Origin of the sequence: Paenibacillus sp. IHB B 3084, assembly GCF_001447315.1 — a bacterium.
Taxonomy (GTDB): domain Bacteria; phylum Bacillota; class Bacilli; order Paenibacillales; family Paenibacillaceae; genus Paenibacillus.
On the sequence record NZ_CP013203.1, the window covers coordinates 1,326,445 to 1,384,115 of the forward strand.

Genomic DNA, 57,671 nt, shown 5'->3' on the forward strand with positions numbered 1-57,671 from the left:
AATGCAAAAATCTGCACGGACATACTTATATCGTCGTTTTCGGCATTAGCGGTATACCTGGTGAAACCGGCCTGACCCTTGATTTTGGTGATATCAAAACAATCTGGAAAGAGCGGATCGAACCTTACCTGGATCACCGCTACCTGAATGAGACACTGCCCCCGATGAATACAACGGCGGAAAATATGGTCGTCTGGATCTTCGAACAAATGGAATCCGCCCTGACCTCGGAAGTATACCGCAATCGTGTGGAAGGCGGACGCACTGAATTTGTGCGGTTGTTCGAAACACCTACTAGCTACGCCGAATTCCGACGGGAGTGGATGCTGGATGAGTAATACCACGGCGACTCACCAAGCAGCCGTACCTTCCCGGGGAATGAAAACAGCCCCTATCCCTGTACTGGAGGTGTTTGGTCCTACCGTTCAGGGTGAAGGCATGGTTATTGGGCGTAAAACGATGTTTGTACGTACCGCAGGCTGCGATTACCACTGCTCATGGTGCGATTCCGCCTTTACCTGGGACGGCAGCGCCAAGGATCAGATCCGTCGTCTCAGCGCCGCAGACATTTGGCAGGAGCTTCAAGCCATCGGTGGCACACGGTTTTCACATGTAACCCTTTCCGGGGGCAACCCGGCCCTGCTCCCGCAGCTTGGAGAGCTGATTACCCTGCTGCGAAGCCAAAGCATTGCCACCGCCGTCGAAACTCAAGGCTCCCGCTGGCAGGAATGGCTGTATGATATCGACGAGGTGACCCTGTCACCCAAACCGCCCAGCTCTGGTATGACGACCAACTGGGACGTGCTGGATGACATCGTAGCCCGCCTGTCAAATCGGAAGATTACTGATTGGAAGGCGGCTGGAGAACCCTCGTCAGCGTCCAACTTCTCTACCGCAACGTGCACGAAGGAAGCTGCTAATGAATCAGTGAGATTCTACCACGGAGCATGCAGCTTGAAGGTCGTCATATTCGATGACATTGATCTCGCATATGCATGCACCGTTCACGAGCGTTATCCACATGTACCGCTGTTCCTCCAGACCGGCAATCCAGATGTGAACACGGAGAACACCGGACAGATCGCGGAGTCCCTTTTACACCGTTATGAATGGCTTATTGACCGTGTCATGGACGATTCACGTCTGAACGACGTACGGGTACTCCCGCAGCTCCACACCCTCGTATGGGGCAACAAACGCGGCGTATAACACTATATGCAATATTTATATCGTCTGTGCTGTATATGCACTCTAAAATCAATAGAGCTGCTTCTTTGAGAGTGTGAAATAAAAGAAGAGAAACCCTCGTCCAAAGGACGGGGCTTCTCAATAATAATAATGCTCCTTTAATCAAGGAGCAAGCGTTTTTGACACTACTCACCCATATGTAAACGAGTAGGGACTTTATGGTGTTGACGGCGGTCGGCAGCGGAGCGGAGGATTTGAAGCTGGAGAAGCGTTAGCGTTCGCCTTTGAAATGGGATTCTAACCTATACATCTTTTACCTAATCCAAAAGAATCCCATTTCAACAGCGATCGGAAGCTCAAATCCTTCGCAGAGCGTCACCTAACCTCCCCATCACTATAACTCCCATCTCGTTTACCAAACTAAACTTAAGGAGCCTCACCACTATGACCGGAAGATCACCCGAAGAAATGACCGACGTTACCCTACTTGGCAATCAAGGCACCCAATACACCTTTGCCTATGATCCCGCCATTCTTGAAAGCTTTGATAATAAGCATCCGTACCGCGATTATTTTGTAAAGTTCAATTGCCCGGAGTTCACCAGCCTGTGTCCAATTACAGGACAGCCGGATTTTGCCACCATCTACATCAGCTACATTCCCGATATTAAAATGGTCGAAAGCAAGTCCCTCAAGCTGTACCTGTTCAGCTTCCGCAACCACGGCGATTTCCATGAGGACTGCGTCAACATCATTATGAATGACTTAATCAAGCTGATGGACCCGCGTTATATCGAAGTGTGGGGCAAGTTTACGCCGCGCGGTGGCATCTCCATTGATCCATACACAAACTACGGCAAACCGGGAACCAAATATGAGCAAATGGCAGAACATCGCATGATGAATCATGATATGTACCCGGAAAAGGTCGATAATCGTTAACATTTTACACAAGTTCACTAATCAATGATTTGCTATTGTAAAGATACTTAAAACCTAATATGCCCCTCATTAAACAGTGAAGCGCACCCTTAGAATAGACATTGGAATAACCCTTCCGTTATCCGATGAATTCTAAAGGTGCACTTCACTTGTTGTATACCGAGTTTATTACTTTGTGACTTTTAACTGAATGCTGTCGGCATTGTAGACAACCTTCACTTTGTACTTGCTTGGTAAGCCTGTGGTTTCAATGGAAGTAAATGCTCCATTTCGTTTGCCATAATTCATGATCGTGGCACCGTTAGCTGGTACATATTTGTTTGAAAAATTCAGACGCAATTTCCCATTAGGTATTGCAGTGCCTTTAATTTTGAGCAAATCATTTTTACTCTGAAGGTTGAGCTCAAGTGTGCCCTTGGCAGATTGTTTGTAATTGCCGCCGATGATCAGCTTTCCAGCAACATTTTCAGTGAGGGTACCCCCGTTGTTCGTAACATCCCCACTTCCGAAAGCCGTTTCCGAATTCCCCTCAAGTCTGCCTTGGTCGAGCTGTGTACCACCGGAATACGTATTGTTGCCCATCAGCTTCAACGTACCTGTTCCCTTTTTAGTCAGCTTTCCAACGCCGGAGATATTGTTGCGCCAGCGATCCAAAGCATTGAAACCGCCTTTGGAAGCGTCCATGGTCACGGTAACATTATTGGCAAAAGCCCCATAACCATCTGCGGCGGCAAAGAGATTAAGCCGTCCCCATCCCTCAGCATCATCCAGTACGGGATACCCGGAAGGAAGACCTGTAGTTGCTAAAACCCAACGGCGTTGTGTGCTGTCCAGGTAAGGCAGACGTGTTTCCAGCAGCACCTCAGCTCCCTTAGGCACCGTCATTGCAGTCGTGGTCGGGTTAATTGGACTAAATCCGTATGTCAATCGTTCAGTATAGCTTTTTTTATTGGCAGAGTAATTGCTGAACCGATCCGAGGCTGTACCCGTTTGCGTTAGCAATTTACTGTGAGCATCCTGATAAGCTGCTTTCTTTAAACTGCTATTGGCCGGATCAGACAGGATGGCAGCAGCCGTCGCAGTTGCCATGACGCGCCCTCCCATAACATCAAGCGGCGAATGCATACCGGCAACAATACGATTATTACCCAGCTCCGAAGCTCGTGTCAGCAGCTCCTGGTAACGCTCTGGTACGGCATAGGCCATAGCAATAGCGCTAAGATACGCGGCATTGGTATGACCACTAGGAAAACCGCCATCCTTGCTCGGATCAGAATTTTGCGCGGGCAGCAGGGTTGGAACCACGACTGAATTATTGCTCCAACGAAACGGACGAGGATAGCTAAAATAAGCCTTGGCCGAGCTCGTCGAAGAGTAATCACCACGCAAGGTATTGACCAAATTCACGATATTGCCAAGAGCGGAACTCGTACTGCCTGCATTGGTTCCGGCATCTTCATATTTTTTAGTCAAGGCATCTGCCGGAATGTCATTGATTGTTGTAGTTGCCCCTGCATTCTTTCGATATACATCGGTAAGCGAACCCAGACCGTCGATCACACTGTAGCTCTGATTTCTGCGATCATCTAAATAAGCCGCATCTGCCTCACTGGAAGTACGGCGGGCAGCCATATCAATAACCTTTTGAATATTGGCGTCCAGTACGCTACTATTCAGCTTGGTACCTGTATCCCAGGTAGTGCCGGGAGTCCAAAGCTTATTAAATCCGGAAAGCAACCCGAGTGTCGGATTTGAACTTTCCGTTTTATTATCAGAATTATTATTTTTGTAATGATCTACGAAATATCCCCAAGAAGGCTCTGGCGCAGTTACCGTTGTTGGTAGGGTTGCCGCACTCGCATAACTTCCACCCAGGGAACCTATAAGTAAGGGTACAGATAATAAAGCAACTGATAACGGTTTCCTTAACAATTTCATTCTCAAATCATATCCTCTCTTGTGCTCTTCATGCTTCCTCTGTGTCATCCATACAACAGGTTGTATGGCATAAAAATCATAGCTTACATTTGTTAAATAAAGAGCTTGGTTTTGTTAAAATAAAAAAGGCATCTCAAAGGCCGCTTATGCGACTCTTGAGACACCCTCGTTCAAGCTATTATGGAACGTCATTAACCTTACAGCCATACCTCTATAACTTTGCCATTTACAAAACCCACCGCTTTGAAATAAAGACTACGGTTGCCGTATACCCAGGCTTCGACTTGGGTTCCGTTTGAAGCAGATCCCTTTTCTCTGACAGTTGGGTTTCCCCATGCGAACTGCACTTGCGTCGTATTCATGCCCAAGCTGACTTCATTATTTTTAATCTTGTTCCAAATGGCTTGCGACCATTGATATTTCTTGTAGGGATCGTAAGTCAGGAATTGATCGGAATCGGACAGCATTTGCGGGATGCGTGAAGCTCCAACCATGGAAAACGTGTTATAAGTTACGCCATTGGCTCCCTGAAAAATAACTTCATACGATTTAACGCCATTCGGGTCCGTACTGACCTCGATATCTTTAACTGTTACTTTGCCAAAGCGCTCTCCGGCGCTATAGAAGTTATTGACCCAATAGGTTTTGCCAATGAGTTTGGACAGACTGCCCAGATCAATGGCTTTGATAATTTTTGCCGTTTCCGGCGTCTCAATCACAAGCTTGGTAACACCCACAGCTAGTTCCGCTTGCTGCCGATCACGATTCCACTTAAATCCTCCCAGCTTTAGATCGGTCAACAATGTTCCCGGGAATACCACCTGTCCATTGACTGTTTGTATCTTGCCTTTCAACGCAACAGGTTTGCCATTCACCATCGCAGAAGAACTCCCTTTTTGGAGTACAATATTGTTTTTGCCCAGGTTGATCGTAAAAGTCTGATTTGCCACGGTTACCGATCCGCCCAGCGTCTTGAACACAGACTGCACAGGCAAATACACACTGCCGTTCAGCATAGCCGCCCCGGTCAATGTTTGATCAGATGCTACTTTCAAGGTAAAAGATGATGGTATACCTTCGGTCCGCAGAGATACGGCTGTACTGCCAATGCCCCGTACTTTGAGTTTGCCTGAGCCGTCCTGCAGTAGCTCGGCAACCTGGGGCTTCTCTACTTCAATTTCACTGGCTTCGGGATGCCGTGTGAGTCGATAGCCATTGGAATACGTCTCCTGTACATTCAATTGAATGCTGTCACCGATCGCAGCCTCTTTGGAGGTCGTCAACAGGGTCATCCCTGTTAATGTAGGTAAACTCAATGGAGTCGTGGTACCATCCTTATAGCCGACCCAAGAACCATCCTTTAATTGTGCAAAAAGCTCGTCAGGTGAATCAACCAGCCGTACAACATTAGACAATCCGCTAATCTGCACCGCCGGATATTTTTTCAGCCGATCATAGCTCCACACCGTCCCGCCGCGATGTACGGTAATCAAGACATGCGTACCTTTTTTCCACAATATCGAAGCAATATCACTCCCCACTTCACGCGGCGGTTCATTCGTCAGCATATCCAGCATCGTGACATGACCGTCTTCCTTCAGCACCGCGGCATAAGCCGTACTCATTTTGATATCAAGCGCACCATCTACATGACCTATCTTGCGCGGCTTGGATTCTGCATAGCCTGTGGAATACCATACATCACCGGATCGAGTAAGAACCGTAAAGTAGGTGCTTACCTTATCGCCGTCAATGGCATCTGATATTCCCTCGACCTCTCCTCTTCCCCAAGAGATCGTCCCATCGTTTTTAATAGCCAAGCCCTCTCCGGTGATCTCTTTAACTCCTGAGGATTGAGCCGCTACTGTTGCATGGTCAGAATAATTATCCCAGTTGGCTACCTTTCCGTCCTGAGTCCAGCCGTAATAGTCTACACTTTCATCCTTGCTGCCTATAATTCCCTTCAAATTCAATTTCTCAATAACGGGGCCATCAATACTCTTTCTCCATAAAGAACCGTCATCCAGTAAGTAGTTATCCCGGTCGACCACATCAATGATTTTAGCGGTTTTCCAAGAGTTGTTCGCGATTACATTCGTCGCTTTCTCTGCCGCTGCCGCTGTTGAGCCGTTGTTTAGTGTAGCGCCTGCTGTCACTCCACAGATCATCGCTGCAGCCAGTACAATTATCCCTGTTTTTCTCATGCTTGCTCCCCTTTTCTTTCCCTATTTCCATATAGCATTTTGCATAATTCCTTCCCCATGCTCATATATATATCGGTTTCAAAAATGATAAACATTTGAATTTCCATGTGACGTGTAGAATATCCAACTAAGTCAAGCAATTGCGAGTATGCAGCAGGATGAGAAAGAACCACCGAGTAAAGGCGGCCTTTATGCCCCTTTCAGACATTTGCTGCAAACGGATCGCTTCCTATATCTTAAAATATACATACATAACCGGAGGTTGCCATGACTACTAAATCTGCTACAAAAAAAGAAACGGGCCAATCGCTCCCTTTGCCGGGACCTCAAGCGAAGGGCACCGTTTTTGCGATACTGATTGCCATCAGCTTCGTCCATCTGTTCAATGACTCGATTCAATCGGTCATTCCTGCGATCTTTCCAATCTTAAAAGAATCCATGAGCCTGAGCTACACGCAAATCGGCTGGATTTCATTCGCCATCAATTTTACAGCTTCGATCATGCAGCCAGTCATTGGCTTGTTTTCGGATAAGAGACCTACGCCCGCGATCCTTCCGATCGGCATGGGCTTTACGCTGACAGGCATGCTGCTGCTCGCCTATGCTGCCGATTATAAAGCAGTGCTCATCGCGGTCATCTTCGTGGGCCTGGGCTCGGCTGCCTTTCACCCGGAAGGCTCGCGGGTATCCCACATGGCGGCCGGACCTCGTCGGGGGCTGGCTCAGTCCATTTTCCAGGTTGGCGGCAATGCGGGCCAATCGCTGGCACCCATGCTTACGAGCTGGATTTTTATCCCGTTAGGGCAATTTGGCGCCATCTGGTTCACAGGTATTGCTGCCGCAGGAATTGTGGTGCAGTCGTTCATCGCTCGCTGGTATGGTAACGTGCTGCGCACGGAAGGCTATGCACGTAAAAAAGCGGCGGCACGCCAGATGAAGCCCGAAGTACGCAACCGTATTATGTTTGCCATGGTTGTTCTCATTCTGCTGGTATTCGTCCGTTCGTGGTATTCGACCTCGGTCGGCAGCTACTATTCGTTTTACCTGATGGAAGTGTTTAAAATGCCTCTGGCTGATGCACAACTGTACATTTTCCTGTTTCTCGGAGCTGGTGCGCTAGGCACCTTCTTTGGCGGCCCGCTGGCGGACCGTTTTGGTAAACGCAACATGATTTTCCTGTCCATGGTATTGGCCGCGCCTCTTGCACTGTTGCTGCCTTACGCCAACCAATTCTGGACCGCTATCCTGCTGCCGATCATCGGATTTATTATGCTGTCGAGCTTTTCGATTACGGTCGTATATGCGCAAATGCTCGTTCCCGGCAAAATCGGAACCGTCTCCGGTCTGATCACGGGCCTCGCTTTCGGCCTTGGCGGTGTAGGTGCGCTCGTGCTCGGCAACTGGATTGATAAGGTAGGCATCACCAATATCATGTTCCTGTGCGGCTTTTTGCCTCTGCTCGGTATTTTGACCTTCCTGCTTCCTACAGATAAAACCTTAAACCGCTGGGCGGAAGAAAACGGAGCCGAAGTGTAATAGGTAACCGTGTGGCGGCCATCCCGGCCGCTTCACACCTTCGTAGTTGCCTAACCTGATTCCCCCTAGCAAGCCTAGAAACATCCCCTCTTGTATCCCGAATCATCCAGTCAGCTCTCTTCTTCCACCAAACGCATCAAAATACGGCGCTTCCTGTATAGCATTTTACCCGCCTCAGCTACATCACGAATAGCACTTCGATTTGCAATGGAGCCAAACAAAATGCCTGCAATCGGGATCATCTGGAGCAGCTTTTTCCATCCAAACTGATCGCGGTACGTATTAACGACTTCTCTCCATCCCTGCATCTGGGAAAAGACCTGCGCCTGACGTGAAGGATCATCAAATAAGGCCAGTTCCTCCAGCACAGCCTTTTTGCCCACAATATCGGATGAAGCGAATTGCATACATTTAATGATAAATATGCGTTCCTGCTTCTCATCAGGATTGAAGCCGTAGCATAAGGCCATTTCCTGAAGCACTTTGAGTGACAATCCGAGCAAAATAGGAATATCCGCCGCAATGGTAAACACACCGCCGATCCCCGTTGTTGCTCCCTGAGCGGTGGCAAAGGTGATGCGACCTGACGTAATATCGTCAGCGGTCTGATCCATGATCGTTAGCGGCAGCTCAGCCGCCTGCTTCAATCCCCACGTCGGTTCAGGGCTAACGTCCGAATCCGCGCCATTTTGCCGAATCACATGTTCACGGGCCGTCTTTTTCAGCTTGTTCAGAACCGTTTCTTCTTTCACCAGATATTTACCGCCGTTTTGAATGAAGCTTCCCAGCTCGTTAAGCAGCTGTTCCAGCTTGTCCTTAATCATTTTGGGCGTCAGTCGATCCAGTAGCATAAAAGGCCATCTGCCGAGCTTTTCCCAGAAAAAAATATCCTTTTGCGCCTTCTCCCACGCCTCAATGGTCTTCAATTCATGACGCAATCGTTCCTGACTTTCCCGAAATGCTGTAACCTGCTTCATAGAAGTACACGTCTCCTTTAAACCATGCTTATTTATGTAATGGGTAATACGTAAGTAAGATGAGTTCAGGTTTCTTTTTTAGCCAATTAGATGTTAACATCGTTTTAGCCAATTGCAGGCTTGACCGAAGCTTCGTTTTACGTAACAATAATTCCTAATATGTACAAAAATACGTACAGATCGGAGTCTACCCATGAACAAACCTGCATTCACCTCACAGCCTTCCTCTACTACTGACGTGGAACTCGTCCCTTACCATTGTGAGCATGACGCCATTTTACATACCTTTTATTTACCTGAGGATCAGCAGCAGTTTACCGGAATGCCGGATAAAATGCTGGTACTGGCCAAGCAAGACCCGCACCGCCATCCTGTCGTGATTACTGCTACCGGAAGACCAGTCGGATTTTTCATTTTGTACGATGGAGATGAGCTAACGGACTATACGAATACTTCCGCGGCTCTACTGCTGCGCGCCTTCTCTATTCATTACGCAGATCAAGGGCAAGGGTACGCTAAAAATGGGTTACTTCAACTGCCCCAATATATCTCCAGGCACTTCCCGAATATTCTTGAAGTCGTGCTGGGTGTCAACGCTCGTAATCTGCCTGCTTACAATCTGTATCTCAAATGCGGCTTTAAGGATGAGGACGACACCAGGATGGGATCGCACGGCTTGCAGCATATTTTAAAAATGAGCCTGTCCAGCTAACTTCTATGTCCTCGCCAAACAAAAAAACTCCCGGCATAAGCGCCGGGAGTCCTTTATCATTCAATTTCTCCTATCGAAAAGCTTAGTTTGTAATTTCCGAATTTAGTTAATTCATCCAGCATAGCAGCTAACTCTGACTGCGAGGACATGCGCAAGCGCATCCAGTAACAGCCCTCCCCACTAACCCGATGAATCTCAACGATATAAGGATGTTCTCGTGCAAAAGCCTGAAAAGCACTGTGAACGGTTCCCGAATTCAAAAACACCGTAATAAAGGCATGGATGGTCTGCCCAATTTTTTCAGGGTTCCAGCGTAGCGTGTAGCCCTCGATGACGCCCGCATCCTGCATTTTTCGAACACGCGCTCCTACGGCTTGCCCTGTCAAATGAACGAGCTGACCGATTTCCTTGTGCGATAAGGAGCTGTCCTCAATCAGATGATGAAGAATGCGCAGATCGGTGTCGTCGGGTACGAATAGTTCCATAGCCATTTTTCCTTTCATGATGAAACGAGAATTCTTGTTTTCCTTTCAGCAGGCCGTAGCCTGTATCTTCTTGCATCAGATATGATTGTAACAGAAACAAACAACTGTCGAATATATTCGGCTTAAAAAATGAATTAATCAATATAAAAGGAGCTTCCAAATATGAAAATCACACTAATCCGCAATGCAACCCTATGGCTGGAGTACGCCGGAGTAAAATTCCTGATCGACCCGATGTTGAGCGAGCTTGGCGTAAATCCGCCTATTCCCAATACGGAAAATGACCGCCGTAATCCGCTGGTTCCATTGCCGCCGCAATGGGAAACGCTTGGACAGCCTGACGTTGTTATCGTTACGCATTTGCACCCGGATCACTGGGACCCGGCAGCAGCGCAATGGCTGGACAAACAGCTTCCTGTCCTCTGCCAGCCCGGAAATGAAGAGCAGATCGCCGCTGACGGTTTTACGCAGGTGACTCCGGTTTGGGTGGTAGGTTCTGTGGGAGAAATTGAGATTATCCGCACAACCGGGCATCATGGTACTGGAGAAATCGGGGAAAAGATGGGCCCCGTATCAGGCTTTGTATTTCAGGCTCCAGGCGAGCCTGTTGTCTATTTGGCCGGGGACACAATCTGGTGCAGTGAAGTATCAGAAGCACTCGACAAGTACCATCCGGAGTGGACGATTGTGAATGCCGGAGGAGCGCGGTTCACGGTTGGTGATCCAATTACGATGACTGCACAGGATGTGACGACGGTTGCGCAACACGCCCCCTATACACAAGTAGTGGCTGTCCACATGGAGGCGATCAATCATTGTCTGCTCACCCGAACTGAGCTAACCGAACATATACGCAACGAAGGATTGAGTGAGCGTGTGCATATTCCGGTAGATGGAGAAAGCTTATCTGATAAATAGATCCGCTAGCCTCAAAAACGAACCAACAAGGAACCGCCAGCATCCACATTTCAAGTGGGACTGGAGGTTCCTTTTATACGATAATGGAATATGAAGTTTAAGCCGATCTTTTGTTTTTGTTGTAAATATCGAAGGCTACCGCCAGCAGCAGCACCAAGCCCTTGATGCCTTGCTGCCAGTCAATGCCCAGACCGATCAGGGACATGCCGTTATTCAGTACGCCCATAACCAGACCACCGATAATCGCTCCGAAAACCGTTCCGATCCCGCCGGATGCCGAAGCCCCGCCGATAAAGCAAGCTGCGATGGCATCCAGCTCAAAGTTCGTACCTGCTCTCGGCGTAGCCGCGTTCAGGCGTGCAGCGAAGATCAGACCGGAAATGGCGGCCAGCACGCCCATGTTGACGAATACCCAGAACGTTACTTTTTTCGTTTGACACCGGATAGACCCGCCGCCTTTTCATTTCCGCCCAGCGCATACACATGACGGCCCATAACCGTGCGGTTCATCACGAAGGAGTATACGACGATCAGAATAAACAGCAGAACGAGAATGTTCGGGATTCCCGCGTAGCTCGCGAGCATGAAGGTGAACAGATTGATGACAGCAGCCACCACAATCAGCTTGAGTACAAATAGAGTCTGTGACGGAACCTCGAATCCATATTTAAGCTGGGAACGGCGTTCGCGAAGCTCATTGACGATAAACCATACCGTGAGCGCGATGCCGACAATGACGGATACCAGATTATAACCGGAAGAAGCGAAATCCGGCAGGAAGCCTGAACTGATTTTTTGAAAGCCCCCCGGAAAAGGAGAGATGGATTGACCTTTCAGCACGATCATCGTCAAGCCGCGAAAGAGCAGCATCCCCGCCAACGTCACGATAAACGCCGGAATCCGTACATAAGCGACCCAGAAGCCTTGCCACGCGCCGATCAGCGCTCCGACTACCAAGGATGCAATCACGGCGATCCACGCCGGAAGCTGCCAATCGACCATCATGATGGCGGCAACCGCGCCGACAAAAGCGGCTATCGAGCCGACAGACAAATCAATATGTCCCGTGATGATGACCAGCACCATCCCGATGGCGAGCACGAGAATGTAGCTGTTTTGCAGAATCAGATTCGTAATATTAATCGGCTTCAACAGCAGGCCGCCCGTCAGTACCTCGAACAAGATCATTATGACGACCAGCGCAATCATCATGCCATATTGGCGGATGTTATTTTTAAATAGTTTAGTTATGGTTTCCATGCTTCACGCCTCCCGACTTGGTCATATATCTCATCAACGTTTCCTGCGACGCTTCCTCACGGCTAACCTCTCCGGTAATCTGCCCGGCGTTCATGACGTAAATCCGGTCACACAAGCCCAGTACCTCCGGCAGCTCAGACGAAATGACCAGCACACCCTTGCCTTCGGCGGCAAGTCGATGAATAATCGTATAAATTTCATATTTGGCACCTACATCAATGCCACGCGTCGGTTCATCCAGAATCAGAATATCCGGCCCGGCAAAAATCCATTTGCTCAGTACCACCTTCTGCTGATTACCGCCGCTCAGATTGCCCGTTTTCTGTAAAATGCTCGACGCTTTGATGTTCATGCTCTTTTTCATATCCTCGGCAACGATCACTTCCTCCTGCTCATTGACGACAATGCCCTTCGTCAGCTTGTTCAGGCCGGTCAGCGAAATATTGCGCTTGATATCGTCCATCAGAATAAGGCCATACTCCTTGCGATCCTCCGTGACATAGGCAAAGCCGTTGTTGATCGCGTCTGTTACCGTGTTGTTCTGGATCGGCTTGCCTTCCTTGATCAGTTGGCCGGAAATGTTGCGTCCATACGACTTGCCAAAGATACTCATCGCCAGTTCGGTCCGTCCCGCTCCCATCAGTCCGGCAATACCAACAATCTCACCGCGCCGGATATTCAAATTCACCTGATCCAGCACCTTGCGCTCCGCATGATGCTCGTGATACACCGTCCAATCCTTCACTTCCAAAATGACCTTGCCAATCTCCGCATGGCGCTCCGGGTAACGGCTGGTCAGATCACGTCCAACCATCCCGCTAATAATCCGGTCCTCCGTGACCTGATCTTTTTTCATGTCCAGCGTCTCAATCGTCTTCCCGTCCCGCAAAATCGTGATCGAATCCGATACCTTGGCGACCTCATTTAGCTTGTGGGAGATGAGAATGCAGGAAATGCCCTGTCTTTTAAATTCCAGCATCAGATGAAGCAGATTTTCGCTGTCGTCCTCATTCAACGCCGCTGTCGGTTCATCAAGAATGAGTAGCTTTACCTTTTTAGAGAGCGCTTTCGCAATTTCAACCAGTTGCTGCTTCCCGACCCCGATGTTCGTAACCAATGTATTGGGATTTTCGCTTAAGCCGACCTTGGACAGCAGCTCGCGGGTGCCGACAAAAGTCTCTTTCCAATCAATCACGCCGCCGCTGGCGCGTTCGTTGCCCAGATAAATATTTTCCGCAATCGAGAGATACGGGATCAGCGCCAGCTCCTGATGGATAATGACAATACCCAATTCCTCGCTCTGCTTGATATCCTTGAACTCGCACGTTTTACCCTGGAAAACAATATCCCCTTCGTAGGTTCCATGCGGATATACACCGCTCAGTACCTTCATCAGCGTCGATTTGCCCGCACCGTTCTCACCGCACAGGGAATGGATCTCGCCTTCCTTGACCTTGAGATTTACATTTTCCAACGCCTTCACGCCGGGAAAGGTCTTGGTAATTCCCTTCATTTCCAAAATGATTCCAGTCATGGGATACGCTCCTTTCGGTTTGAATAGCCTGCTCTTATTTCAGTCCGATTTGCTCCTTGGTGTAATAATGACTGCCGACAATATCCTTCTCGACATTCGTCCGATCCACCGAGATCGGATCAAGCAAATAAGCAGGAACTACTTTTATTCCGTTGTTATACGATTTGGCATCATTCACTTCCGCTTGCTTGCCCTGTAAAATGCTGTTGGCCATCACTACCGTTTGCTCAGCCAGCTTGCGGGTATCCTTGAACACGGTTTGCGTCTGCTCCCCGGCCACAATCGACTTGATCGAAGCCAGCTCCGCATCCTGCCCCGTAATGATCGGCAGCGGCTTGTTCGCTGATCCGTAGCCAACCCCTTTGAGGGATGAAATAATACCGATGCTGATTCCGTCATATGGAGATAACACCGCGTCCAGATTCTCCCCCGAATAGTAGGCGCTCAGCAGATTATCCATTCGCGACTGGGCCAAAGCTCCATCCCACCGCAGCGTAGCGATCTGTGCCATCGTCATTTGCTTGCTGCGCACAACCAGTTTTCCGGAATCGATGTATGGCTTGAGGACAGACATCGCGCCGTTAAAGAAGAAATACGCGTTGTTGTCATCCGGTGAACCGCCGAACAGCTCTACATTGAAGGGGCCTTTGCCTTCTTTGAGTCCCAGCTTTTTCTCAATATATGACGCCTGTAGCACGCCCACCTGAAAATTGTCAAAGGTCGCATAATACGTCAAATACGGCGTGTTCCGAATCAGACGGTCATAGGAAATGACCTGAATCCCCCGGTCGTGCGCCTTCTGGATTACATCCGTCAGTGTGTTCCCATCCACGGAAGCAACCACCATGACATTCACGCCCTTGGTAATCATATTTTCAATTTGGGCAATCTGGTTTTCCACCACGTCCTCGGCGTACTGTAAATCTGTTTTATAGCCTTGCTCTTGAAACAGCCGGACCATATTCTCTCCGTCCCCTACCCAACGCTCGGACGATTTGGTCGGCATGGAAATGCCCACATAACCTTTTTCCTTGCTGCCCGTTCCACTCTCCGCCAAATTACAGGCCGAAAGCATCAAGGCCAAAACCAGAAGCCAGACGACAACAGCTCCTTTTTTCATATGAAGTTCCCCTTTCCTCATGTGATGCGGGTCATTTTGAAGGTAAGTGCTGATTAGAGTAGAGATGAGATAGCGCTTACATAAGTGAGGCAACGAGTGCCTCTCCTTTTTTTATGTGCAACCACATGGTATCATTCCAAGCCGGGAAAGGTCTTTGCTGGTTTTGAACTTTTTTTATAAAATTTTAACCTTTGTGTGGGGGGAGTGATTTGAGGAGGAATAAAGATTGTCGGGAGATCGCTCATATATTTTGAAAACACAAAAAGACTTTAGCCTTCTTACGATTGGCAAAGTCTCAATTTGTAGAATTATTAAATCCGCTATCTAAAGAGTTCACACTTTTATTGACATTTCATCAATGAGAAGTACGTGTGGGTCAATAATGTTAGTTATACCTATTAGATAAAAAGACTAGTTTAATCTCCTGCTTATTAGCTTTGTCAAAAGCTTCTTCCGACCAAGGGAACCAGTTCACCGGATTATGTGCATGTTGAAGCAAATATGGCGATTTTTCCTTGGCTAATCTATTGGGAACTTTTTGAGTTGTCATGGGGCATCACCTCTTTTCGGTTGGATTTGGGTAAAGTTGTGCTTAGAGTTAGTTTACCCAAATTGGTGGGGGAAGTCCCAGGAACAGCAGAAGAAAGACAAAGGGTACCTCCAGTACTGGGAAGTTGACCCTTCGCATCTTATTCCACAATTTTATTCAATGCTTCATCTTTTCTATTTATTGATTTTAATAAAGATAATTCTTCATGATTGAAATCTTTTATAGTAACGATAGTAGGATTATTTATAGGTATATCTTTCCCTAAGCTACAATAGATATTTGTAAAGCTTATATATTCAATGTTTGCTTTAGGAATTAAATATTTATTAGGTTCATAATTACTTTCAGAATCCGAAATCAAGTAACTATTCTCGATATCAATATGAAGTATTTTTTATTTGCAAGTATTAATCCATTTTTAAGAGTGATATTAGTTGTGATTTTAGAGTGTCCTAAATAAACAAATAAGTTTCTTGCACGAAAGAGAATTAGACAGTATATGACAGTGAAAAATAGAAGAAATATTAAAATAGAATTATCGAAAGACTTAATTGAAAATATAATTTCCAAAGAATTTCCATAAGATTTTTTTAATATTTTAGCTTGATCAATTAATAGTTGGTTACATATCCAACCATATACCAACGAGAAAAAAAGTGAGTATACAAACGAAAAAATCATTGAAAGAAGTATAAAGTTACGTTTTCTTTTCCCTTTTTTTGAATACATAAAAGCTGTTATTTTTCTTTGAATACTTTTTAAAGATAAAAGTTGCATAATTATTAAAAATAGTGTTGCAATGACTAATGAATACATATTAAGAAATAAAAAATTCAATGAATTATTAAGTGAGAATTTTTTGAATCAAATGGCACAGAAGTTATTAATAAAGAGTATGCAGAAGAGAATGTAAAGATTAAAAATGCAATATAAGTAAATCTGAATAATTTCATTGAACTGCTCATAAACTGAAATTCTTCAAGTGGAATAAAAAGTCGCAAAGGGTTTTTTTTGATTTTAGCTTGTGCTGAAATAATAGCAAATATAATTGTTCCAAGAAATCCAGATAAAGCAATCGAAGGAGTTGTTATTGCTTCAATAGTACTATTCAATTTAGGCTTCCTTCCTTTAGTATAAGAGTGGAATAAAAAGGTGACTCCAGATATACGAAGTCACCCTTCATTTTCTTAATCTTCTTATTTACTTTTAAAATTAACCAAGAAAATACTTAGGTAAAGATCCTCCACTCGAAAGTCAGAATGTTTATTTACTAACATAGAAATTACACCATCTCTATTTATAACTTCACCAACGCAACTGAAAGACAACCTCTTATTAGTTTTTATAATATCTCTTAATTCAACAAACCTATTGATAAAGTTAACTGGTGAAGATGTAAAGAAAAATTCCTCAAAGTAAATATCACAATTCCTAGAACCGTTGTAAGCTCTAATAACCACACGATTAGGAGCAACTTCAACAGAATCAATATATACATCTGATAAGGCTCGTGTAAACCCCACATCATCTTCATTTAATAGTAACAATGTTCTTCTTCTAACAGAGGGAGCCTTTGTTTTGGTATCGCCCTCTTTCACATCCGCGTCAGCACCAGTAGTTGGATTAATATTGATAGCTGAAGCTTCAGGAAGATCAGAGTCTACACGCAGATTCTTTTTCTCTCTTTTTGTTTACCTGTTCCGCTCGTCTTGTTGTTATCTGCATTCTGACGTTTCCGTTTGATATCATTAAGGATATCAGCTATATGCTTATCCGAGAGCGCCATGGTAGAGGTTGCTGAGTTTCTAGTACTTCTTGCAATTTTTTCTCTTTCAAAATAATCTAAACAATCAGTAGTATGATCTTGTTTTGGCCAAGTTTTAAAATGAGCTTTGTTTTTGCCTTTTGGTACATACTCCAACTTGGCCAAACAATTTTCGTATGCACAATAAATTTTTTTTTCACTTCATAAAACTCTGGATGACTTTCAATTGTACTAATTGAAATAGACTCTTCAGTTTCCCCAATTCTATAAACAGCATCATATATCGGCATACAAACTCCCCCTATATAGTGACATCTATAAAAAATACAGCCAGAAGTCTAATAAAGCTTTGCCACTTTTTAATCTTCATTCAGTATATCATTAATTTTCAGATAGATATTCCCTGTTTGTGCTGCATGCTTACGTTTTCTTACTATTAAAGATACAAAATCAATTTGGTTTTCTAGTACAGCCATTAAATCTGTTCCATCCATTAAAAGGATAGTACTTCTTCCTACTGAATGAATTCTTACGGCATCCTCAGAAAAACCATTTATTGACAAAAATAATCCTAAAGTGTTATCTAACTTTCTTTTTATTTTTCCTGTAAAACTATCTAAATCAGATGCATCAGATAATTGAGTTCTCCATTTAGCTTCAAACAAATAATCAGTGCCCTCAAGAGTAAAAGCACCATCAATTTGTTCACCAGTGTTTCTAAAAGATGCTTTTGGATCTAAATCAAATAGCTCAAAAAGATCATACAGAACTTTTTCTAGTTCAAATCCTCTTTTTTGATAGTCCTTTGAGGTAACCAAACTAAAATAGTTGCTTTTTATATCATCTAAACGACTTAAAACAGCTTGGCTCGATCTGATTCGAAGCAAGTTATCCAATCTCTTTTTCTTTATCTCTTCCTCTTCTTTAAACTTCTGTGCCTGATCCTCCACTACTCGTCTTAAATCAGAAACTGCTTGCTTTGCTCTTTCTACCTTTCTCTTACCATCTTCTAATTGTTCAAGATGGCGAAAACTTTCCATTCTTGTTACTTCAAATATTAAGCGTCTTATATCACCAAGATATTTTTCCTGATTACTGCATAAATCATCAACAATATCCGATACTATTTGTCTTTTGTATCCATTCCAATCTGGACGGTTGATTATAGAGTTGTCATTGATGCAATTATTTAAAAAACTTTTAAGATTGTTCTTATACCAATATATGTTGCATAACGCTTCTTTTAATAATTCAATAGCAACAGCTGATATTTTCTTTTCCATAATAGTCTCTTTCTCCTCAGTTAGTTAGGTTGAAATACCCTTAAATTCTTGAGTTCTATTAAAGTAATTAACAGGGTCATAAAATCCCTTTAATATCACTGCACTATTCAATTTCCTTTGACAGGTAAAATAAGTTTAGATTTACGAGGTATTAAATTTCTGATCTTATTTTAATTATTTAGAATTATTTTCTTTTTTATTATTTCCAAGGAATTTTCAACTTCATCCTTTTCGTCTTTTATAGATTCCAACATAAAAATGATATCATTATCGTCTAAAGGAATTATCAAGCCATTATCGTTTTTATACGTATCAGAGCATCTTTGATATAAAAGTTCCTTATTATCAATATTTCTACACATTAATATCCCGAATTTTCCTTTATTAAAAGAAAACCTTCCAGATAATTGATCGATTTCAGGATTAGCAACATCTTTGCTATAATTTTTGCATTCTATAAATATATAGCCACAGGGAATTTTGTTGATATTGTGTAGACGATGAAAAAAGCCACCTAAAGCAATATTACTCATTACAATATCTACTCTTTTCTTCCTTGATGAATTTTCTCTTCAATTATAGGATTATTTAGATGAGGGTAAAACAATATTTCAAGAATTGATTTAATGAATTTCTGATACTCAGAAGCATTTTTTGTACCTAGAGGTATACTTTTCAAACTAACTATTAATGCATCTACTAGTTTTTCAATAGATACTAATCCTGTATGTTCCATAAATTCTTCGTTTGTTAATGATCTTACTTCTTTTGATTTCGACTTTCGAAATCGATCAAATATTTCAGGTTTTTTTGAGTATACTGTCTCAAATAATCTTTCCTACTCTCAAAATCACCATTATTAATTTGGTTAGTAATTTGATTATCGACATCTTTTTTGGGTAAATAATATTTTCCTTTTCCATTTTTATATTTTTTAAATTTCACTAGAGATGATCTTCTGGCTAGTTGCTCATCACGCTCATTGGTAACGACAAAATGCCATCCGTACTTTTGAGCATTATATTCTGATATATATGACACTATAGCTTTAGGAACCAAAAGCAACTCTCTACCTTGATAAAATAACAAATCTTCTTCTGAGCTTTCCCAATCCTCGGTATATCTATTCCAATATGGAAGTGATTCCTGATTAATTAAAGGAATTCCCCAAATTTTACATTGTGCTTTGGTATAATCAATTAGATGTTTTCTTATTATATTTGTAGTCATATCAGATAACTTATCTTTGTCTATATCATCAACAAATACAACTATATCTTCGATATTCTGTACGACCCCTGTTTCTATCGCTTTGCTCTTAATTATTTCATCAATAATATCAGTAGCATTACCTTGTCCCACTCCTCGGCCATTTTTTGTGCCCGTCTTACTAATTCCAAGACAAGTTTCTTTAGGTTCAGACATAAAACGAAACAATTCAATAGCCATGGAATGTTCAGAATTTCTAATATACTCAACGACCTTGGAAAAAAAACTTTTTATTGTTCCATCTACTTCAACTGACCATGGATCACTTCTAGTGGAAATAAGATAAGGATCGATGTATAACGGGTAGTCTTTATTTATTTCTATATCTACAAAGTCTAGCTGTACTTGATCTGCTTCCAAGTTATATATATCACTGATTTTCAAGAACTTTCCCCCTTTTTGGTTGGGTATTTCTTCCTAGTAATGATAACATATATCTACTCATAAGTGGAGTATATTGCACTTTATTGTCATATTTTGTTTCAAGTCCCATTTCAAAAGTCCTATCCTGTTAGAATACTGACTAATAAAGAAAAAGAAGCACCAAAACCACTACTTAAAGTGAGGATAGCAACTTCTTTTCTCAGGTATAACGTTAAATAACATTTTTATACATCACCTATAACACAAACCGTCAACTCCACTCGATTTCCTTCCAGATTATACACAATCCGCTCCACCAGCTTCTTCAATGCCCGATTCTTCTCTTCAATTGTCACTGCTTCATTCCATAACTCCCTAAACTGTCCTATTCGCTCAACGATCTGCTCCACCGAAGGATAATTACTTCCATCCACTACCACTTTCCGCAAATCATTCAATTCCTCCTCCAGCTTTTGAATCTTTCTTACCCTAACTGCCTTTCGCTCAATATATATTTGCTTGCTAATAATATCCTCTTCGTATGATTCATAAAGCTTATTTAATGCCCGATTCTCTTTATGTAGTTCCGCTTCTTTCATTTCAATTATAGCTTTCGTGTCGTTGTACCTATGATTGTGTAATTCAATATCTCTAATGATGGTTGGGTCTAATTGAATCACTCGATCATATAATGCATTGAAAACTCATAATCCAATACCTTACTTTTATCCAATATTTTCTTATATCTTTATCATGGTGATAGTATTTCAATACTGTCCTTTGTTTTTGCTGTATGTGCGATTTGTTCCACTGTGACCTGCATTAAATCGGTAACGACTCGAATTTCTCGACCTTCAAAATCCCGAAACATCACCACACGATGATGTTGCTTGGAACGACACTGCGGTGTCCCCAATTGGCAAGTGATATCCCGAATGGCAGAAGAATCTGCTTTCTGGAGACGGGAAAGGGCATGAGGTTTTTCCAAATGGACGTTGTCGCGAAGCCGAATGACAAATGATTGTCCTTGGATTTTGAAGTAGTCCAGACGCTCAAGTTTCCCATAAGCACGGTCCATCACCACAATGTAGCCCGGTTGAGCCAACGCTTCACTCACGGGGCCATTATGCTTGGAACCCAGCGTTTCGACCACCTGAAGCGGTTACCCATTTTGGGCTCGCAAAGCGAAATGGAGTTTAATGCCTACACGCTCCCCGTGATAAGGAGCCTAGGAAAGTCGTGTTTTTCCCACTGTTATGGTGGTCGAATCGATGAGGAGTAATTAATTCTTTGGGAAACGTAAGTTTTCGGCGTGTTTCTCGGCTACACTTGTGAATGACTCGATGAAGAAGCTCCTTAAATATAGCAAAGGGGACTTCGGCCGCTTTGGTGGAAAAACACGAATAATGAACCATAGGTAAGCCACTGCGAGCGGCATGATCCACACCGGAACGATAACTGTCCCATTGTTCTAAGGCAGCTACACACCTGTATTGAAGTAAGTGGGTTACTGTGAATTTACGGGCTTTATCTTCATAGTCTTTTTCCTTGGCCACGTTTTGTACTTCTTCTGGTGTCAGAATAGATTGAAGGATAAATGGGATCGTGATAGACTTTTTCATGGAGTCGTCACCTTTCGGTTAAGTTTGTAGAGGTACAAACATTTTACCGAGTTGACCGCTCTTTTTCTACCATTTAGTGGTTAATCAACAGGTGTGGTATTATTAGAATCATTGATTTCATGAACGTTTCTGTATTCATGAACCCCATCAAGGGTTGTCTGCTGAAATGCCCATCGAAATCCTTCCCACAGACCAAGGCTCCGTCAGGAGCCGCTGCTTGAATATGATGTTATGTGATGATTCAGCCTTCCTCGATTATCTAGAACCAATTAATTTTTTCAATGATCTATTCCATACATCTACAATCACCTTCTCACTTAAACCAGGGAACAGTATTCTAAGAAAGAAAATATGATCCTTTATCTTTTTGTCCGTTAAGCTCTTTTTGTTATCAATGTATTTATGTAAATACCTCTCTGTAATTTTAACGGCTATTAACTCAAGAGAATCTTGATCATCCTCTTTATTTAATTGAGACCTAATTGAAGGTAGTATATGTAGCGATAATGATAAAACCGACCATATATCTTCAATATTATCTTCAATATTACTAATTGTATTTTCAACACTATCTGAACTCGATTCTGCACTAGATGCACTACTTTCTATGCTATCTAATGTAGAATAAACCGATTCTTCAAAGTTAGTAAGTGTAGTTATCATTTTACTTGTTTCTTCTACTATTGTAGTTCTTGTTTTCTCTAATTGGTTTTCAATTGAACTTGTCGCATCTTTAAAACTCATAATAAATTTTTCTCTTTCACTCTCCATAAACAAAGATAATAATTCATTAGGATACAGTGAACGCTTTCTTCCATCTGCTCTTATCCGGTAGGTCCCTCCTTCAGTACAATAAGGTTTATATTCTCCGCTTGGAATTTCAATTACATAAATACTTTTACTATCTATTACACGGCTACTAATATCAAGATTTACAGCTGGCCTACAGCTTTGTGCTTTATCTAAAATAGTAAGTCTTGAAGAGTCGTTTATCTTGCAGCCAATAATAGATCCAATTTGTCTTCCGTTGGGAGCTGCCTCATCTCGTACACCAATAAAAATCACTCCACCACTTTTAGAATTGGCAAAAGCAACGATATCTTCTGACTTTAATCCTGAAATCGATTCTTTGAACTCAATTTCTTTGTTTTCTTCACTATTAATCATTTTTAAAATTTCTTCTTGATTAAGCAATTATATTTTCTCCTCTGTTTGCTGAAATTTCACATAACGTTCTCGTATTTACGACGCCTGGCGAATGCCAGGTGTGTCCGGCTACTTCTGCTTCCCTCGAAATACCTCTGCCGGACCAAGGGCGTATGCCCGATGCGTGAATATTATGTTATGTGATGTACATTTGTACTCAAAGATATTTATCAATATCATTAATAAAAAGTTTTAGGATATCCCCTTTGTTGTACTTCTTAATTTTATGACCAGTGTCCTTTCTAATTGCAATTAGTAGTTCCTCCATCTGGAACATTGTTTTAGCTGTATCTACGTTTTCTTCCTTTATAAACATACTTCTATATTTAGACCATTGATCTATGACATCATCTGAACCCCAAACAAGCAACTTTTGAGTAAATCCACTCATGAACTTTATCGTTTCTTGTTCTGTCATAGGATGTCCCTCAATTTTTTCATTCATCAAGAGTTTAAATAAAAACTCTACAAACTCTTCGTACATAGGAATCTTTTTATTTCTATGCTCCAATTCAATAGTCCTTTTCTTCTCATAGTATTTTGCAATAACTATTGATAGAACTGAAACAATTATTGTGGCAGATGCCGCTATTAGAGGTGCAGCAACCTCTTTCGGAACAGCACTAAATATTGAAATGAACCACTTAATTACAAGCCAAGCTAAACAGACCAGAATCAATAAGATGATTAATGCTGGTATCATTTGCTTTTTATTTTTACTTGAATTACTATCCATATACTTAATTTCACCTCAGCTTAAAAAATATATTTCACATAACGTTTCTGTATTCACGACCCTAGCGAATGCTAGGGTGTCCGGCTTCAGCCGGACCAAGGGCGTATGCCCGATGCGTGAATATTATGTTATGTGAAGGAAATGGCCTCTTGATATACTCACAATCATTCTGTTCTATTTATCAGACTTTCAATAAATTCTACTTTATTAATAGAAGAATGACGTATAACAGCATTTGCTGTTATTTCTATCAATTTTGCTTTGTCATAAGTTTCAAGTAAATGGGGATAGTTTTGAGTTAAGTATTGTAGCAAATGCGACAAAGTTAAAAAATAAGTGTTGCTTGCCATGTCAAGAATTTTCAATTCATCTTCAGTATTTGATTTTGATAAATCCATCTTAAATACAACACTTGAGGAGTATTCTTCTAAAATCTGTGTTCGATAAACCTCTAACGAAGTTGGATCTGAATGCTCATACTTGCTGGCTTGTCTGTACAAAGATATATAAATGCCAAATTGCAATTTATCTTCTTTAGCTAAACTTGCTACAGTAATTGGCGATAAGGTTCTCGTATTATTTAGATCATATCCATTTCTTCTTAATTCTCTTTTTATATTGTTTAATTTATTGATCCTATCTGGAAATTCACTATCTCTGTACCATCCCTTATCAATAGCTTTTTTCAGATCTTTCAAAAACTTATAATCAGATTTAAGCGGTTGCATTATGAATTCTTTGTATCTTGATTTTGAACTATCATCATGACATAAGTATTCAATCAACATATAATTATTAATTTGTGACCTCAGGAGTATATAAGATTCTTCTGTATAGTTATTCTCTAGTAAGACCAGTAATCCATTAAGCAGATTTGTTTGCTTAGCGTATAATAATATAATATCACGTACATTTTCATAATCTTCTTGGATAATCATTGGACTTTCTTCCTTGAGAAAATGGGTGCTCACTTCCTCAATAAATCTTTTAATAAATGAGAGTTTTTCTTCTTTCTCCATAGTATCACCTCAAATTAATATATCTTTTCATTTCTTTCACATAACGTTCCTGTATTCACGACGTCCGACGTAGTCGGATGTGTCTGCTGAAACAGCTTCCCCGATACCCATCCAGCAGGCCAAGGCTCCGTAAGGAGTCGCAGCGTGAATATTATGTTATGTGATGTATTCGCTTTCTGAGCTAATTACAATTTATTTCCAATAAAAGGAAGTTTATCGATATTTATCAGCATCTCGCGTACTTCTTCAAAAACCCAATCTAAATCTAAGTCTTCATCATTGATATCTATATTCCAGTAATGATGCAAATTAATTGATCTCACAAAGTGTACTCCATTATCATTAAGTGTTATTTCCCATGTTATCTGAGGTTTATTTTGATGTTCCATTATTGTATTAATAACTGTTATTAATTCTGTATTTATCAAATTCGACTCTTCTTTAAACCCTTCTTTAGCCTCTATGTTATATTTAATTTCAAGTTCCAACACTGCTTCCCTATTCTCTTCAACATGGAAACATTCTTCAGTTTCATCATGGAATAATGCACAATTTCCTCCATAGATAGACTCAGTCGTCATCGTACTATCCCAGCTAAAACTAATTTCTGCTCTTGTAATATACGGAGATCTTTTATCCTTTACTACACAAAGACATTCAAATTCTTTCATTAGAGTAACCAATTCAAGGTTATGTTTTATAATATATGGATTAAGTCCTGCTTCCTTCATCGAATTAATTATTTGACTAGTAATCTGTTCGTAAGTTAACATTCGGACACCTCTATTTTTAAGTTTGCCTTGCGGATATTTCACATAACGTTTCTGTATTCATGAACCCCGAAGGGGTTGTCTGCTGAAATACCTCTTTGAAATGCATCCCGCAGACCAAGGCTCCAAAGGAGCCGCTGCTTGAATATTATGTTAGGTGATGTCTGTGTCTTCCTCAAAAAACCTTTCAACTAAACTCCCGTATTCCTCTCTAACTTTTAAATAGCAATTATCAACCATTCTATACATGAAATCAAAAGGTATATATGTAGTAAACCATCCTTCATTCCCTTCTTCTATATTCCAGGTATACGAGAGATAAGGCTCTGAAAGTTCACTTCCCGCTTCTATCAGGTTATTATAACCATGCACTGCCGAGTTTCTTAAACTATAAATCAAGTTAAACAATGTAATCTTCTGAAAATATTCTTTGTGTTCTAAATCAATATTATCCAAACTGAAAAATGATGATATCGGAAGTTCTACTCCATTCTTAACTTTTTCGAGTTCTTCCTCTATCTTGTCATAATATTTTTGGTATTCATCCTTACTTATTCTGCCTTTTGAGAAATCATTAATGAACCTGTCAACTTGAATATATTTTAATGTGTCTTGAAAATGTGAATAGTGTTGCAAAAAGTATCTAAAGTTTGATCCATTAAATCTTGCATTGTTTGAAGAGTATGGCTTTTCCACGAAATTACTTAAGAAATCAAGATAAACAAATATTAGTATGCAGGCTTCATCATAATGTTTTGACCCAATTTCGATTATGTTTTTAAGTTTTTCATCAAAGGTGTCAAAATAGCTATATGTCATTAATAACCGTCCCCTCCATACACAGATTTCACTTAACGTTTCTGTATTCATGAACCCCAAAGGGGTTGTCTGCTGAAATCCCTCTTCGATATCCATCTTGCAGACCAAGGCTCCAAAGGATCCGAAGCGCGAATATTATGTTATGTGATGTACCGGGCTTCTTGAGTCTACTTACAAGTCATTACTTCTGTATTTGCCTATGTGATCTTCTACTGTCTTTCTAGCCTCTTCATATATTCTGATCACTTCATTTAATTCGTTTTTTAATTCAATATGGTCTTCCCAATATTCTTGATCTAGTTGAAGCACGGAACAAAATAAATCTCCAACGTATAAATCTCCTGATCCTAACGGATTCTTTACTAACTTCTCGAATGCTAAAGGCAAAAGGAAATCCAAGCTAATTTGTTGGAGTATCAACAGCCTTAAATCTTCATGACTAAATTCATTGAGGGGTTGCTTTCTTAATTCATGTGCTCGGATGACTAATCTCGAATTAAAACTCGGTTCACCCCAGCTTTCGCCTTCAAGTTCTTCGAGGGTTTTGGTTCTATCCACTTGCTGCATGATTTCACCCTCTTTAATAAGTGATTTCCGGTATTACACATAACGTTCTCGTATTCATGAACCTCGTAGGGGCTGTCTGCTGAAACACCTCCTCCGAGATCCATCTCGTAGACCAAGGCTCCATCAGGAGCCGCAGCTTGAATATTATGTTAACTGAAGTTGCTTACATCATTGAGTTACATATATATTAAAAATACCACCTTAAAATTTGACTTCCTTCTCATCAAATATATGCCCTTCTTTATAATATTCAATATTAATGCTTCTCTTCTTATAATTTACTTCATAATAAACTCCCAATGCATATCTACATACATGTTCTGGGAATGTCTTTCCATCAAAAGACCAAACATCATCATAACTGTCTTTGGTCAAAGCAATTAGTCTGATTCTGTCACCTTCTTTCTCTTCTTTTGTTCTATCGGATTTCTTCATCTCTATCGCTATTAAATTGTCTTGGTTAATGTTATTTCCCCGGCTGTGAACAATAAGATCGCAATTTATCTTAACCCCAACATCCTTAGGTCCATAAATAGTTTTTACAATTGTTTTAATTTTACCATTTTTGTTCCGATTATATTCCACGTCTACCTTGTATTCTGCAAATTCAGATTTTTTTATTATATTATTTATATGTAACATTAGCGCACCACAAAGTGTCCTCTCAGAAACTTTAGATATTAATAAGTCAAGATCACTTTCTAAAAAGTCTCTATTTGCATTCTCGAATATTTCAATAAGTCTTTTTATCAATGTATGTGCCTCCGAATATTTCATTTTTGATTGTTTACAAGTAATTTCAGTTAACGTTCCTGTATTCACGACCCGGCGTATGCCGGGTGGCCGGCGATGCCGGACCCAGGACGAATGTCCGCAGCGTGAATATTATGTTATGTGAAGTACATCCTTCTTAGTTATACTTTTCAAATAGTAATTCAAACTCTCTCATCCCTTCCAAACAATTAGCCTGCAAAAATTCAAAATAATCGGAGTATGAATGAAACCGTGTTATACCTAATAATTTTTCCTTTATTGCTTTATCTATTAACTGATCAACTTGTTCTTTTTTAATTTGCATTACTCCACTTTGAAATTGGTAAAAAAATTTACTAGAGTAAAGTGCTACTCCTACATATTTAACGCAGAGATTCTTGTAGATTTCTTTATCATCATCTGAAGCTTTTTCGTAAAACTTATCCATATCTAATGGGTCAGTATATTCCCTTAACGGTAGACCAATTTCATTAAGTATATCTAGTGTACATTCAAGCCATCTTTCTATGAATACATCTTGAAATTCATTCCAACTTAAAAGATGAACATTTGTGTTCTTAACTGCATCATAAGCACCTGATTGAAAACCGTTCTTAACAATTATGAATCCACTATTGGCTCCAAAGTCATTCAACACTGTCCTAAAAGAATGAATCACTGCTTGAGGAATATCTGCTGACCAATACTTGCACTCGAATAAATTTATTGACTTTGGAATAGATTTAACATCTTCTGCATATACATCAACATTTACACGTCCCCTAACTGTTTTAATTTGCTTATTTACTGTTGCTATGAATCCAGAAGCGTTTAGAATCTTTCCAACTTTCACCTCTAAATCTTTCCAGTCACTTGGATGGCTCTCTAATATCCTCATAAATACTCTCCTTGGCGCCTAATGTATTTCACATAACGTAATATTCACGAAGTTCGTAAATATAAGAAATACAATTGATTAAACGAAACATCGTATTTGAAATAGTCCTTTTGAATCATGTTTATATTGTATCATCAAATGGAAGAATATGACGATCACTAATCCTATACTTTCAAACAAAAAACTCCCGCCAAAACTTCAGCAGAAGCTTTTTTGAATAATTAATTCACACGGGCATCGCATTAGCGGAATGTACATAAAAATCATCAAACGTTAACTATACCTAATAGATAATATAATATGCTTATTCCATGTGCACTATTTGGCTAGACTTTAAGCGTACTGGAGCAGATAAGTCAATTTCTCAGCGATTCACCCCGGACAGCATAATAAATGAAGTCATAATATAAATCCCAGAGGCATGTTGTATCCCGGCGATCAGCTCATCTGCTAAATTATCTGTAATGAGCTTGACATTAAGCTTCGTTGACATCGATTAAGAACACCCGCTCCTGGAATCCACCTCGTGCCTCGGCTTTGTCTGCCCGTAGCTTGTCCAGCTCTGCCACATTCGCCCCATGTACTTCTGCCAGCGCCCGGATGACTTCCAGCATATCCGCAAGTTCTTCCAGCGCGTCCTTATCTTTCGCCGCTTCAAAATATTCCTCTGCTTCTTCACGAAGCTTCGTTCTCAGCTCCTGCTTATATTCCTCCGGGTCCAAAATGCGCGTGCGGCATCCCTTGCCCTGAGACGTAATGATGTGCGGAATCCGATCCCGCACCAGCTTGTTGTATGTAGGCATACAAAATAACACCCTTTCTGTTGTGGAGCCTTTAGGCCGCAGCCAACATCTCCCTTTTTTCCATTATATCATTCGTGAGAAAAGGTTGGGTGTTATTAACATATGATTTAACTGAGCATTTTGCATAAATCCCAAGAGCGATTTCAAATCAGCAATATATAGATCAAAACGGTCTAGTTTGTCTATATATTGTACTTCTAAGCGTTGGGAATCGAATTATGCAAAATGCTGAACTACTTCATGGACTGATTTTCTTTAAAAATAGATTGATACCGCCCAGCAGGATCAGCTATAATTCGCCGAGATAAACGGTTTAAAGTATGGTCCGTTCTAAAAAGCAGCCTATCGACCTCCTCCAGCTTCATCGGCTTGTTATGTGCATGATCCTCTGCGGAAATAAGGTAATGCACTGTACTTATAAACAGCACCATATCCAAACTCGGCTCAGCATCCGTGTGGATTAAAGTTGGCAGGTCGGTTATAGATAGGCTAATAGATGATAGAATGATTTGATTTCGATGAACATAAACGGCCTTAGCCATAGAAAACATCGCCCGGTCACAAAGAATGAGGCAGTTGTGAAATTGATGATAATCACGCATGATCTGTGCAAGCTTTATCTGATATTGGGCCAGCTTTTGAAAATCCATCATGCAATTCAATATGTTGGGGTCGCTATGATTAGGCTGTATGGAATCTGGATCACTATGTAGGTGGTTGCTTAAGGAGTAATTTTTCACGGGGAGTCAACTCCTGAATTTTAATTTAATGAACAGTGAGGGCATCGTAGTACCAATAAGGAACGATCACAATGTACAAATTTCTAGCTATCGGACAAGCTTTATAATAAATATTACTATATAGTAGTTTTTAATTCAATTTACTTATTAACAGTTATTAATTAGAAGTAACTCTTTCTCTACACTTCTAACTAGAAGATTTTGCAAAAATCCAATAAGCGACTTCCAATAAATAATATATAGATCGAAAGGGTCTAGTTCGTCTATATATTGCACTTTGGAGCGATTGGAATCGAATTTTGTAAAATCCTTACTATAGAGAGGTGTAAACATGTCCGAAATTTTAGATTTAGTCGGTACACGCATTCGGGATATTCGGAAGTCCAAAGGGCTTTCCCAAGAAGCTTTAGCCGAGAAAGCAGGATTCAATTCGAGTTATATCGGTTTTATTGAACGCGCAGAGAGAAATATATCTTTGAAAAATCTGGAGAAAATAGCGAAGGCATTGAACGTGGGTGTTTATCAGTTGCTTACATATGTTAAGGAAGATGATGAGCTTACCGAAGAAGAATCGAGTGTAAAAAGTATTTTGACTCTGCTAAGAACGCGTGAATCCAAAGATACTGAGCTGGCTTTGAAGATTCTTACGGACATATTTATGAGAATTGATGAACATTAAGCCTATCTTGGAAAGATTAATAAAGAGTGGTGATGAACCACTCTTTTTGTCATGAATGGAATGAGATGAAGTCATCAATAAAGGAAATAGCTCTTTACGTTATTTTTTCGATGTTTTTACGTTATAATCTATCGATTATTGTATAATAGTGTAAAAGCCGAAAGATTCAACGTTAGATTGGAAAGGGTGTACGGTGTGAGCTTTGAGATTCCTTTACGTGACCAAACAATTCATTTTCAAGACATCGTTAATTTAACAGATGCGCAGCAAACAGTAATATTAGAAGCTTCTCCAAGTAAAACATTTGAAGAATGGATGATGCTTGATAAAGGTTTGAACATTCAATTAACTATTGAACAACGAGAAACTGTATTAAGACTGAAAAATGGCTTGGTAGCTTCTAAGGATAACCGAGAGTTAGTTAAGGGTGATATTATCATCTTCTCCCGACATGCAAGAGAAAGAATTGCTGTCCGAGTAGATAAATTGCCAAAGGAAGCACCCCCAACCTTCGATAGTATATTACTTGTTATTCAATTAGTTATTGAAAGTGATATTGTGGATCATCAGGCCGAATGGAAAGGATTCACAAACCTTGCCTACACGCTGATTCATGCTGGATATGGGGAGAAATTTAAAATTACGGTATCGTTTGAGATGGTTGATCGAGAACATATTAAAGTCATCACAGTGACTAATGAACATATAAGTAAGCTTACAACGTCACTAATGGATCTTCCTGAAATTGGAGACAAGCTTAGAGCTTTCAAACAAGAATTAGGGGGGATGGATTCCTGATTATGTTTATAAGCTGTACCGATATGCTATAATATTGTTATTGAATAAGGAAGGGTTGCGATGGCTATTGTGGCAGATAAGATTCGTTGCAGATGCGGAACAATGATGGAAGAACAAATGAAAAACATCTCTTGGAGCGAGTCTGGCGGAAACAAATATGTTATTCGTAATGTCCCTTTCCTATGTTGCCATAAGTCGGGATGCTCTGATGAGTACACCGCTTCTAGCGTGCAAATGAATGTTTCGATTTTGGCTGATGAGATGAGAAAAGGGATGTTACCATCCGTTGTTGAATATGAAGAGCGATTTTAAATATTTTATTTTGGATTAAGCCGATTAGACTACAAATTAGGTAGTTATAATCGGTTTTTTATTCTTAAAAAATGGATTCACAAATATATAAAATCCACTTCTAAGATAGAAACAAAAAGAAGCCGTGCGATCACACGACCTCTCATAAAGCAAAGAATTACAGGCGAACAGTTCCATAAAGAATTAAGCAAACCGTTATGTCTGTCGCCCCTACGACAACGCCAGCATTGCTTTCATATCTTCCTCCGCTGTAGTAATCAGCTTCAAGCCAAACATCTCCACCAGTACATCCAGTACGCCAGAAGAAATAAACTCAGGCGGCTTCGGTCCAATGCGAATATCCTGAATGCCGAGGCTGAACAAGCCTAGCAGGATCGCCACTGCTTTTTGCTCGAACCAGGACAATACAATGCTGACTGGCAGCTCGTTGACTGTACAACCGAAAGCATCTGCTAACGCCAGAGCGATTTTCGCCGTAGAGCCGGAATTGTTGCATTGCCCCAGATCAATATAACGCGGAATCCCCGTGTCCCCCACGGTGCCATAGTCCACGTCATTAAAGCGGAATTTCCCACAGGACGTGGTTAAAATAACTGTATCGTTTGGCAAGGAAGTTGCCAACTCTCGGTAATAGTTGCCACCCTTACCTGGTGCGTCACAGCCTGCAATAACGAAAAAGCGGCGAATATGTCCGTCTTTAATCGCCTGAATAATCTCAGGAGCCAGCCCGATAACCGTCTCGTGATGATATCCCGTCGTAAGCACCTGCTCCGAATCTACATCTGCGGCTGGCAGGGCTAACGCACGCTCGATCAATGGTGAAAAGTCGTCGTCCATGATCTTGGCGACGCCCTCCAGCCCGGCTACTTCATAAGAGAAGAAGCGGTCTGCATACGTGCCTTTAATCGGCATAACACAGTTCGTCGTGGCGAGAATCGCGCCTGGAAATTCCTCGAACAGTCTGCGCTGATCGTACCAGGCTTTGCCGATATTCCCTTTGAGATGTGCATATTTCTTCAATGCCGGATAACCGTGGGCAGGCAGCATTTCTGAGTGGGTATAGATGTTGATGCCTTTACCCTCCGTCTGCCGCAGCAATTCCTCCAGCGCATATAAATTATGTCCGGTCACGACGATGCATTGGCCTTCGATTTTATTTTGGCTAACAGTAATCGGCTGCGGAATGCCAAAACGATCCGTATGCGCATGATCCAGCACATCCATGATCCGTACAGCCGCATTTCCGACCTTCATCGCCATGTCCAAATGCTCTTGTAAATTAAAGTTAGAATTGGTTAAGGTCATATATAACGCTTCATGTGTAATACGATCCACCTCAGGATCGCTATAGCCCAACTGTCGAGCGTGTGTCGCATAGGCCGCAATGCCTTTTAATGCAAAAATCATCGTATCCTGCAAGCTCGCTATCGTTTCATTCTTGCCGCACACCCCAACTACGGTACACCCGCCACTCGGCGTCTGTTCACACTGATAACAAAACATATCGTTTTCCTCCAAATATTGATAGATACTTGTTCGTTATCCACAGCTTAACAGACCCCCAAACGCGCTGGTGTGATTACACACACATTTTTCAGGTCACTCCTGATCCGACACGCTGACCCCGATTCCACCGCCTTTGCGGTACTGAACCGGGGAAACACCCATGGTCTTTTTAAAAGCGGTGCTAAAATAATGCTGACTATCGTATCCGGTACGCTCTGCTATATCGTAGATGGACAACGTCGTGGAGTCGAGCAGTTGCACCGCTTTGCGGATACGGGCGCGCGTGACGAGGGTCACGAAGCTATCGTTTAGCTCTTTTTTGAGCACACGGCTGAGATATACGGCGGATACCTGTAAACGTGAGGCGAGGGATTCCAGTGTCAGTTCCCGGTCTGCGAAGCCTTCCTGAATAAGCTGTCGCGCCCTACGCACGAGTGGAGATAGCTGCGATTCGCTGTATACACGATCACGGCACACTTGGAACGCATCAACCGCGCCTTCCAAGCCCCCGGCGTTTCGTTTCACATGCGTATGAACCGATATATTCAGGTAGCGCCCGATAGCCTGCTCCATCGTTGCGCCGATGGCTTCGGGTGCCTCCTGCCACAGGCATATGCCGATCAGTCCATTTGCATCGCGGAACAATACATGCGGCAGGCCATCCAGCAGCTCGCCAATGATATTTTCAGCGGCAAAAAGAAACAGTTGGCGGTCATTCTCACGCATAATCGTCTGCCGCGCCTCTGCCGCAGGCCACCGTACAACGCCGATCTGAACGGGTGACCGAGATGGAAGACGTAAAAACGCCAGTTGTTCCATCACGTCTTTTCCCGTGTTCTGTCCTTCCAGCCATTCCAGGCAAAAGCGCTGGCGCAGCAGCGGAATATTCCGCTCAATCTGCCCGGCGGCCTGTTCTACATAGGCAGCACGCTTGCGCTCTTCTTCCAGCCGCTGACCGAGTCGCGACAGCGCAGCGTGAAGCTGCCCTGCATCTACCGGCTTCAATATATAATCCTCCACGCCAAGTCGGACAGCCTCCTGCGCATAAGCAAATTCATCATGACCGGAAACGATTAAACAACGACATTCAGGATGTTCTTCCCGCAGCCGCCGGATCAGCTCAATGCCGTCCATGAACGGCATATTCATATCGACCAGCAAAATGTCGATGCCAAGCCGTACTGCCAGCTCCAGCGCTTCTTCGCCATCCTCCGCCTCACCCGCAACCTCCATGCCGAGAGCCGCCCAGTCTACGCAATCTCGTATGCCCTCACGAATGATCGGCTCATCATCTGCGATCAGCACCTGATAACGTTTTTTGGTGTAACGTTTTGCCGTCATCGTTGTCACTTCTGTCATGGCCTTGTCCGTCAGACTCGTCGTTGTCGAGGTGCCTGTGGCGTTTGATTTCGTCATCCTGATCCGCTCCTTTTTCATGAGAATTCTTCAGTTGCGTCATATCCCGCAGCAACGGATGAACAATCGTAACACAGGTACCTGCCCCCTCTTCACTGTCCAATACAATTCCATATTCCTCACCAAAAGATAGCCGTATACGCGCCTGTACATTCAGCATGCCATAGCTTCTGCCGTTCGCACTGGTAACGCTTGGCTTCTGTTGCCCTTCCATCGCCTCCAGCGGTGCTTCCAGCAAACCCCTCAGCTCCCGCAACCGTTCCACCCTCAGCCCTGCGCCATCATCACGTACCGTCAGCAGCAGCTTATTTCCCTTAATCCGCGCTTCTACCCCAATCGTGCCCGGACCACGTCTGGCCTTGATGCCGTGGTAAATGGCATTTTCCACCACAGGCTGAAGCATCAGCTTCAACACGAACAGCTCCCCTAATTCCTCGGGTACGTTTAATTCCCAGCGGAGTCTGTCCCGATACCGGGTTTGCTGAATTTGCATATAGCTCGATATATGCTCAAGCTCGCTGCGTAGCGGAATAAAGTCATCCCCCTTACTCAACCCGACGCGAAACAATCTCGATAGCGCCCCCACCATGTCGGACACGTCTTCTGCCCCGTTTTTACGAGCCATCCAATGGATTGTATCCAATGTATTGTATAAAAAGTGAGGCTTAATATGCTCCTGTAGGCTACGCAGCTCGGCATCCCGCTTCTGGCGCTCCCTTAGCTCGCTAAGCGACATCAAACGGCGAATTTGCTCCAGCATCCGGTTGAAGCTCCTGCCGAGCATCCCAATTTCATCCCCGCGGTCACTCCATTGCCGAACCGTAAGATCCCCCGTCTCTGCTGTCCGCATATAGGACATCAGACGGAATATCGGCTGTGCAATCGAGCGCGACAATCGCAAGGATGCCGTCAGCCCGAACAGACATACAATGAAGACAAAGCAGACGACATAAAATTGAATTTGCCGTACCTCCAGTGTCGATTCCCCTGCCGGGAATACCCCTACCGTTCTCCAGCCCGTAAATTCGGAAGCACGGAACATGAACAGCAGTTCCCGACCTCCGGCTTCACGGGTAAACATCCCGCTGTCACCTGCCCCAAACCATTCCGGGGGAATACGCTCAATCAAAGGCATATCCGGCATATACACGCTACGTCCCTCCGCATCTGTCACCATTAAATACCCGGTTTTGCCCAAGGTTACATCTCTGGCAGCCTGCGATACGGCCCGTAGCTTGAGATCAATCATAATCACGCCTAGCACACGTCCAGTCTCCGAATCCGTCACCGACCGGACGACAGACACGATTTCGCTATCCTTGTACTGAACATGAGTCGTCACATTACGGTGGCTCGGTTGTCCCAGCACGGTAAAAATACCTGCATGCTGCGCCGCCTGTTTGTACCAGTCTTCTTCGGTCAGGCTGTGCGTGCTTCGAGCATACACTTCGTTACTAATATAGTCGCCGTGTCCGTTCACGATCAGAATACCCGCAATTTCGGGATATAACGTAGTAAAGCCCTGCAAAAATTGCTTCATCCCATACAGCGTATCCTGTTCCCGCTCGCCTTGCTGCTTCTCCTGCGTAACCGACTGCGCTACTTTACCCGTGTGACCGTCAGCCAGCGTCCGTCCTTGCCAAAACTCCCCGATATCCGGGTTAAATCCAATCAGATACGTCATATTCTGCAAATTTTCCATTTTGGTATCCAATGCTTCATTTACCTTGCCAATGAGCTGCATTGTATGGTTTTCCACCTGCCGCTCAATAATCCGTTCCACCGTCCAGTTGACCAGCAGACCTAGTCCCAGTGAAGGTACGATGCCAAAAAACAGGAATAACAACATAAGCTGATACCGCAAAGGCATATTGCGTAAGCGCAAACGCTGCATCCTTTGATCCATCCATGCGCGTATACGCTTCCATTGATCATCATTTCGCATAATAATCATCTACATTCGCCCGTGTAACAACGGATATTCCTGTGTCCACCCGAACGGGCAGCGGGGCATTGTCACCGGAGGAGGAAGGGGCCGGAATCGTCAAATGATGGTGCAGATGAAACAGGTATTGAAGCGACCAATAGCCCATATTCCACGTTCCCTGAGCAATGGTCGCTGAGATCGTGCCACTTCTGATCATGTCCAAGGTCGCTTTATTGGTATCAAAAGAAATGATTTTCAGCGGACGACGGCTCTTTTGGCTCAACACCGCTTCACCGACACCTGTTCCTCCCGTCGCCTCGGTCACAAACATTCCCGCCAGCTTCGGATAAGCCTTCATCAGCCGAAGAGACTCATCCCGGGATACCATCGCGTCTGCGCGACCATCTGCCACTTCCACCACCTTCATGGCAGGATACTGTCGCTGAATGGTATCGCGAAAGCCGCGCGAGCGTTCCTCATGATTTTGCTGACCGGGCAGGGTCAGAACGGCGACTTCACCTTCCCGTCCCAACAGCTCCGCCATTTTATCCGCAGCGGTCACACCCGCCTTATAATTATCGGTTCCCAAAAAAGAATACGCCCGGCTCCCCGGTGCTCCTGCATCAAACAGCACCACAGGAATGCCCGCATCCAGCGCCTTATTAATCGCCGGGATCAGCGAGTGCGGATCAATCGCAGAAATCGCAATCCCTGCGGGCTTCCGGGCAATCGCCTGCTCAATCACGGTCGTCTGCTCCTGCGCATCATAACGGGTAGCCCCCCGATACTCCACGGTCACGCCCATGGCATCCCCGGCATCCTCAAAGCCCTTAAGCCCGCTTTTCCAATACTCCAAGCCGGACTGGAACGTAATCATGATATACGTTTCTCCGATGCTGCCACGCAGTCCTTTTTCCTCCCAAGTGCCATTCAACGGCCCGGATTGTTCATACCTGAACACATAGAGCGCAAAGGCCGCAATCAGCAGCATATATACCAATAGCGTTTTTTTCATTTTCCCACCTCTTCCGTGCGCATCCTCAAGTTGTGAATTTACTGTGATTTTACTTAGATTGTAAACGCAATCATATCAAATTGGAACTACTTCCACTCTTCCAACTTTCAGGTAACGTTAATCCTGCACTAATATTCCTGCGTTACAATACCTAAATTGTGTTATGGAAAAGGTATACGATTTCTTTGGGAAAAGGAGTGATATGGATGAGCAAGCCGCGTATCGCGGAGTGGACAGAACTGCGGGGTCTTGCCTATCTCGCTGTCGTGCTTCAGCATTGCATTGGCGAATATATTTACCGCAGCGATATCCAGCAGCCGGATTCCGTTATGCTCGCGATGCTGTACCATTTGACACGATTTGGCACACCGACGTTCGTTTTCCTGTCTGCGGCGCTGCTTTTTTATAATGGTAACAAACCGATTGGCTATCCCCGTTACATTGGCAGACGGTTTCGAGATATTTATGTTCCATTTCTCTGCTGGACGGTCGTTTATTGGGTGTGTAACCAGAACTGGTCAACGGCGCAGTGGGGAAATATTTATTTTTACAAGGGCATGTTCGAGGAAATGATTATACCTGTCAGCGGATATCATCTATGGTTTGTAGTAATGATTTTTCAGTTTTATATTTTATTTCCTTTATTTGCAAAAGCAGCCGGACATGTGCAAACGTTTCTCCGTCGCTACAGCACCAAAAAACGAAAACAGCTCGTTCTGACTGTGATGCTCACAGCAGCGGCGGCTTATGCTCTGCTATTGCAATGGTCCTACTATGACATGTCTACATGGAGCACCAAGTTACCGTCCCTTTGGCAGACTCTGCTGGATTACCGCACCTACAACTTTGTCATGTACTTCTTCTATTTTATGCTGGGCGCCGTATGTGCCTATATGACGGACACATGGCGGGGGCTGGCTAAGCAGACGTTACCGTGGAATGTATTTGTCTTTATTGGTCTGTTCATGCTTATGGGTCACACGATGCTGATCCAGTCCGGCGATACGATCAATCTCAATATTTCCACCTACCTCAAGCCAAGTACCTTTGTACTGATTGTCTCACAGTTGCTTTTGTTATATGGACTGCTGCTCCATTTGCAAAAAGACCAGCGCTCCGAGCCGTTCCGCCGTATGCTGAACTGGATCGGACGTTATTCCTTCGGGGGATATCTGGCCCATGCACTCGTGCTGGCCTTCATATCCTACTTCACCCGCCCGCTTTCACTGGGCGATCATCATTTTACGGCGACACTGCTTACGTTTGTCGTCGTGGCAAGTGTTTCTCTCGGCATCAGTTGGCTGTTCGCCCATCTACCGGGAGGTAACTGGATTGTCGGCTCAAAAGGCAGACAGCGCTTGACCTGGCCGTTTCGGTTCCAGCCGCTTTCCTCCAAACGCGCTTCCAAAAGCACGCAGGAGCTTGGCTAATAGAAAAAGAGATGCTACATCCTAAAAAAGGACACTCCCGATTCATGAGGCCACTGAAAAAGTCTCCCAGCTCACCAAAAGAGACAGTTCCTCATTTTTTTGAAGAGTCTGTCTCTTTTTTTCGGTATAATTGAAGTATCTTATCCAAGGTTGGTGATCCCTGTGCTCCCGAAACAGCAGAGCTTTTTGTTGAGTCCGTATACAGCACTTTACGATGTACTCATCCCCAAAGATCATATGTTGCGGAGAATGGACGAACTGGTGGACTTTAGCTTTGTGTATGAGGAACTGCATGACAACTATTGTCATGACAACGGACGTACAGCTGTAGATCCGGTTCGGATGTTTAAATATTTGCTACTCAAGTCCATCTTTGACTTGTCTGACATCGACCTGGTTGAGCGCTCAAAAACGGATTTGTCATTCAAGTTTTTTCTGCATATGGCTCCAGAAGAAGCTGTCATTGATCCCAGTCTACTCACCAAGTTTCGCAAATTACGGCTCAAAGGTATGAAGTTGTTAGATTTGCTCATCGGCAAAACGGTGGAAATCGCCATCGAAAAAGGCGTTATTCACAGTAAATCTATTATTGTGGACGCAACTCATACCCAAGCCCGCTACACTGAAAAAACACCGCAAGCCGTGCTACGGGAACGTTCCAAGCGTCTCAGAAAGGCCATCTACACGCTGGATGAATCCATGAAAAGTAAGTTTCCCGCCAAACCCGCCACGGATGTCCTAGAAGATGAAATCCAGTATAGCCAGCAACTGGTCGCTGTGATTGAACAGGATGGGCGATTTACCGGACTGCCGAAGGTTACAGAACCGTTGAATTTATTGAAAGAAACCGTCACCGACGATGTGGAGCATCTGCAAACGTCTGCGGATCCCGATGCCAAAAGGGGTCACAAAAGTGTGGACTTCTCGTTTTTTGGTTACAAAACCCACATCGCTATGAGTGAAGAGCGAATCATAACAGCGGCAACAATTACCACCGGGGAAAAACACGACGGCAAGCAACTCCAAACCTTGATTGAAAAAAGTAAGGCGGTAGGAATGAAAGTGGAAACGGTGATTGGAGATGCAGCCTATTCAGAAAAAGATAACCTCGCCTACAGTGCACAAGAAAACATCCAACTGGTCGCAAAACTACATCCTTTGATTACTCAGGGAAACCGAAAGAAGGAAGACGAATTTGAGTTCAATAAAGATGCAGGGATGTATGTGTGCAAGGCTGGTCATCTGGCAACTCGCCGGGCGCGGCAGGGGAAAAAAGGCCGAGGAGAAAACCAAACCGACACCTATTACTTTGACGTAGAAACATGCAAGCGATGCCTTCTTCGGGAAGGCTGCTACAAGGACGGGGCAAAAAGCAAGACGTATTCTGTAAGTATAAAAAGCGACGAACATCTGGCTCAAGCCGTATTTCAGGAGAGTGAGGTCTTTAAGACCAAGGCCAAAGAGCGATACAAAATTGAAGCCAAGAACAGTGAACTCAAGCACAGACACGGGTATGATGTGGCATCCTCCTCGGGTCTGATTGGCATGGAAATGCAAGGAGCGATGGCGATTTTCGCGGTGAATCTGAAGCGGATCTTGAAGTTGATGAGCTAAAAAGAGGAGCACTCGTAGACATGAGGAAGCAAAAAAAGACGACATCTCATTCAAAAACAAAGGAATGAATGTCGTCTTTTTAATGGATTCTCTTTCAGCTATCTGTAAGAACCATGTTTTTCAGTGGCCTCCCGATTCATTCCGGGAATGTCCTGCTCTAAGCTAGATTAAAAACAATTATCCTTTTCTGGCTGAATTACACTCATGGGTGTAAAAAGTATACTTCGAGGGTAGCCCCTCTCTAATGAAAAAGGCCGACACATTGGCCGACCTGATCCATCTTCAAAACAACTATGAGATAATTACAATTCTCCCCGTGAAGTACCTATACGAACTGCGAGTTCACCAGACATGTAAGCATTACCTGAGGTAAGGCTCACATAAAACTTACCGGTAGACCAAGCATTCGAGCTAACTTCACTATAAATCTGGCCAGGTTTTACAGTTCCAGAAAGCTTCTGCGTACCTGATGGTGAACCTTGATTTACGGAAAACTTAATTGGTTGGTCGCCGTCATTACGTATCCATACTTTAACATATCCATATCTTGAAGGAATTTCAAAATCCTCTGTAAGCTCTGTATTACGAAGAGTTCTATTGACTACCGATTTAGTTTCCTGAGGAGTAATAACATGATCCCCCACTTTTGGCGTATTCACATCTGTCGATTCATTTGCAGACTGAGTCACTTGTACTGAGTCTGTTGTAGCTGGTGCAAGATCGGTCGTAGCTGCGGCAGAAGCAGTTAATGGAATGGCAACGGCTAAAGACAAAACAGATAATAATGAAGCTTTTTTAATACTTGTCATATTCATAGCCTTCTCTCTCATGAAATTTTGTTTTACCTAAACTAATCTGAACTCACTCTAATTAAATGGAATAAATAATAAGTGACCACCTCTTTCCAAGACAGGAATGGTCTTTATTAATCAACTCCCAGTATGTATAAGTTCCAATTTTGCTATATGACTAATAAAGAATTTCCAAAAGTACAGCAATATCATTTAGCAGCTATACTTTCTACATTTTATATGTCAGCCTGGCTACTATTGCGAATGCAAAGTATGCATCTCCCCAACTTATTAACATATTATTCCATGAACATGTATTTTATTTTAAAATAAGTCATTATATAGAATAATGATAAACGTTATGAGGGAGAAGTCACAGTTTTCAATAAAAAGAATGGGGGGATGGACTGAATATAGCATCGTCTTTGTCAATGATTTGACCCAAAACATAGTGAGATTGCTTCTTGGTCTGAAACATACGGTTGTACTGATTAATCAGTTCATCCAAAAGCATAGACTGCTCAAGTACACAAGCGTGTCCGAAGCCATACTCTTCGTAAAGATCATGCAAGTGTTGTCTGGCGTGTTCCATCTGTTGAATTAACGTTAATGTTTCATCCCTGTTCATCCTGCATACCTCCTAGTGATTCTCATTTTAGGAGGTAATGAACAAATACTTCATGTTCTTTTTTGAGCTAAGAAATCACAAAATAATCCAAAAAAAAGACCAGCAATAAGCTGGTCCAGCAGTGAAAATTTAAAAATTGATTAAGCTGTGCCAATATGTCCTTGAGTTTGGATTGTACTAGAGCTTGGAATTCCAGTTAGAACTGGTAGTGCAAATACCAGTAAAAAGCTAGTTGTTGCCAAAACTAAAGCCATCTTCTTGATCATTTTTTTCCCACACCTCCTCATAAGCAGAATGAAATTGTGCCTGCGTATTAGGATCGGCATACTCACTGAAACGTAAAAATAAGCCTGCACAATTAGAAATAAGTAGTACATGGTTAATTGTACCAGCTTTTTTCAATGCGTCTATTAAGCATTTAAACCCATAAATGTATCTTCCTTTAAATAGGTTATATTTAGCTAACTTATACCAGAATCGTACAGTTTCTTCGAGTATAACTTGTTGCTCTGTCAGTGTATTTAAATGTGCTTGATTTCTATACGCTGCAATTTTAGGTTCAAAGTGATGAAGAATATGGTCAATGTCGATGTTGTACCGATTAGCTACTTCTATAACGTTTAACAGTTCAGAAAAAATATGTTGTTCTCCTGATATATAGTCAACATAATCCGGCAGCACGCTAATATCTCCAGACATAAGCTTATTAACGCAGGTATTAATTTTAGCCCATTGCTGGAATTTACCTAGCCAATAAAGCGTATCAGGGTCCTTCTCCTTCACCCAACTTAGATCGGTATAACGACGAATGTGTTTTAATGCCTGCTCATGATCTCCTTTTGCATCGCAAGCATTAGCACACAGAAGTTCGGAGTAAGCTATGTATACAAACAGCGGCCTACTTAGCTTTTTTCGTGGCTCTTTCCCTTTTCGCTTGGAGTTGTGAACCAAATGATATTGGAGCTGTCCCAATCGACCCATTCGATGTGCAAATTCTTGAACCTTGTCCCACAGGCTTAATGATCTGCACACGTTCGCTAAATCTTTCAAAGCATCTAATTGCTCTATCTCGTCCAAGCGATCAACAAAAGGGGCAAATTCAGTGGCAGCTTGAAGATTGACAGCCCGATCCTGTCCGATGTTGATTTGGAACAGGCGATATTGGCAGATCGCCAATCGCTCTGAATGCTGGTGCTTCTCACTTTCAGCCACCTTTTTGTACAGGTATGCCGCTGCTTCATTGTAGCCGTCTTTGTACACATTTTCTGCAACTTCAAAGAGCGACGGCGGATAACTAGGATTATCCAACAACAGAATTACAACTCGCTGCAAGCAGTCCAGTCGCCCTAGCTCAATGCATCGGTATAGGAATGGGCAGATCTTTTTCCAGTTGAGTGGAGATTCTTCAATGCACTCTTCAATGTAACGTTCGTAAAAATAATCCAGTGGTAAATTCATTCCCGCAGTAATGCAATCCAATTGGTGAACAGAAATAGAACGATTGCCCGTCACAATGCTACTAACTGTACCTACATTCAAATCAATAATGCGACCAAACTCGGTCATGGTTAAGCCTTTTCGTTTTAGATAGGTTTGAATTTCTGCTCGTATCGTAGGTGTGATTTCCATGGATAAACCACCCTTTCAGCGTTTTCATAGGATTCCAATTTCAATAAAAATTATAGTTTGGGAATGTATAGTATAATTTAATATTTTGTCTATCCATGACAATACCATCTTTTGGCACAAAAATAAATACTATTATTTTATTGCTTTTTATCTTTTTAATAGGAGAGTATTGGATGATGGCCGTAAAAATGACAAGGAATTTAGAAACTTTTGGTAGACTCGTAATTCCCAAAGCAATACTCATAACCTGTGATATTAGTTCAAATGACGCTGTAGAATTTTTCACAGATGAAGAAAAAGGTATCCTATCCCTAAAAAAATACATTGGGCAGTCTTGTAAGTTTTGTCAATCTACCGAGGGATTAAGTTACTTTAAGGGCTCCCTTATATGTACAAGCTGTAGATATATGCTTAAGAGTCATCCAAAGCCCGTGTAAGTCAGCTCATACCAAAAATGTTCGATCAGGCAGGTGACCTGTTAAGAAAATAAAAGGAGAAGATCACTTGAAAAATACAGGTATGACACGTCCCTTGGATACGTTAGGCCGGATTGTTGTTCCTAAAGAAATGCGGGCCTCTATGGGTATTAAGGCTGGCGATCCTTTAGAATTTTATTTAGATGTTGAAACAGGATTTTTGAGTATGCGGAAGTATATTGGAGTCTCCTGCAACTTGTGCAGTTCGGTTAAGGATTTAACCTATTTCAGGGATTCATTTTTATGTAAAAAATGCATACTCGACCTGAAAGGAAACATAGGTGTGAGTCAAATTCCTGCTCCTGCTGTTAAGGAACCGTACAAAGAAAAAAGAGCAAATCGGTCGTCTTCAAAAAAATTGGCTGCACAACTAAGAAGACTCATGAGTGAGCATCCAACAGCCAAGCAAGGCGACTATGCTGAATGGCTTGGCGTATCCCAAGGCCGTATTTCCCAGCTTAAAAAGCTGTTATAGGTGCCGCTCAGCTCATACTCACGCGCAACTAAATAACCAGTCGCTGATTGATTACAGGGCGACTGGTTATTTAAACTTGCTAAATGTTCTGGTCCTTATCAGACATACGGGGCAGTCCTCATACCTGGATCGGCTTAGAATTTTGTTAACAATGGTCTACTTCTTCTTTTTTTCATTTTTTGAAAGAAGTATAAAGAATATCACAATTAAAATAATCCCAGCTAAACTGTAAATAATATTGATATTTTCATTTTTAAACTGAGTAAAAATGAGTCCAACAATAGCAATAAGCAACACAATAAGCGAAAATAACATTTTCATGTTCATTTTTACATAACCTCCATAAATTTTGAACTGGGAAGACATTTGTAACGGATGGGGAAAATATTTATACTCCTCAAGGGGTTGTAGGTTGTATTGCTGAAGTGGGCTTAGCTATTGCCGAAAATGCTTTTGCCTTTGCTAAAATTGCTAAAATCAAAGATGTGATTAAAGCAGGGGGGGGAATTACCAAGTTTATTGGGAATTTAGTCCCAGCATTTAAAATGGCTCGAGAAGATGGCTATACTGTAACTCGCGCACTAACTTTTGCCATAACATACTCAGCTAAAGATGCCGGTCCTGAACTTATTAGTGCTGCAGTAGGCTTTTTCAGTATCGGGCAAATATACTCAGCTTGTTTTGAATAGATTATTCTTCAAACACCCTTTATGGGTGTTTTTTTATTGACGGATTGTCAAACCAAGTGCGACAATCCGTCTTTCTTTGAAAGAAGTAAAACGGCATCTCTTTTTTAGTCTAATGTTCGTCAGCCGAGGATGAGGATGTCCCTCCCCCCTGCTCCTGCTTCAATTGCGCTTCATGCGGTGCTCCAGACTTTCGGTCGAATGTAATCGGCCCTTTGCGATTAACCAGCCGTTTCAGATCCACGGTCATTTCATTTTTCAGCTTATCAATTAGTTGCTCCTCTTTGATGCCCTTGCTTTTGGCGATATCGACCAACGATTTTCCTTGTCCCAGCTCATTCTCTAGCCGGGCAGGAGTGATACCCAGAAGCTTGGCGACCTTCTCATTCAAATGGTGGTTCCAGCCGCCAGGTCCTCTGCCGTGTCCATGTCTGTGAACATGCCCATGTTCATGACGGCCCTGTGGCTCAGCATTCCGCTGTGAGGCTTCTCCTTGACTTGAAGCGTTGGGAACGGGAGCTTGCAGCTGGTTACCCGGTTCAGCACCGGAAGCTCCGGCGACACCCGCAGTCCCATACATCATCACTCCTCCATATAGGATAGCAGCGGTCAATTTCCATTGGTTTTTCATGATGCAGACCCTTCTTTCATTCTTTTTCATTCTATATTTTCTCTTTTTGCTTTTTTTATTCATCCTACATATTTTTGCAAAATCCTTAATGTAAAAATAACAAAATGTTGAAAATTGCAATCTGTTTTATAATGGCGGGTAACAACTAGATATCGCTATAAAATTATCTATAAGAGATGCAGGTGATAGCGATGGAATGGTATTTTGCATACAAAGATGAATTGGAAAAAGTTTTTCGTCAAGCGGAAGAACGGACAGCCGCGTTTCCTGCTCCATTTCAGAGTCAGGGCTTGGACTATCTGGCCCGTTTTAATCCGTTACGGGAAGACAGCACGCGTAACTACATATGCTATTTGCTTCCGTTCTGGCTGCAGGAACTCACCGGGCTGGCTCCCGAAATTTGCCGTAAGCTGTCACTCGGCAACGTGTTCGTCATGGCTCATTATTTGATTCAGGACGATGTGATGGATACAGCAGCAGACAACCGAAAAATGCAACTCGCTTTAAGCCAATTGTTCTATACCGAATGTTTGGACGTATACCGGGACCTTTTTCCCGCGTCCTCTCCTTTTTGGACGTATGCCCGAACGTATATCGGTGAATGGGCTGTTAGTGTGACATCTGAAGGAACAAAGGACTTTTTTCAGGGGGAACGACATCTGGTGGCGCTGAAAGCCAGTCCGTTAAAAATGGCTGGGACGGGTGCTTTGCTGCTCGCAGGACGGTCCGACCTGATCCAGATCATTACGGACATGACAGATACAGCGCTGATTGTACTTCAAATGTCGGATGACTGGGCCGACTGGTCGGAGGACTTGGAGGAAAACAGCTACAACTGCCTTTTGTCTCATATCAGCGCCGAGCAGAAGACCGCTTATCGAGAAGGTCTTGGACCGGAACAGATTCGGGAGGCGATTTATGTACGCGGCGCGCTTGCCAGTTACGTAAGTATTGCTGATCAAGCGGTGCAGCAGTTGGAAAATCTGGAGCCGGACATCCCCGGCCTGCGTATGTTCACACGTTCGATCGCAGAAGAGCTGGGCGAGGAAGCGGCGGAGATTGAAGCCGGACGTTCGCATTTGCGAAGAGGCGGTCTGGATTTTTGGCTCTCCAAAAATATGAAATAATGCTAGATTTTGATGAGACTTTCGTGGTATACTGACTAGGTAAATATAACCAATTGAATGAGAGGGTGATTTTTGATGGCTACTGAAGTTCTTCAAACACAAGTCATTCAAAAAGCGTGGGAGGATGCCAGTTTCAGAGAAAAACTGATGACCGATCCCAAATCAGCAATTCGTGATGTGTTAGGAGTCGTGATCCCCGATCATATCCAAATCAAAACGTTAGAGGAAACAGCCGATCAGTTTTATCTGGTCATTCCTCCAGACCCTTCCGGCGTGCTCGCTTCATCCCAGAAACCACGCTCCATGTGGTAAATTGGTTTTTGTAGCAAACTTGTTTTATATTCCTTAAACACCATGCGGGTGGGTTCAGCAAACTTCCTTCCGTTTTCCCTAGCACAAAAAGCCGGATATTATCCGGCTACGGGGAAGCGGATGGTCGCTTCTGTTCCCACCCCTTTTGCACTTGTAAAGGATATTTTGCCGTTCATTGTCTCAATAATCCGAAAGGTTACCATCATGCCCAAACCTGTGCCTTTGGTCTTATTGGAAAAGTAAGGCTCACCCAGTCTCGATAAAGTCTGGGCGTCCATTCCTTCGCCATTATCCCGAATATGAATAACAGCTTCTCCGTTCTCTACATAAGCCCATATATGAATATGCCCTTGATCTCGCAGCGCTTCAATACTGTTTTTAATAATATTGATGAACGCCTGCTTGAACTTGGAGGAATTCCCGCGCACTTTGATTTCCTGGGGAATATCCAAAGAAATTTTGCCACCTTGCAAGTTAGCCATCGGACTAATGATTCCTTCAATATGTTTAAACTCATCCAGGATAGATAACGTTTTGGTTTGCTCAAATTCAGGCTTGGCAAATGTCAGAAAATCGGTAATAATCGCGGAAGCCCGATCCAGCTCCTCCAGTGCGATATGCAGATATTCTTTGTTCTTACCATCCTCCTGCTTGCTCATTAACTGGAGAAATCCACGGGTAACCTGAAGCGGATTGCGTACCTCATGAGCCACAGATGCAGCCAGATCGCTAATAATCTCCATTTTCTCCGAACGCTGAAGCTCATTATTGAACATCTCCAGCTCTCTGGAATAGCGAACAACCTGCTTATGCTTCTCTGCCAGCCTTCTGCCCAAAATTGCTATCAGCGCCAGCACAAAGCCGAACACGCCCCATTTCCACAGAAACATATTGTAGTGTCCGTCCCTGAGGAAGAACCAGGTCAGTTCACCAATGGAAATGACTGCGAAAAAAGCAAAGCCTATCGATAAAATGATCGCTTCATGATCCCCTTTGATCGCCATACGAACCGAAGCAAACACCAGCAGTACGAGTAAAGCCACGAGCAATACGCTCAGCACGGATACACTGAAAAATAATATACGTCGTTTAAACGTTCCTGTGCTCCCAAATTGACAATCATCATCGTAAAGCAGAACAAAGAGTAAAATGTCAGCACTTTTCTAAATTTGCGAATCAGTATGATTGAACTTATGTTTTGCTCAAAAAGTAGGCTAGTGAAGGAAGGAGAATAAACATTCCTACATCAAAAAGCTGTAAATAGAGCTTGCCGTAGCTGCGATAGAACGTATACAGGAAAGGTGAATACGTCACGATCATCAAACCAATAGACAGCACAATTGCGCTTAGGGACAGCCACATTGCCATGCTCGGACGGAACAGAAAAAATGAGCAAATCAGCAGCACCAGAGCTATAAATATAAAGGTACTGCCCAGTACGATATCCAGAACATCCATTCTGACCAAGGTCCCCAGCAACTCACGATAATCACCAGTCATCACATTTCCGATAATGCCCAGTCTGTTCTTGCTGCTTTCCGTCCATATGTATAATGTTTTACCGCCGTCTTCCGGTCTAAGCGGGATCAGAATACGATTGTTTTCATAATTGTACCCGCGATAGGACTCGTAAAAATTGATGCCGTCCTTATACAGCGTAATATGTCTGCCATAAATATTTTCAAAAAGCACCGCCGGCGTTTCATCAATCAGCGATGGCAGCCGAATACGAATCCAGGCAGAGCCGGTGTTCGCGGGTTGCTTGGGCAACTCTGATTCATCATTAATATGCATCCAAACTTTGCTTGGGTCCCGCACCTCATCGAGTGATCCATCCTCCCCTTCCACTCCCCATCTCATATCCCAAGAAGGTATCCGGTGTTTCATTTCCGGGGTCGTTTTAGCCGCATAGGCGGGTAGGCCTATCGACAACAGTATTACAATGACCGCCAGCAGAGCGGCGACAGCTTTGGGCACAAGCCTCATGTTAAGCACCTCAAAGTTACATAGTAGGATTACAAGCTTGTATACGTTTTATCATTTTTCAACGTCCTGAAATAATATTATTCTATACGATGATGTTCATACCTTCTTCATAAGAAGGGTATCATGTTCTTTTTACTCATTTTTTGTCAAATCTTCATATTGATTTATGATCATGTCCTGTTCACGTGGCTCCATCTGTTCTCTGAGGCCAATCCATGGTTCGCACTCTTCATCCTCATATATCGTCCAAATATCCGAAAATAAATAATCGCGTATTTCTACCACTTTTCCAGACTGACTGCCACCTGACCAGTATAAGCCTTCCGGACGTCGGATCAGGATACGGGAAAATCCCGGGGTAGATGCCTTTTGTCCTACTCGGATACGGCTAATCATCGGACTAAACATATACCATTCCAATTCCTATCCCTCCATATCCTCTTTATCATATCACAGCAGTTACCGAAAAAAACGTTCATTAGGAATGGCAACATTCCGATTTCGCATGATTTCAACCTCGTACAGACACACTAACCCCAGGTTTAGTCGTTCTGCCTTTTGGGTAAGGTCGGAATAAGCAATCAACGAACAAAGGAGCTGAAGCACGATGGCAAAAAGAGATCATAGAAACGATGAGCTTCATGACAACGATTTTGAGCCCTCCCTGCAAAATGCAGAAACGAACTGGGAAAACCTGACCGAAGGACCGGATACTCCACTGGAAAACGTTCCAGATGCCGATGATGTATCCCCGGACAGCCCTGTTGACCCTTCCGCTCCGGCGGAATTTATACATGGCACGGATTTACTGAATGGTACCGATGGGGATGACGAGGACGAGCGGTTATCGAGCCTTCCAAAAGGGTAATGAAGTATATAACCGAAAGGAGTTGACGTGTTCATATGTATAAAGATCCTATGTCTCAGGCGGATATGGCGTATAAACGTTACAAAGCCTTGAATCCTGTGGAAGAGGACGACCGCAGGTCTGCGGACAAGTCAAATACAGATGATACCGAGCAACATCTTGTCGAAGACATTCCGCGAGGCGTCGCATCGGCAAAGCCCGTGCCCAAGGACCAAGCATGATCAGGGAACAAATATGGGAATGCAAAAAGGGTGCCTTCGCAAGCCACGCAGATGATGAATGGCTGGCTTGGAGTACCCTTTTTGTATGTGTATTTGTTACAAAGGCAGCAGCGCTACGGTTAATTGGGCTTCCAATCCCTCGACCATTTTATTCCATGTCGCAGGCTTGTTCGACAACACCGTGTAATAGCAGCGCAGGAAGGCAGCCACTAACGCTGCGCTCACCTCGTTTACGCTGTCATCCTCAGGCATATAGCCCAGATTCAGCCCTTCTACCGCGACACCATCGTTATTCCAGGATGGATGTACATAGTCCAGATCCAGTCGCTTGTAGCCCAGATGGGATAGCACCTCACGCCGCACATACGGGTCCATCGGCTTGACGCCGCCAAAGGTATGATCATTTCCACGGTAAGGATCGTAAATTTCCGCAAACATCCCCTGCAACTGCTGTCCGCTGGCCTGAGCAAGCGAATGCAAATCAGCTTGACGATGCTTCCAAAGAAAACGGCCAATACCGAGTCCCGGCTGTCCAATGATCGTAAAGTCCGTCATGGCGACATTAAAATCCTCATAGTAGCGATATTCGGTTGCACCGACCACTCTATGGTCCTGTACGGCGACAAAAACACGGATGCCCGGGTCTTCCAACGGTTCTTTCCACAAGCTGTACTCCAGCACTTCCTCCGGTGGGAATACCTCCTGCATCAACTGATGCATGCTCGCAAACAGCGGGTCTTCAATATGAGTAATGCGATGATATTCCATATGGCATACTCCTTTTTTATTTTGAGATGTAGTGATTTAGTGATCGGTATGAAAAGGATTTCTCCATTCCATCAAGGCCGCATAATTACGCGATTGTTCATCATCCAGATAATCGGGCATGATGCCAACAGGCACCCGTCCGCAACGAAGCAGGAACGTTAACACCGGGTCCTTGAGCTCGCCGGATACCACGGCATCTACATACGCTTCGGCGCTTAACTGCTCTGCATGATGCTGATAACCGGGCATACGTCCCGCGCCCAGCAAACGATCCAATCCGCGCTCGATGACGAGATGGTATAAGGAAAAAATAAGCCATTTGCCCAGACCCAGTCGACGATATGCGGGACGGACAGCCAGATCAATGACATACAGTGCCTTACCGTCCTCACGGTGGGTACGGATGTAACCGTCATCTGCGACTTCCTCCCACGTATGTTGGGGATGCTCGGGGTTGTAGTGCATCAGCAGGCTGGTCACCGAGCCGGCCAGTTCCCCCTCGATTTCAACACACAGCGCTCCTTCTGCAAAATGCTCAACCTGACTGGCAATCTGCTCCCGACTCCACAACAGCTCCTGCGGATAGGGGGGCGGAAAGCTCTCCTGCTGAATACACAGCAGCCCCTCATAATCGGCTATCGAATAATTACGGATGACCGCCCGCAGCGGACGATCCCCGTCAAAGACAAACCATTCTTTGCGATACATGACGCCCTTCCTTTCGTTAGCTCCAGTCTGTGTACAAATCTGTACGGCGGTCACGCCATGTGGTCACTGAGCCGCGCTCGCGTACATCATACAATAGCTGCAAATCAAGATCCGCGGTGACGATCATATCGTTGTTCAGCTCACCTTCTACCATAATGCCGCGTGGCGGAAATGGAATATCATTCGGTGTAATGACTGCCGCCTGTCCATAGTTGGCCCGCATAAAATCAACCGTAGGCAAAGCGCCTACCGTGCCTGTCAAAACTACATACACCTGATTTTCAACCGCTCTGGCGTGGCTTGTATACCGTACCCGGTAAAAACCGTGGCGATCATCCGTACAGGATGGACAGAAAATGATATCTGCTCCCTTCGCCTTCGCCATGCGTACGATTTCGGGAAATTCAATATCATAGCAGGTCAGCATTGCTATTTTCCCCTTGGACGTCTCAAACACATTTAGCCCCTCACCGGGAGCCATATTCCATTCATGCACCTCAGTCGGTGTGATGTGAATTTTGTCCTGTGTGACTACGCCTCCGTCCGGGTAAAACAAGTGCGCCGTATTATATAAACGTTCGTTTCGTTGCACCACATGGGTACCGCCGATGATATGCATCCCGGTCCGGCGGGCGAATGAAGTAAATAATTCAAGGTAACGATCTGTAAAATCCGGCAGATCGTTAATGGTCAGGGCCTTGCCTTGACTGTCACCAATGGACATGAGCTGGGTGGTAAAAAACTCGGGAAACAGAACAAATTCCGCACCAAATTCCTCGGCTGTTTTGATATAATGCTCCGATTGAAGGGCAAATTCTTCGAACGAATCAATCGTATGCAGATGGTATTGAACCGCCGACACTCTGATTTTGCTCATAATTCCTCCTTGTACATAACGTCTTTTAGATGGCAAGGGATTCCCGTTGCTGTTCACATTATAACCGATTCAAAACCGGGCGAGAACAGAACCTGACAAACAGGTCTTGCCTTCTGCACCTACTTTGTTTAAAATAAGGTCAACTCTTTTGAATCACATGAACAAAGACATGGACGGAGACAAGTAAACGTCTACCCGGATTTCCACAGAAAGGTACGAATTGCTGAGAGCGTACCGAAATCCCGCGTTGAAATTCACTCCCGAGTCGAGCCTTGAACCAGCATAAGGATTCATTTCTTATCTGCACTAGAGGTTTCCGGAAGCCCCCGTTACGGGCATCAAGCTCAGAAGGAGCTACTGTCGGCTGGAATGGCGTTGACGACTTGTATGTATACTTCTGTAATTAGGGTGGTACCACGGCATTCGTCCCTTGCGGCGAATGCCTTTTTGTGTTATTTTCTGAAAAAATATCTATCGATTGACAGAAAAAACAATTTTTATTCGGGAAAGGATGTTATTTATGTCGACAAATGAAAATTCTTTGGAGCTGCTGCGGGAACAGCTTGATGCTACCAACCTGCAATTGCTGGAGCTGCTGTCGCAGCGTGCTGAACTGGCCGGACAACTTGGTAAATTAAAAGAAGCTCAAGGGGTGCCTGATTTTGATCCGGTACGCGAGCAACAAATGCTGGACAAGCTGATCGCCGCTAACCGTGGACCTTTCGACGACGCTACGATCCGCCAGTTGTTCAAAAATATTTTCAAGGCTTCCCTGAACTATCAAAAAGAAGAACACAAAAAGCATCTGATCGTTAGCCGCAAAAATCAGCCGGATAGCACAGTCATCAAGGTTAAGGACACGCTCGTTGGTGGCAAAGCCTCCGTTATGGTCGCAGGTCCCTGCTCGGTGGAAAGCTACCAGCAAACTCGTGAAGTCGGTGAAGCTCTGAAAGAGGCGGGCGTTCCGATTCTTCGTGGTGGCGCGTTCAAGCCGCGTACGTCTCCGTATGATTTTCAGGGACTGGGCATTGAGGGTCTGCAAATTCTCAAACGCGTAGGCGATGAGCTGGGACTGGCTACAATCAGTGAAATCGTCGACCCAAGACATTTGGAGGAAGCGATCCAATACATCGATATCATTCAGATTGGTGCGCGTAACATGCATAACTTCGAGTTGCTCAAAGCTGCCGGCGAAACCAGAACTCCGATCCTGCTTAAACGCGGACTTGCAGCCACAATGGAAGAGTTCCTTCATGCTGCGGAATACATCGTTTCCCGTGGCAACACGCAAGTGATGCTGATCGAACGCGGTATTCGTACGTACGAAAAATGGACACGTAACACGCTGGACATTTCCGCCGTGCCGATTTTGAAAAAGGAAAGCCATCTGCCTGTTCTGGTCGACGTGACCCACTCCACAGGACGTAAGGACATCCTCGCCCCTTGTGCCAAGGCCGCACTTGCTGCCGGAGCAGACGGGATCATGGTGGAAGTCCATCCGAACCCGGCAGTCGCTTTGTCCGATGCCCAGCAACAGCTGAATATTCCTGAATTCCACAACTTCATGTCCGAAGTAAAAGAATCCGGTTTGTTCAAAGTGAAATAAATCGCTTTCATTTTCTCGGATTATGATGTAACATCTAATCAGGATTGTGACTGATAATGCAGGCAAAACCTAGATACATGTATGCTCAATTTCTTTTTGATGCATAATGTATTTAGGTTTTTTTATACCTAAAATTAGATATAAAACCATAATTGTGTTCACAGTCTTAATCCTAGAAAACATCATGTGAAAGTTCAGGAAGGGGAAAAGAAAATGAAAGAGAGAAAATGGTTAAACGTTTTTCTATTAGGTATGATATGTATTTTGGTCATCAGTGGTTGCAGTGGCGGAAAGGCTCCTGCTGTTGCAAAGGATGAAAAAGCTACTCCAGCCAAAGAACAAGTGGACAATAAAGTGGAAGCTAAAGCGACGAAGGCTAGAACCGTTATTACGACCGATGGAGAAGTCGATGATATGAATTCGGTTATTCGCTTCCTCCTCTATTCTAATGAAATGGACTTGTCCGGTATCGTACTGACCAGTTCCGTGTACCATTATGCAGGTGATGAAAAAGCAGGCATAAAGCCATTCAGATGGACTGGAACTCAATGGGTAACGGATATGATCGATGCTTATGGAGAGATTTACCCTAACCTAACTAAACAAGCCGAAGGATATCCAAAGCCTGAATATATTAAGAGCGTGACCAAGATAGGCAATATTTCATACAAAGGTGAGATGGACAAAGAAACAGAAGGATCTAATTTCCTTAAAAATCTCTTCCTGGATGATGACAAAAGAGATTTATATGTACAAACCTGGGGTGGCACAAATACGACAGCCAGAGCTTTAAAATCCATTGAGGACGAATACAAAAATACAGCTCAATGGGCTGATATCCAAAAAAAGGTAAGTGATAAGCTCCTTCTTTATATCATTTTGGATCAGGATGACAGCTACAATAAATACATCGCAAAAAATTGGCCCGACATCAGAATTATCAATGATCAATCTAACTTCTGGCATTTTGCATACGCTTGGAAAATGCACACGGAAGAAGTAAACAGCAAATTACACGGGGACTGGAATTTCAAGAATATCCAAAATGGTCACGGCAAATTGCTCGATATGTACGCTTTGATGGGCGATGGAAAGATGATTCCAGGTGAATTGGCTGAAGAACAAAGAGGCAGTGACGCTTATTTGAAGAAAAATCCACAATATGATAAATATGATTTTATCTCTGAAGGAGACTCTCCATCATTCTTTTATCTGATTGATAACGGTTTGCGGAGTATGGAAAACCCAACCTATGGTGGCTGGGGCGGTCGTTTCGGTGTGGTTAACGATAAATTATTTAGAAATACCGTGTTAGACTATGATGTGTATACGAAAAAATTTGAAGCAGAATATTCTCTGATGAGATGGTTTGATGATATTCAAAATGACTTTGCAGCTCGTGCAGATTGGGCTATTGCATCCGACTATAAAGATGCCAATCATAATCCAACTTTAAGCATTAAAGAAGGAGTAGATGTAGCAGCTAGTCCCGGAGAGAAAATAACACTGCATGGAGAAGGATCAGATCCGGACGGCGATCCATTAACCTATAAATGGTGGAGATATTTTGAAGCCGATACGTATGAAGATTCTAAAGTAAAACCCGCGGAAGTTAAACCTGAAATGCTGGGTAACATGCAGCTTGGACTTCATAGAGAAGTCGCCAAGGGTGAGAAAGTAAATACGATTGACTTGCAAGGCAGCGATACCAATGCAGTAAGTTTTACAGTTCCCGCCGATGCCAAGTCCGGAAATACGATTCATATCATCGCAGAAGTACAGGACAATGGAAAGCATCAGCTAAAACATTACCAACGTGTGATTGTAACTGTAAAATAAAGGACGGAACGTCCATTGAAAAAGGCTCATGGAATTAACACTCCATGGGCCTTTATTTATGCATTTTGGACCAGCGCATATTCGCGTTTAAGCCTTCTTTTCAGGTAAAGGGACATAATATCCTTTGCCATTCGGACCCATCGCGAATTTATTGCGAAGATGGATAAGATTAGGGCCAAATTTGGCTTCCAACTCTTCACGGAACTCATACATGATTTCCATAATATAAACATCATGAATAATCACTTCCGTGATCGGCATCACAAGCCCCGGATGCATCGTCCATGCAGCACGGCTGTCATTCCCGAGCGAAAGTATACCGGCTACAACCTCCCGGTCATCTACGCTCAGTACAATCCACCGTCCCCCAATTTCGGACGTAATTTCCTCACTCATATCATGGTGATAAATGGTGGCGAAATCAAATTTAAGATCTCCGTACGCTACAATGAAAATCTCAATGCCTTCCCGGGCGACTTGCTCTAGAGCAGCTCTGAACACCTCGGCATCCTCTTTCCAAATTTCCATTAAGATTCGGTGTTTGGCTCCCTTAATCCCTTCATTGATGCGACTTATAATGGCTTCATAACCCGATATATTCCAAATATTCTCTCTGTTTTGGGACGATGCTGTATACTGCTCCAATGTCTCTTGCGCTACATTAAAAATCTGCTCTGCTTTGCGTTTTCTCTGGGCAATCAATTCATGGGGCGGGAGTGGTACATATAGCGGTGTATTATCCTGACTGACCATAATGTCCCCACGGTTAACCATCCCTGATAAAACCTCATAAATTTTAGATCTTGGCACGCCGGAATTCAATGACACAGCGTATCCCGAAAGTGGAGAGCTTTCCAACAAGGTCACATAAGCTTTAGCTTCATATTCCGTAAAATTCAGATCCCGCAGAATTTCTAACACATTTGGTTTCATGATGCATTCTCCTCAAATTCATGTTCAACCTTACTATATCACTTCCCCTTGACAAAAACCGATATACGCACTATCTTTTTTATTAGTAGTCACCTAAGTAGCTACTCTAGTAACTACTAATATTTTATTTGATATGAGATCATGTCAGGGAGGATTTCACTTGAACAAAGTCATAGCTATCAGCAGCAACAGCAATCGCATCTACTACAGCGCTACGATTCTGGCTCTGCTGATTTGGAGCACATCGTTTATCGCCACAAAAGCAGCGTATACCACATTCCCCCCTCTTACGTTGGGACTATCCAGATTTATGATAGCCTCCGCCGTGTTGGGTATTGTTTTGCTTATAAGAAAGGAATTTGTCAAAATTAAGCCAAAGGACTTAGCTATGATTGCATTTAGCGGTGTTTTGGGAATCACTATCTATTTTTCAATG

Annotated in this window: 63 protein-coding genes, 2 pseudogenes and 1 other annotated feature (2 of these 66 only partly in view); of the genes and pseudogenes, 20 read left to right on the plus strand and 45 right to left on the minus strand. The window is 43.3% G+C overall.

Features of this window, described 5'->3' with window-relative positions; all coding sequences use genetic code 11:
* The 3 genes from queD to queF form a co-directional block, all read left to right on the plus strand.
* A protein-coding gene (gene queD / locus ASL14_RS06210; protein ID WP_134910856.1) for a 6-carboxytetrahydropterin synthase QueD crosses the window boundary here: on the plus strand, positions 1–338 show its 3' portion. Its footprint begins 154 nt before the window's first position; only the last 338 of its 492 coding nucleotides appear in the window; its start codon lies beyond the left edge, outside the window; its stop codon occupies positions 336–338.
* Positions 331–1,209, plus strand: a complete 879-nt coding sequence (gene queE / locus ASL14_RS06215) for a 7-carboxy-7-deazaguanine synthase QueE (protein WP_134910858.1) — start codon at positions 331–333, stop codon at positions 1,207–1,209. The genes queD and queE overlap by 8 nt, the downstream gene beginning before the upstream one ends.
* A 423-nt stretch (positions 1,210–1,632) precedes the next feature.
* Positions 1,633–2,130: a preQ(1) synthase gene (queF, locus tag ASL14_RS06220; protein ID WP_134910859.1), complete on the plus strand. Its 498-nt coding sequence runs from the start codon at positions 1,633–1,635 to the stop codon at positions 2,128–2,130.
* Between the two features lie 168 nt (positions 2,131–2,298).
* Here the strand turns inward: queF and ASL14_RS06225 are convergent, their stop codons facing one another.
* Together ASL14_RS06225 and ASL14_RS06230 are read right to left on the minus strand one after the other, a co-directional pair.
* Positions 2,299–4,068, minus strand: coding sequence for an acid phosphatase (locus ASL14_RS06225; protein ID WP_134910861.1), 1,770 nt, complete (start codon positions 4,066–4,068; stop codon positions 2,299–2,301).
* Positions 4,069–4,265: 197 nt separating this feature from the next.
* Positions 4,266–6,272: a stalk domain-containing protein gene (locus tag ASL14_RS06230; RefSeq protein WP_134910862.1), complete on the minus strand. Its 2,007-nt coding sequence runs from the start codon at positions 6,270–6,272 to the stop codon at positions 4,266–4,268.
* A 267-nt stretch (positions 6,273–6,539) separates the two neighbouring features.
* On the opposite strand from ASL14_RS06230, the gene ASL14_RS06235 reads away from it, so the two are divergent.
* Positions 6,540–7,808: an MFS transporter gene (locus ASL14_RS06235; RefSeq protein WP_134910864.1), complete on the plus strand. Its 1,269-nt coding sequence runs from the start codon at positions 6,540–6,542 to the stop codon at positions 7,806–7,808.
* A gap of 110 nt (positions 7,809–7,918) precedes the next feature.
* Here the strand turns inward: ASL14_RS06235 and ASL14_RS06240 are convergent, their stop codons facing one another.
* A complete protein-coding gene (locus tag ASL14_RS06240; RefSeq protein WP_134910866.1) occupies positions 7,919–8,785 on the minus strand; it encodes an EcsC family protein in 867 nt (288 codons plus the stop codon).
* A gap of 193 nt (positions 8,786–8,978) precedes the next feature.
* Between ASL14_RS06240 and ASL14_RS06245 the strand changes: the two genes are divergently transcribed.
* Positions 8,979–9,497 (plus strand): GNAT family N-acetyltransferase, encoded by a 519-nt coding sequence (locus ASL14_RS06245; protein WP_134910868.1) that lies wholly within the window; start codon positions 8,979–8,981, stop codon positions 9,495–9,497.
* A 56-nt stretch (positions 9,498–9,553) separates the two neighbouring features.
* Here the strand turns inward: ASL14_RS06245 and ASL14_RS06250 are convergent, their stop codons facing one another.
* Positions 9,554–9,982 carry an Lrp/AsnC family transcriptional regulator gene (locus ASL14_RS06250; protein WP_134910870.1) on the minus strand — a complete coding sequence of 143 codons (429 nt, stop codon included), beginning with the start codon at positions 9,980–9,982 and terminating at the stop codon, positions 9,554–9,556.
* A 162-nt stretch (positions 9,983–10,144) separates the two neighbouring features.
* On the opposite strand from ASL14_RS06250, the gene ASL14_RS06260 reads away from it, so the two are divergent.
* A complete protein-coding gene (locus ASL14_RS06260) occupies positions 10,145–10,900 on the plus strand; it encodes an MBL fold metallo-hydrolase (RefSeq protein WP_134910872.1) in 756 nt (251 codons plus the stop codon).
* Between the two features lie 97 nt (positions 10,901–10,997).
* Here the strand turns inward: ASL14_RS06260 and mmsB are convergent.
* The 26 genes and pseudogenes from mmsB to ASL14_RS06385 all read right to left on the minus strand — a co-directional run bounded on the left by mmsB (position 10,998) and on the right by ASL14_RS06385 (position 29,977).
* Positions 10,998–12,160, minus strand: a pseudogene (gene mmsB / locus ASL14_RS06265) (multiple monosaccharide ABC transporter permease).
* Positions 12,144–13,694, minus strand: a complete 1,551-nt coding sequence (mmsA, locus tag ASL14_RS06270; RefSeq protein ID WP_134910873.1) for a multiple monosaccharide ABC transporter ATP-binding protein — start codon at positions 13,692–13,694, stop codon at positions 12,144–12,146. The pseudogene mmsB and the gene mmsA overlap by 17 nt, the downstream one beginning before the upstream one ends.
* Positions 13,695–13,728: 34 nt before the next feature.
* Positions 13,729–14,814 (minus strand): multiple monosaccharide ABC transporter substrate-binding protein, encoded by a 1,086-nt coding sequence (gene chvE, locus ASL14_RS06275; RefSeq protein WP_134910875.1) that lies wholly within the window; start codon positions 14,812–14,814, stop codon positions 13,729–13,731.
* 385 nt (positions 14,815–15,199) lie between these two features.
* The gene (locus ASL14_RS06280) at positions 15,200–15,364 is read right to left on the minus strand and encodes a DUF255 domain-containing protein (protein WP_134910876.1); all 165 of its coding nucleotides are present in this window, start codon (positions 15,362–15,364) and stop codon (positions 15,200–15,202) included.
* 139 nt (positions 15,365–15,503) lie between these two features.
* Positions 15,504–15,725, minus strand: a complete 222-nt coding sequence (locus ASL14_RS06285) for a hypothetical protein (protein ID WP_134910877.1) — start codon at positions 15,723–15,725, stop codon at positions 15,504–15,506.
* Positions 15,726–16,197: 472 nt separating this feature from the next.
* Positions 16,198–16,476 carry a hypothetical protein gene (locus ASL14_RS06290; RefSeq protein ID WP_134910879.1) on the minus strand — a complete coding sequence of 93 codons (279 nt, stop codon included), beginning with the start codon at positions 16,474–16,476 and terminating at the stop codon, positions 16,198–16,200.
* Positions 16,477–16,560: 84 nt separating this feature from the next.
* Positions 16,561–16,962 carry a hypothetical protein gene (locus tag ASL14_RS06295; RefSeq protein ID WP_134910881.1) on the minus strand — a complete coding sequence of 134 codons (402 nt, stop codon included), beginning with the start codon at positions 16,960–16,962 and terminating at the stop codon, positions 16,561–16,563.
* A gap of 244 nt (positions 16,963–17,206) precedes the next feature.
* On the minus strand, positions 17,207–17,419 hold the full coding sequence (locus tag ASL14_RS27260) for a hypothetical protein (protein WP_134910882.1): 213 nt from the start codon (positions 17,417–17,419) through the stop codon (positions 17,207–17,209).
* Between the two features lie 69 nt (positions 17,420–17,488).
* Entirely contained in the window at positions 17,489–18,412 is a 924-nt protein-coding gene (locus tag ASL14_RS06305; protein WP_134910884.1) for a hypothetical protein, read from the minus strand.
* Between the two features lie 170 nt (positions 18,413–18,582).
* Positions 18,583–18,945 (minus strand): hypothetical protein, encoded by a 363-nt coding sequence (locus ASL14_RS06310; protein ID WP_134910886.1) that lies wholly within the window; start codon positions 18,943–18,945, stop codon positions 18,583–18,585.
* Between the two features lie 8 nt (positions 18,946–18,953).
* Complete coding sequence (locus ASL14_RS06315) at positions 18,954–19,148, minus strand: hypothetical protein (protein WP_134910888.1); 195 nt, start codon at positions 19,146–19,148, stop codon at positions 18,954–18,956.
* Positions 19,149–19,171: 23 nt separating this feature from the next.
* Entirely contained in the window at positions 19,172–20,065 is an 894-nt protein-coding gene (locus ASL14_RS06320) for a hypothetical protein (protein WP_134910889.1), read from the minus strand.
* 224 nt (positions 20,066–20,289) lie between these two features.
* Entirely contained in the window at positions 20,290–20,493 is a 204-nt protein-coding gene (locus tag ASL14_RS27265) for a hypothetical protein (RefSeq protein ID WP_134910891.1), read from the minus strand.
* Positions 20,494–20,795: 302 nt separating this feature from the next.
* Positions 20,796–21,197, minus strand: coding sequence for a transposase (locus tag ASL14_RS06330; protein WP_134910893.1), 402 nt, complete (start codon positions 21,195–21,197; stop codon positions 20,796–20,798).
* Between the two features lie 43 nt (positions 21,198–21,240).
* A complete protein-coding gene (locus ASL14_RS06335; protein WP_134910895.1) occupies positions 21,241–21,666 on the minus strand; it encodes a hypothetical protein in 426 nt (141 codons plus the stop codon).
* A 255-nt stretch (positions 21,667–21,921) separates the two neighbouring features.
* On the minus strand, positions 21,922–22,860 hold the full coding sequence (locus ASL14_RS06340; RefSeq protein WP_134910897.1) for an AlbA family DNA-binding domain-containing protein: 939 nt from the start codon (positions 22,858–22,860) through the stop codon (positions 21,922–21,924).
* Between the two features lie 169 nt (positions 22,861–23,029).
* On the minus strand, positions 23,030–23,608 hold the full coding sequence (locus ASL14_RS06345; protein WP_134910898.1) for a hypothetical protein: 579 nt from the start codon (positions 23,606–23,608) through the stop codon (positions 23,030–23,032).
* A gap of 164 nt (positions 23,609–23,772) precedes the next feature.
* Positions 23,773–24,627: a DUF5677 domain-containing protein gene (locus ASL14_RS06350; protein ID WP_134910900.1), complete on the minus strand. Its 855-nt coding sequence runs from the start codon at positions 24,625–24,627 to the stop codon at positions 23,773–23,775.
* 185 nt (positions 24,628–24,812) lie between these two features.
* Positions 24,813–25,400, minus strand: coding sequence for a hypothetical protein (locus ASL14_RS06355; protein ID WP_134910901.1), 588 nt, complete (start codon positions 25,398–25,400; stop codon positions 24,813–24,815).
* A gap of 150 nt (positions 25,401–25,550) precedes the next feature.
* Positions 25,551–26,312: a hypothetical protein gene (locus ASL14_RS06360; protein WP_134910903.1), complete on the minus strand. Its 762-nt coding sequence runs from the start codon at positions 26,310–26,312 to the stop codon at positions 25,551–25,553.
* A 75-nt stretch (positions 26,313–26,387) separates the two neighbouring features.
* Positions 26,388–26,783, minus strand: coding sequence for a contact-dependent growth inhibition system immunity protein (locus ASL14_RS06365; RefSeq protein WP_189338236.1), 396 nt, complete (start codon positions 26,781–26,783; stop codon positions 26,388–26,390).
* Between the two features lie 201 nt (positions 26,784–26,984).
* Entirely contained in the window at positions 26,985–27,536 is a 552-nt protein-coding gene (locus tag ASL14_RS06370) for a hypothetical protein (protein ID WP_134910906.1), read from the minus strand.
* 157 nt (positions 27,537–27,693) lie between these two features.
* On the minus strand, positions 27,694–28,434 hold the full coding sequence (locus ASL14_RS06375; protein ID WP_134910907.1) for a restriction endonuclease: 741 nt from the start codon (positions 28,432–28,434) through the stop codon (positions 27,694–27,696).
* Positions 28,435–28,798: 364 nt separating this feature from the next.
* Positions 28,799–28,927, minus strand: a complete 129-nt coding sequence (locus tag ASL14_RS29065) for a phospholipase D-like domain-containing protein (RefSeq protein ID WP_257721143.1) — start codon at positions 28,925–28,927, stop codon at positions 28,799–28,801.
* Entirely contained in the window at positions 28,911–29,237 is a 327-nt protein-coding gene (locus ASL14_RS06380; RefSeq protein WP_044648029.1) for a nucleoside triphosphate pyrophosphohydrolase, read from the minus strand. The genes ASL14_RS29065 and ASL14_RS06380 overlap by 17 nt, the downstream gene beginning before the upstream one ends.
* 233 nt (positions 29,238–29,470) lie before the next feature.
* A complete protein-coding gene (locus tag ASL14_RS06385; RefSeq protein WP_134910909.1) occupies positions 29,471–29,977 on the minus strand; it encodes a hypothetical protein in 507 nt (168 codons plus the stop codon).
* A gap of 331 nt (positions 29,978–30,308) precedes the next feature.
* Between ASL14_RS06385 and ASL14_RS06390 the strand changes: the two genes are divergently transcribed.
* From ASL14_RS06390 to ASL14_RS06400, 3 genes are all read left to right on the plus strand, one after another.
* Complete coding sequence (locus ASL14_RS06390; protein WP_134910911.1) at positions 30,309–30,656, plus strand: helix-turn-helix domain-containing protein; 348 nt, start codon at positions 30,309–30,311, stop codon at positions 30,654–30,656.
* 195 nt (positions 30,657–30,851) lie between these two features.
* Positions 30,852–31,454: a hypothetical protein gene (locus ASL14_RS06395; RefSeq protein ID WP_134910912.1), complete on the plus strand. Its 603-nt coding sequence runs from the start codon at positions 30,852–30,854 to the stop codon at positions 31,452–31,454.
* Between the two features lie 60 nt (positions 31,455–31,514).
* Positions 31,515–31,766 (plus strand): hypothetical protein, encoded by a 252-nt coding sequence (locus tag ASL14_RS06400; protein ID WP_134910914.1) that lies wholly within the window; start codon positions 31,515–31,517, stop codon positions 31,764–31,766.
* Positions 31,767–31,976: 210 nt separating this feature from the next.
* Here the strand turns inward: ASL14_RS06400 and hcp are convergent, their stop codons facing one another.
* The 4 genes from hcp to ASL14_RS06420 form a co-directional block, all read right to left on the minus strand.
* Positions 31,977–33,269, minus strand: a complete 1,293-nt coding sequence (gene hcp, locus ASL14_RS06405; RefSeq protein WP_134910915.1) for a hydroxylamine reductase — start codon at positions 33,267–33,269, stop codon at positions 31,977–31,979.
* 96 nt (positions 33,270–33,365) lie between these two features.
* A complete protein-coding gene (locus ASL14_RS06410) occupies positions 33,366–34,631 on the minus strand; it encodes a response regulator (protein WP_223264330.1) in 1,266 nt (421 codons plus the stop codon).
* Positions 34,561–36,642: a cache domain-containing sensor histidine kinase gene (locus ASL14_RS06415; protein WP_223264220.1), complete on the minus strand. Its 2,082-nt coding sequence runs from the start codon at positions 36,640–36,642 to the stop codon at positions 34,561–34,563. The genes ASL14_RS06410 and ASL14_RS06415 overlap by 71 nt, the downstream gene beginning before the upstream one ends.
* Positions 36,623–37,630, minus strand: coding sequence for a substrate-binding domain-containing protein (locus ASL14_RS06420; RefSeq protein WP_134910918.1), 1,008 nt, complete (start codon positions 37,628–37,630; stop codon positions 36,623–36,625). The genes ASL14_RS06415 and ASL14_RS06420 overlap by 20 nt, the downstream gene beginning before the upstream one ends.
* Positions 37,631–37,836: 206 nt before the next feature.
* Here ASL14_RS06420 and ASL14_RS06425 point away from each other — a divergent pair, with 206 nt between their 5' ends.
* A complete protein-coding gene (locus ASL14_RS06425) occupies positions 37,837–39,060 on the plus strand; it encodes an acyltransferase (RefSeq protein WP_134910920.1) in 1,224 nt (407 codons plus the stop codon).
* A gap of 162 nt (positions 39,061–39,222) precedes the next feature.
* A complete protein-coding gene (locus ASL14_RS06430) occupies positions 39,223–40,674 on the plus strand; it encodes an IS1182 family transposase (protein WP_134910922.1) in 1,452 nt (483 codons plus the stop codon).
* Positions 40,675–40,976: 302 nt separating this feature from the next.
* Here the strand turns inward: ASL14_RS06430 and ASL14_RS06435 are convergent, their stop codons facing one another.
* The 3 genes from ASL14_RS06435 to ASL14_RS06445 all read right to left on the minus strand — a co-directional run bounded on the left by ASL14_RS06435 (position 40,977) and on the right by ASL14_RS06445 (position 43,722).
* Complete coding sequence (locus ASL14_RS06435) at positions 40,977–41,483, minus strand: hypothetical protein (protein ID WP_223264221.1); 507 nt, start codon at positions 41,481–41,483, stop codon at positions 40,977–40,979.
* A 364-nt stretch (positions 41,484–41,847) separates the two neighbouring features.
* On the minus strand, positions 41,848–42,093 hold the full coding sequence (locus ASL14_RS06440) for an aspartyl-phosphate phosphatase Spo0E family protein (protein ID WP_134910926.1): 246 nt from the start codon (positions 42,091–42,093) through the stop codon (positions 41,848–41,850).
* A 228-nt stretch (positions 42,094–42,321) separates the two neighbouring features.
* Positions 42,322–43,722, minus strand: coding sequence for a helix-turn-helix domain-containing protein (locus tag ASL14_RS06445; RefSeq protein WP_134910928.1), 1,401 nt, complete (start codon positions 43,720–43,722; stop codon positions 42,322–42,324).
* 504 nt (positions 43,723–44,226) lie between these two features.
* On the opposite strand from ASL14_RS06445, the gene ASL14_RS06455 reads away from it, so the two are divergent.
* Positions 44,227–44,673 (plus strand): AbrB/MazE/SpoVT family DNA-binding domain-containing protein, encoded by a 447-nt coding sequence (locus tag ASL14_RS06455; protein ID WP_189338237.1) that lies wholly within the window; start codon positions 44,227–44,229, stop codon positions 44,671–44,673.
* 156 nt (positions 44,674–44,829) lie between these two features.
* Here the strand turns inward: ASL14_RS06455 and ASL14_RS27270 are convergent, their stop codons facing one another.
* The gene (locus ASL14_RS27270; RefSeq protein ID WP_187644947.1) at positions 44,830–45,000 is read right to left on the minus strand and encodes a hypothetical protein; all 171 of its coding nucleotides are present in this window, start codon (positions 44,998–45,000) and stop codon (positions 44,830–44,832) included.
* A 98-nt stretch (positions 45,001–45,098) separates the two neighbouring features.
* On the opposite strand from ASL14_RS27270, the gene ASL14_RS06460 reads away from it, so the two are divergent.
* Positions 45,099–45,362: a hypothetical protein gene (locus ASL14_RS06460; RefSeq protein WP_134910934.1), complete on the plus strand. Its 264-nt coding sequence runs from the start codon at positions 45,099–45,101 to the stop codon at positions 45,360–45,362.
* A 109-nt stretch (positions 45,363–45,471) separates the two neighbouring features.
* Here ASL14_RS06460 and ASL14_RS06465 read toward each other — a convergent pair whose 3' ends face one another.
* The gene (locus tag ASL14_RS06465) at positions 45,472–45,990 is read right to left on the minus strand and encodes a hypothetical protein (protein ID WP_134910936.1); all 519 of its coding nucleotides are present in this window, start codon (positions 45,988–45,990) and stop codon (positions 45,472–45,474) included.
* 191 nt (positions 45,991–46,181) lie between these two features.
* Here ASL14_RS06465 and ASL14_RS06470 point away from each other — a divergent pair, with 191 nt between their 5' ends.
* Both ASL14_RS06470 and ASL14_RS06475 read left to right on the plus strand, forming a co-directional pair.
* Positions 46,182–47,117, plus strand: coding sequence for a magnesium and cobalt transport protein CorA (locus tag ASL14_RS06470; protein WP_134910937.1), 936 nt, complete (start codon positions 46,182–46,184; stop codon positions 47,115–47,117).
* Positions 47,118–47,192: 75 nt separating this feature from the next.
* Complete coding sequence (locus ASL14_RS06475; RefSeq protein WP_134910939.1) at positions 47,193–47,429, plus strand: NHLP leader peptide family RiPP precursor; 237 nt, start codon at positions 47,193–47,195, stop codon at positions 47,427–47,429.
* A 98-nt stretch (positions 47,430–47,527) separates the two neighbouring features.
* Here ASL14_RS06475 and ASL14_RS29240 read toward each other — a convergent pair.
* A pseudogene (locus ASL14_RS29240) lies at positions 47,528–49,415 on the minus strand (ATP-binding protein).
* 132 nt (positions 49,416–49,547) lie between these two features.
* Positions 49,548–49,835, minus strand: coding sequence for a hypothetical protein (locus ASL14_RS06485; RefSeq protein WP_134910941.1), 288 nt, complete (start codon positions 49,833–49,835; stop codon positions 49,548–49,550).
* Positions 49,836–50,022: 187 nt separating this feature from the next.
* Between ASL14_RS06485 and ASL14_RS06490 the strand changes: the two genes are divergently transcribed.
* A complete protein-coding gene (locus ASL14_RS06490; protein WP_134910942.1) occupies positions 50,023–50,283 on the plus strand; it encodes a hypothetical protein in 261 nt (86 codons plus the stop codon).
* A gap of 35 nt (positions 50,284–50,318) precedes the next feature.
* On the plus strand, positions 50,319–50,504 hold the full coding sequence (locus tag ASL14_RS06495) for a hypothetical protein (protein ID WP_134910943.1): 186 nt from the start codon (positions 50,319–50,321) through the stop codon (positions 50,502–50,504).
* A 96-nt stretch (positions 50,505–50,600) separates the two neighbouring features.
* Here the strand turns inward: ASL14_RS06495 and ASL14_RS06500 are convergent, their stop codons facing one another.
* From ASL14_RS06500 to ASL14_RS06510, 3 genes are read right to left on the minus strand one after another with little or no spacing between them, the layout of a single operon-like run.
* On the minus strand, positions 50,601–51,272 hold the full coding sequence (locus tag ASL14_RS06500) for a GNAT family N-acetyltransferase (protein ID WP_134910944.1): 672 nt from the start codon (positions 51,270–51,272) through the stop codon (positions 50,601–50,603).
* Positions 51,273–51,308: 36 nt separating this feature from the next.
* Complete coding sequence (locus ASL14_RS06505) at positions 51,309–51,980, minus strand: GNAT family N-acetyltransferase (protein WP_134910945.1); 672 nt, start codon at positions 51,978–51,980, stop codon at positions 51,309–51,311.
* Between the two features lie 16 nt (positions 51,981–51,996).
* The gene (locus tag ASL14_RS06510) at positions 51,997–52,857 is read right to left on the minus strand and encodes a carbon-nitrogen hydrolase family protein (RefSeq protein ID WP_134910946.1); all 861 of its coding nucleotides are present in this window, start codon (positions 52,855–52,857) and stop codon (positions 51,997–51,999) included.
* Positions 52,858–53,018: 161 nt separating this feature from the next.
* Positions 53,019–53,291: a binding site (T-box leader), on the plus strand.
* Positions 53,292–53,377: 86 nt separating this feature from the next.
* Between ASL14_RS06510 and ASL14_RS06515 the strand changes: the two genes are divergently transcribed.
* Together ASL14_RS06515 and ASL14_RS06520 are read left to right on the plus strand one after the other, a co-directional pair.
* Positions 53,378–54,463: a bifunctional 3-deoxy-7-phosphoheptulonate synthase/chorismate mutase gene (locus tag ASL14_RS06515; protein WP_134910947.1), complete on the plus strand. Its 1,086-nt coding sequence runs from the start codon at positions 53,378–53,380 to the stop codon at positions 54,461–54,463.
* Positions 54,464–54,676: 213 nt separating this feature from the next.
* Complete coding sequence (locus tag ASL14_RS06520) at positions 54,677–56,302, plus strand: DUF1593 domain-containing protein (protein WP_134910948.1); 1,626 nt, start codon at positions 54,677–54,679, stop codon at positions 56,300–56,302.
* Between the two features lie 87 nt (positions 56,303–56,389).
* On the opposite strand, the gene ASL14_RS06525 is transcribed toward ASL14_RS06520, so the two are convergent.
* Positions 56,390–57,235, minus strand: a complete 846-nt coding sequence (locus tag ASL14_RS06525; RefSeq protein WP_134910949.1) for a TrmB family transcriptional regulator — start codon at positions 57,233–57,235, stop codon at positions 56,390–56,392.
* Positions 57,236–57,395: 160 nt separating this feature from the next.
* Here ASL14_RS06525 and ASL14_RS06530 point away from each other — a divergent pair, with 160 nt between their 5' ends.
* Positions 57,396–57,671 carry the 5' end (the start) of a DMT family transporter gene (locus ASL14_RS06530; RefSeq protein ID WP_134910950.1) on the plus strand. It continues 627 nt past the right edge of the window, so 276 of the gene's 903 nt are visible here — the first part of the coding sequence; the start codon lies at positions 57,396–57,398; its stop codon lies off the right edge, out of view.

Coding starts and splice junctions, on each gene's coding strand:
- ASL14_RS06355 (WP_134910901.1), bottom strand. CDS start 25,400: ATGTTAACTTACGAACAGATTACTAGTCAAATAATTAATTCGATGAAG.
- ASL14_RS06235 (WP_134910864.1), top strand. CDS start 6,540: ATGACTACTAAATCTGCTACAAAAAAAGAAACGGGCCAATCGCTCCCT.
- ASL14_RS06360 (WP_134910903.1), bottom strand. CDS start 26,312: ATGGATATCGAAGAGGGATTTCAGCAGACAACCCCTTTGGGGTTCATG.
- ASL14_RS06280 (WP_134910876.1), bottom strand. CDS start 15,364: ATGACAACTCAAAAAGTTCCCAATAGATTAGCCAAGGAAAAATCGCCA.
- ASL14_RS06425 (WP_134910920.1), top strand. CDS start 37,837: ATGAGCAAGCCGCGTATCGCGGAGTGGACAGAACTGCGGGGTCTTGCC.
- ASL14_RS06260 (WP_134910872.1), top strand. CDS start 10,145: ATGAAAATCACACTAATCCGCAATGCAACCCTATGGCTGGAGTACGCC.
- ASL14_RS06465 (WP_134910936.1), bottom strand. CDS start 45,990: ATGAAAAACCAATGGAAATTGACCGCTGCTATCCTATATGGAGGAGTG.
- ASL14_RS06230 (WP_134910862.1), bottom strand. CDS start 6,272: ATGAGAAAAACAGGGATAATTGTACTGGCTGCAGCGATGATCTGTGGA.
- ASL14_RS06505 (WP_134910945.1), bottom strand. CDS start 51,980: ATGTATCGCAAAGAATGGTTTGTCTTTGACGGGGATCGTCCGCTGCGG.
- ASL14_RS06510 (WP_134910946.1), bottom strand. CDS start 52,857: ATGAGCAAAATCAGAGTGTCGGCGGTTCAATACCATCTGCATACGATT.
- ASL14_RS06335 (WP_134910895.1), bottom strand. CDS start 21,666: ATGAAAAAGTCTATCACGATCCCATTTATCCTTCAATCTATTCTGACA.
- ASL14_RS06445 (WP_134910928.1), bottom strand. CDS start 43,722: ATGGAAATCACACCTACGATACGAGCAGAAATTCAAACCTATCTAAAA.
- ASL14_RS06435 (WP_223264221.1), bottom strand. CDS start 41,483: ATGACAAGTATTAAAAAAGCTTCATTATTATCTGTTTTGTCTTTAGCC.
- ASL14_RS06345 (WP_134910898.1), bottom strand. CDS start 23,608: ATGGATAGTAATTCAAGTAAAAATAAAAAGCAAATGATACCAGCATTA.
- ASL14_RS06350 (WP_134910900.1), bottom strand. CDS start 24,627: ATGGAGAAAGAAGAAAAACTCTCATTTATTAAAAGATTTATTGAGGAA.
- ASL14_RS27260 (WP_134910882.1), bottom strand. CDS start 17,419: ATGCCGATATATGATGCTGTTTATAGAATTGGGGAAACTGAAGAGTCT.
- queE (WP_134910858.1), top strand. CDS start 331: ATGAGTAATACCACGGCGACTCACCAAGCAGCCGTACCTTCCCGGGGA.
- ASL14_RS06470 (WP_134910937.1), top strand. CDS start 46,182: ATGGAATGGTATTTTGCATACAAAGATGAATTGGAAAAAGTTTTTCGT.
- ASL14_RS06520 (WP_134910948.1), top strand. CDS start 54,677: ATGAAAGAGAGAAAATGGTTAAACGTTTTTCTATTAGGTATGATATGT.
- ASL14_RS06315 (WP_134910888.1), bottom strand. CDS start 19,148: ATGGAACATACAGGATTAGTATCTATTGAAAAACTAGTAGATGCATTA.
- ASL14_RS06525 (WP_134910949.1), bottom strand. CDS start 57,235: ATGAAACCAAATGTGTTAGAAATTCTGCGGGATCTGAATTTTACGGAA.
- hcp (WP_134910915.1), bottom strand. CDS start 33,269: ATGTTTTGTTATCAGTGTGAACAGACGCCGAGTGGCGGGTGTACCGTA.
- ASL14_RS06495 (WP_134910943.1), top strand. CDS start 50,319: ATGTATAAAGATCCTATGTCTCAGGCGGATATGGCGTATAAACGTTAC.
- ASL14_RS06240 (WP_134910866.1), bottom strand. CDS start 8,785: ATGAAGCAGGTTACAGCATTTCGGGAAAGTCAGGAACGATTGCGTCAT.
- ASL14_RS06250 (WP_134910870.1), bottom strand. CDS start 9,982: ATGGAACTATTCGTACCCGACGACACCGATCTGCGCATTCTTCATCAT.
- ASL14_RS06310 (WP_134910886.1), bottom strand. CDS start 18,945: ATGAGTAATATTGCTTTAGGTGGCTTTTTTCATCGTCTACACAATATC.
- ASL14_RS06365 (WP_189338236.1), bottom strand. CDS start 26,783: ATGCAGCAAGTGGATAGAACCAAAACCCTCGAAGAACTTGAAGGCGAA.
- ASL14_RS06400 (WP_134910914.1), top strand. CDS start 31,515: ATGGCTATTGTGGCAGATAAGATTCGTTGCAGATGCGGAACAATGATG.
- ASL14_RS06440 (WP_134910926.1), bottom strand. CDS start 42,093: ATGAACAGGGATGAAACATTAACGTTAATTCAACAGATGGAACACGCC.
- queF (WP_134910859.1), top strand. CDS start 1,633: ATGACCGGAAGATCACCCGAAGAAATGACCGACGTTACCCTACTTGGC.
- ASL14_RS29065 (WP_257721143.1), bottom strand. CDS start 28,927: ATGTCAACGAAGCTTAATGTCAAGCTCATTACAGATAATTTAGCAGAT.
- ASL14_RS06410 (WP_223264330.1), bottom strand. CDS start 34,631: ATGACAGAAGTGACAACGATGACGGCAAAACGTTACACCAAAAAACGT.
- ASL14_RS06225 (WP_134910861.1), bottom strand. CDS start 4,068: ATGAAATTGTTAAGGAAACCGTTATCAGTTGCTTTATTATCTGTACCC.
- ASL14_RS06375 (WP_134910907.1), bottom strand. CDS start 28,434: ATGAGGATATTAGAGAGCCATCCAAGTGACTGGAAAGATTTAGAGGTG.
- ASL14_RS06500 (WP_134910944.1), bottom strand. CDS start 51,272: ATGGAATATCATCGCATTACTCATATTGAAGACCCGCTGTTTGCGAGC.
- ASL14_RS06515 (WP_134910947.1), top strand. CDS start 53,378: ATGTCGACAAATGAAAATTCTTTGGAGCTGCTGCGGGAACAGCTTGAT.
- ASL14_RS06490 (WP_134910942.1), top strand. CDS start 50,023: ATGGCAAAAAGAGATCATAGAAACGATGAGCTTCATGACAACGATTTT.
- chvE (WP_134910875.1), bottom strand. CDS start 14,814: ATGAAAAAAGGAGCTGTTGTCGTCTGGCTTCTGGTTTTGGCCTTGATG.
- ASL14_RS06420 (WP_134910918.1), bottom strand. CDS start 37,630: ATGAAAAAAACGCTATTGGTATATATGCTGCTGATTGCGGCCTTTGCG.
- ASL14_RS27270 (WP_187644947.1), bottom strand. CDS start 45,000: ATGAACATGAAAATGTTATTTTCGCTTATTGTGTTGCTTATTGCTATT.
- ASL14_RS06415 (WP_223264220.1), bottom strand. CDS start 36,642: ATGATTATTATGCGAAATGATGATCAATGGAAGCGTATACGCGCATGG.
- ASL14_RS06475 (WP_134910939.1), top strand. CDS start 47,193: ATGGCTACTGAAGTTCTTCAAACACAAGTCATTCAAAAAGCGTGGGAG.
- ASL14_RS06245 (WP_134910868.1), top strand. CDS start 8,979: ATGAACAAACCTGCATTCACCTCACAGCCTTCCTCTACTACTGACGTG.
- mmsA (WP_134910873.1), bottom strand. CDS start 13,694: ATGACTGGAATCATTTTGGAAATGAAGGGAATTACCAAGACCTTTCCC.
- ASL14_RS06305 (WP_134910884.1), bottom strand. CDS start 18,412: ATGGAAAAGAAAATATCAGCTGTTGCTATTGAATTATTAAAAGAAGCG.
- ASL14_RS06390 (WP_134910911.1), top strand. CDS start 30,309: ATGTCCGAAATTTTAGATTTAGTCGGTACACGCATTCGGGATATTCGG.
- ASL14_RS06380 (WP_044648029.1), bottom strand. CDS start 29,237: ATGCCTACATACAACAAGCTGGTGCGGGATCGGATTCCGCACATCATT.